General features: G+C 42.4%; 56 protein-coding genes (2 of these 56 cut by a window edge). 35 read left to right on the top strand and 21 right to left on the bottom strand.

What is annotated here, in order from left to right; translation table 11 throughout:
• A protein-coding gene (locus FHW89_RS11665) for a pyridoxal phosphate-dependent aminotransferase (protein ID WP_172335207.1) crosses the window boundary here: on the bottom strand, positions 1 to 1,056 show its 5' portion. The gene continues 138 nt to the left of window position 1, outside the view; the window shows 1,056 of its 1,194 coding nt (coding positions 1-1,056); its start codon is at positions 1,054 to 1,056; its stop codon lies off the left edge, out of view.
• 90 nt (positions 1,057 to 1,146) lie between these two features.
• Between FHW89_RS11665 and FHW89_RS11660 the strand changes: the two genes are divergently transcribed.
• From FHW89_RS11660 to FHW89_RS11645, 4 genes are read left to right on the top strand one after another with little or no spacing between them, the layout of a single operon-like run.
• Positions 1,147 to 2,121, top strand: a complete 975-nt coding sequence (locus FHW89_RS11660; RefSeq protein WP_172335206.1) for a cation diffusion facilitator family transporter — start codon at positions 1,147 to 1,149, stop codon at positions 2,119 to 2,121.
• Positions 2,121 to 2,567, top strand: coding sequence for an NUDIX domain-containing protein (locus FHW89_RS11655; RefSeq protein ID WP_172335205.1), 447 nt, complete (start codon positions 2,121 to 2,123; stop codon positions 2,565 to 2,567). The genes FHW89_RS11660 and FHW89_RS11655 overlap by 1 nt, the downstream gene beginning before the upstream one ends.
• Positions 2,564 to 3,829, top strand: coding sequence for an adenosylmethionine--8-amino-7-oxononanoate transaminase (gene bioA, locus FHW89_RS11650; protein WP_172335204.1), 1,266 nt, complete (start codon positions 2,564 to 2,566; stop codon positions 3,827 to 3,829). Before FHW89_RS11655 ends, bioA begins: the two co-directional genes overlap by 4 nt.
• Positions 3,830 to 3,831: 2 nt before the next feature.
• Positions 3,832 to 4,434 carry a hypothetical protein gene (locus tag FHW89_RS11645; protein WP_216650545.1) on the top strand — a complete coding sequence of 201 codons (603 nt, stop codon included), beginning with the start codon at positions 3,832 to 3,834 and terminating at the stop codon, positions 4,432 to 4,434.
• Positions 4,435 to 4,599: 165 nt separating this feature from the next.
• Here FHW89_RS11645 and FHW89_RS11640 read toward each other — a convergent pair whose 3' ends face one another.
• The 4 genes from FHW89_RS11640 to FHW89_RS11625 form a co-directional block, all read right to left on the bottom strand.
• A complete protein-coding gene (locus tag FHW89_RS11640; RefSeq protein ID WP_172335203.1) occupies positions 4,600 to 6,477 on the bottom strand; it encodes an LTA synthase family protein in 1,878 nt (625 codons plus the stop codon).
• A gap of 181 nt (positions 6,478 to 6,658) precedes the next feature.
• A complete protein-coding gene (locus FHW89_RS11635) occupies positions 6,659 to 7,303 on the bottom strand; it encodes a hypothetical protein (protein ID WP_172335202.1) in 645 nt (214 codons plus the stop codon).
• 74 nt (positions 7,304 to 7,377) lie between these two features.
• Positions 7,378 to 9,480, bottom strand: a complete 2,103-nt coding sequence (locus FHW89_RS11630) for a ComEC/Rec2 family competence protein (protein WP_172335201.1) — start codon at positions 9,478 to 9,480, stop codon at positions 7,378 to 7,380.
• Positions 9,481 to 9,637: 157 nt separating this feature from the next.
• Positions 9,638 to 9,973 (bottom strand): MerR family transcriptional regulator, encoded by a 336-nt coding sequence (locus tag FHW89_RS11625; protein WP_172335200.1) that lies wholly within the window; start codon positions 9,971 to 9,973, stop codon positions 9,638 to 9,640.
• 198 nt (positions 9,974 to 10,171) lie between these two features.
• Here FHW89_RS11625 and FHW89_RS11620 point away from each other — a divergent pair, with 198 nt between their 5' ends.
• Both FHW89_RS11620 and alaS read left to right on the top strand, forming a co-directional pair.
• The gene (locus FHW89_RS11620) at positions 10,172 to 10,792 is read left to right on the top strand and encodes a hypothetical protein (RefSeq protein ID WP_172335199.1); all 621 of its coding nucleotides are present in this window, start codon (positions 10,172 to 10,174) and stop codon (positions 10,790 to 10,792) included.
• Positions 10,793 to 11,206: 414 nt separating this feature from the next.
• Positions 11,207 to 13,867, top strand: a complete 2,661-nt coding sequence (gene alaS, locus FHW89_RS11615; protein WP_172335198.1) for an alanine--tRNA ligase — start codon at positions 11,207 to 11,209, stop codon at positions 13,865 to 13,867.
• A 286-nt stretch (positions 13,868 to 14,153) separates the two neighbouring features.
• On the opposite strand, the gene FHW89_RS11610 is transcribed toward alaS, so the two are convergent.
• Positions 14,154 to 15,260 carry a fatty acid desaturase gene (locus tag FHW89_RS11610; RefSeq protein WP_172335197.1) on the bottom strand — a complete coding sequence of 369 codons (1,107 nt, stop codon included), beginning with the start codon at positions 15,258 to 15,260 and terminating at the stop codon, positions 14,154 to 14,156.
• A gap of 358 nt (positions 15,261 to 15,618) precedes the next feature.
• Between FHW89_RS11610 and gatB the strand changes: the two genes are divergently transcribed.
• The 3 genes from gatB to FHW89_RS11595 all read left to right on the top strand — a co-directional run bounded on the left by gatB (position 15,619) and on the right by FHW89_RS11595 (position 19,001).
• On the top strand, positions 15,619 to 17,088 hold the full coding sequence (gene gatB / locus FHW89_RS11605) for an Asp-tRNA(Asn)/Glu-tRNA(Gln) amidotransferase subunit GatB (protein WP_172335196.1): 1,470 nt from the start codon (positions 15,619 to 15,621) through the stop codon (positions 17,086 to 17,088).
• Between the two features lies 1 nt (position 17,089).
• Positions 17,090 to 18,214, top strand: a complete 1,125-nt coding sequence (locus FHW89_RS11600) for a TlpA disulfide reductase family protein (RefSeq protein WP_172335195.1) — start codon at positions 17,090 to 17,092, stop codon at positions 18,212 to 18,214.
• 97 nt (positions 18,215 to 18,311) lie between these two features.
• Positions 18,312 to 19,001 (top strand): response regulator transcription factor, encoded by a 690-nt coding sequence (locus FHW89_RS11595; protein ID WP_172335194.1) that lies wholly within the window; start codon positions 18,312 to 18,314, stop codon positions 18,999 to 19,001.
• A 76-nt stretch (positions 19,002 to 19,077) separates the two neighbouring features.
• On the opposite strand, the gene FHW89_RS11590 is transcribed toward FHW89_RS11595, so the two are convergent.
• Both FHW89_RS11590 and FHW89_RS11585 read right to left on the bottom strand, forming a co-directional pair.
• On the bottom strand, positions 19,078 to 19,305 hold the full coding sequence (locus tag FHW89_RS11590) for a hypothetical protein (RefSeq protein WP_172335193.1): 228 nt from the start codon (positions 19,303 to 19,305) through the stop codon (positions 19,078 to 19,080).
• A 171-nt stretch (positions 19,306 to 19,476) separates the two neighbouring features.
• The gene (locus FHW89_RS11585; protein WP_172335192.1) at positions 19,477 to 19,938 is read right to left on the bottom strand and encodes a hypothetical protein; all 462 of its coding nucleotides are present in this window, start codon (positions 19,936 to 19,938) and stop codon (positions 19,477 to 19,479) included.
• Between the two features lie 141 nt (positions 19,939 to 20,079).
• Here FHW89_RS11585 and FHW89_RS11580 point away from each other — a divergent pair, with 141 nt between their 5' ends.
• The 5 genes from FHW89_RS11580 to FHW89_RS11560 all read left to right on the top strand — a co-directional run bounded on the left by FHW89_RS11580 (position 20,080) and on the right by FHW89_RS11560 (position 25,717).
• Positions 20,080 to 20,799 (top strand): RluA family pseudouridine synthase, encoded by a 720-nt coding sequence (locus FHW89_RS11580; RefSeq protein ID WP_172335191.1) that lies wholly within the window; start codon positions 20,080 to 20,082, stop codon positions 20,797 to 20,799.
• 57 nt (positions 20,800 to 20,856) lie between these two features.
• On the top strand, positions 20,857 to 22,314 hold the full coding sequence (locus FHW89_RS11575; protein WP_172335190.1) for a hypothetical protein: 1,458 nt from the start codon (positions 20,857 to 20,859) through the stop codon (positions 22,312 to 22,314).
• 373 nt (positions 22,315 to 22,687) lie between these two features.
• Positions 22,688 to 23,698 (top strand): glutamine synthetase beta-grasp domain-containing protein, encoded by a 1,011-nt coding sequence (locus FHW89_RS11570; protein ID WP_172335189.1) that lies wholly within the window; start codon positions 22,688 to 22,690, stop codon positions 23,696 to 23,698.
• A gap of 371 nt (positions 23,699 to 24,069) precedes the next feature.
• The gene (locus FHW89_RS11565; protein WP_172335188.1) at positions 24,070 to 25,077 is read left to right on the top strand and encodes an NAD(P)-dependent alcohol dehydrogenase; all 1,008 of its coding nucleotides are present in this window, start codon (positions 24,070 to 24,072) and stop codon (positions 25,075 to 25,077) included.
• 1 nt (position 25,078) lies between these two features.
• Positions 25,079 to 25,717, top strand: coding sequence for a class I SAM-dependent methyltransferase (locus tag FHW89_RS11560; protein WP_172335187.1), 639 nt, complete (start codon positions 25,079 to 25,081; stop codon positions 25,715 to 25,717).
• 15 nt (positions 25,718 to 25,732) lie between these two features.
• Here FHW89_RS11560 and FHW89_RS11555 read toward each other — a convergent pair whose 3' ends face one another.
• Positions 25,733 to 26,131 carry a gamma-glutamylcyclotransferase gene (locus tag FHW89_RS11555; RefSeq protein WP_172335186.1) on the bottom strand — a complete coding sequence of 133 codons (399 nt, stop codon included), beginning with the start codon at positions 26,129 to 26,131 and terminating at the stop codon, positions 25,733 to 25,735.
• A gap of 119 nt (positions 26,132 to 26,250) precedes the next feature.
• Between FHW89_RS11555 and FHW89_RS11550 the strand changes: the two genes are divergently transcribed.
• The 5 genes from FHW89_RS11550 (at position 26,251) to FHW89_RS11530 (ending at position 32,569) form a co-directional block, all read left to right on the top strand.
• Positions 26,251 to 27,609: a glutamine synthetase family protein gene (locus FHW89_RS11550; protein WP_172335185.1), complete on the top strand. Its 1,359-nt coding sequence runs from the start codon at positions 26,251 to 26,253 to the stop codon at positions 27,607 to 27,609.
• Between the two features lie 78 nt (positions 27,610 to 27,687).
• Positions 27,688 to 28,725, top strand: coding sequence for a hypothetical protein (locus FHW89_RS11545; RefSeq protein WP_216650544.1), 1,038 nt, complete (start codon positions 27,688 to 27,690; stop codon positions 28,723 to 28,725).
• Positions 28,726 to 28,803: 78 nt separating this feature from the next.
• Positions 28,804 to 29,673 (top strand): TIGR01459 family HAD-type hydrolase, encoded by an 870-nt coding sequence (locus FHW89_RS11540; protein WP_172335184.1) that lies wholly within the window; start codon positions 28,804 to 28,806, stop codon positions 29,671 to 29,673.
• 619 nt (positions 29,674 to 30,292) lie between these two features.
• Positions 30,293 to 31,348 (top strand): UDP-glucose--hexose-1-phosphate uridylyltransferase, encoded by a 1,056-nt coding sequence (locus FHW89_RS11535; RefSeq protein ID WP_172335183.1) that lies wholly within the window; start codon positions 30,293 to 30,295, stop codon positions 31,346 to 31,348.
• A 60-nt stretch (positions 31,349 to 31,408) separates the two neighbouring features.
• Positions 31,409 to 32,569: an aldose epimerase family protein gene (locus FHW89_RS11530; protein ID WP_172335182.1), complete on the top strand. Its 1,161-nt coding sequence runs from the start codon at positions 31,409 to 31,411 to the stop codon at positions 32,567 to 32,569.
• Positions 32,570 to 32,714: 145 nt separating this feature from the next.
• Here FHW89_RS11530 and FHW89_RS11525 read toward each other — a convergent pair whose 3' ends face one another.
• Positions 32,715 to 33,329 (bottom strand): NTP transferase domain-containing protein, encoded by a 615-nt coding sequence (locus tag FHW89_RS11525; protein WP_172335181.1) that lies wholly within the window; start codon positions 33,327 to 33,329, stop codon positions 32,715 to 32,717.
• 155 nt (positions 33,330 to 33,484) lie between these two features.
• Between FHW89_RS11525 and moaA the strand changes: the two genes are divergently transcribed.
• The 5 genes from moaA (at position 33,485) to FHW89_RS11500 (ending at position 38,565) form a co-directional block, all read left to right on the top strand.
• Positions 33,485 to 34,486 (top strand): GTP 3',8-cyclase MoaA, encoded by a 1,002-nt coding sequence (gene moaA, locus FHW89_RS11520; protein WP_216650543.1) that lies wholly within the window; start codon positions 33,485 to 33,487, stop codon positions 34,484 to 34,486.
• Positions 34,487 to 34,586: 100 nt separating this feature from the next.
• The gene (locus tag FHW89_RS11515) at positions 34,587 to 35,783 is read left to right on the top strand and encodes a molybdopterin molybdotransferase MoeA (RefSeq protein ID WP_216650542.1); all 1,197 of its coding nucleotides are present in this window, start codon (positions 34,587 to 34,589) and stop codon (positions 35,781 to 35,783) included.
• A 106-nt stretch (positions 35,784 to 35,889) separates the two neighbouring features.
• On the top strand, positions 35,890 to 36,360 hold the full coding sequence (gene moaC, locus FHW89_RS11510; protein ID WP_172335179.1) for a cyclic pyranopterin monophosphate synthase MoaC: 471 nt from the start codon (positions 35,890 to 35,892) through the stop codon (positions 36,358 to 36,360).
• Positions 36,341 to 37,510: an NTP transferase domain-containing protein gene (locus FHW89_RS28965; RefSeq protein WP_172335178.1), complete on the top strand. Its 1,170-nt coding sequence runs from the start codon at positions 36,341 to 36,343 to the stop codon at positions 37,508 to 37,510. Before moaC ends, FHW89_RS28965 begins: the two co-directional genes overlap by 20 nt.
• Positions 37,510 to 38,565, top strand: coding sequence for a HesA/MoeB/ThiF family protein (locus FHW89_RS11500; RefSeq protein WP_172335177.1), 1,056 nt, complete (start codon positions 37,510 to 37,512; stop codon positions 38,563 to 38,565). Before FHW89_RS28965 ends, FHW89_RS11500 begins: the two co-directional genes overlap by 1 nt.
• Before the next feature lie 34 nt (positions 38,566 to 38,599).
• On the opposite strand, the gene FHW89_RS11495 is transcribed toward FHW89_RS11500, so the two are convergent.
• The 3 genes from FHW89_RS11495 to FHW89_RS11485 form a co-directional block, all read right to left on the bottom strand.
• Positions 38,600 to 39,022 (bottom strand): molybdenum cofactor biosynthesis protein MoaE, encoded by a 423-nt coding sequence (locus tag FHW89_RS11495; protein ID WP_172335176.1) that lies wholly within the window; start codon positions 39,020 to 39,022, stop codon positions 38,600 to 38,602.
• On the bottom strand, positions 39,015 to 39,446 hold the full coding sequence (locus FHW89_RS11490) for a GNAT family N-acetyltransferase (RefSeq protein WP_172335175.1): 432 nt from the start codon (positions 39,444 to 39,446) through the stop codon (positions 39,015 to 39,017). Before FHW89_RS11490 ends, FHW89_RS11495 begins: the two co-directional genes overlap by 8 nt.
• Positions 39,447 to 39,563: 117 nt before the next feature.
• The gene (locus FHW89_RS11485) at positions 39,564 to 39,806 is read right to left on the bottom strand and encodes a MoaD/ThiS family protein (RefSeq protein ID WP_076373395.1); all 243 of its coding nucleotides are present in this window, start codon (positions 39,804 to 39,806) and stop codon (positions 39,564 to 39,566) included.
• Between the two features lie 209 nt (positions 39,807 to 40,015).
• Here FHW89_RS11485 and fdhD point away from each other — a divergent pair, with 209 nt between their 5' ends.
• The 4 genes from fdhD to FHW89_RS11465 all read left to right on the top strand — a co-directional run bounded on the left by fdhD (position 40,016) and on the right by FHW89_RS11465 (position 44,147).
• Positions 40,016 to 40,885 (top strand): formate dehydrogenase accessory sulfurtransferase FdhD, encoded by an 870-nt coding sequence (fdhD, locus tag FHW89_RS11480; protein WP_172335174.1) that lies wholly within the window; start codon positions 40,016 to 40,018, stop codon positions 40,883 to 40,885.
• The gene (locus FHW89_RS11475) at positions 40,869 to 41,225 is read left to right on the top strand and encodes a hypothetical protein (RefSeq protein WP_172335173.1); all 357 of its coding nucleotides are present in this window, start codon (positions 40,869 to 40,871) and stop codon (positions 41,223 to 41,225) included. The genes fdhD and FHW89_RS11475 overlap by 17 nt, the downstream gene beginning before the upstream one ends.
• A complete protein-coding gene (locus tag FHW89_RS11470; protein ID WP_172335172.1) occupies positions 41,222 to 43,546 on the top strand; it encodes an FdhF/YdeP family oxidoreductase in 2,325 nt (774 codons plus the stop codon). The genes FHW89_RS11475 and FHW89_RS11470 overlap by 4 nt, the downstream gene beginning before the upstream one ends.
• Before the next feature lie 349 nt (positions 43,547 to 43,895).
• Positions 43,896 to 44,147: a hypothetical protein gene (locus FHW89_RS11465; protein WP_172334893.1), complete on the top strand. Its 252-nt coding sequence runs from the start codon at positions 43,896 to 43,898 to the stop codon at positions 44,145 to 44,147.
• Positions 44,148 to 44,160: 13 nt separating this feature from the next.
• Here FHW89_RS11465 and FHW89_RS11460 read toward each other — a convergent pair whose 3' ends face one another.
• The 4 genes from FHW89_RS11460 to FHW89_RS11445 all read right to left on the bottom strand — a co-directional run bounded on the left by FHW89_RS11460 (position 44,161) and on the right by FHW89_RS11445 (position 46,853).
• Positions 44,161 to 44,877, bottom strand: coding sequence for a hypothetical protein (locus FHW89_RS11460; RefSeq protein ID WP_172335171.1), 717 nt, complete (start codon positions 44,875 to 44,877; stop codon positions 44,161 to 44,163).
• A gap of 97 nt (positions 44,878 to 44,974) precedes the next feature.
• Complete coding sequence (locus FHW89_RS11455; protein WP_172335170.1) at positions 44,975 to 45,859, bottom strand: hypothetical protein; 885 nt, start codon at positions 45,857 to 45,859, stop codon at positions 44,975 to 44,977.
• Between the two features lie 2 nt (positions 45,860 to 45,861).
• On the bottom strand, positions 45,862 to 46,218 hold the full coding sequence (locus tag FHW89_RS11450; protein WP_172335169.1) for a hypothetical protein: 357 nt from the start codon (positions 46,216 to 46,218) through the stop codon (positions 45,862 to 45,864).
• A gap of 77 nt (positions 46,219 to 46,295) precedes the next feature.
• Positions 46,296 to 46,853 (bottom strand): Crp/Fnr family transcriptional regulator, encoded by a 558-nt coding sequence (locus FHW89_RS11445; protein WP_172335168.1) that lies wholly within the window; start codon positions 46,851 to 46,853, stop codon positions 46,296 to 46,298.
• Positions 46,854 to 46,988: 135 nt separating this feature from the next.
• Here FHW89_RS11445 and FHW89_RS11440 point away from each other — a divergent pair, with 135 nt between their 5' ends.
• The 6 genes from FHW89_RS11440 (at position 46,989) to FHW89_RS11415 (ending at position 52,723) form a co-directional block, all read left to right on the top strand.
• Positions 46,989 to 47,303, top strand: a complete 315-nt coding sequence (locus FHW89_RS11440; protein ID WP_172335167.1) for a hypothetical protein — start codon at positions 46,989 to 46,991, stop codon at positions 47,301 to 47,303.
• 12 nt (positions 47,304 to 47,315) lie between these two features.
• Complete coding sequence (locus tag FHW89_RS11435) at positions 47,316 to 47,837, top strand: O-acetyl-ADP-ribose deacetylase (RefSeq protein WP_172335166.1); 522 nt, start codon at positions 47,316 to 47,318, stop codon at positions 47,835 to 47,837.
• 81 nt (positions 47,838 to 47,918) lie between these two features.
• On the top strand, positions 47,919 to 48,488 hold the full coding sequence (locus tag FHW89_RS11430) for a Crp/Fnr family transcriptional regulator (protein ID WP_172335165.1): 570 nt from the start codon (positions 47,919 to 47,921) through the stop codon (positions 48,486 to 48,488).
• Positions 48,489 to 48,556: 68 nt separating this feature from the next.
• Complete coding sequence (locus FHW89_RS11425; RefSeq protein WP_172335164.1) at positions 48,557 to 49,570, top strand: dienelactone hydrolase; 1,014 nt, start codon at positions 48,557 to 48,559, stop codon at positions 49,568 to 49,570.
• A gap of 204 nt (positions 49,571 to 49,774) precedes the next feature.
• Positions 49,775 to 52,192, top strand: a complete 2,418-nt coding sequence (locus tag FHW89_RS11420) for a glycoside hydrolase family 3 N-terminal domain-containing protein (RefSeq protein ID WP_172335163.1) — start codon at positions 49,775 to 49,777, stop codon at positions 52,190 to 52,192.
• Between the two features lie 96 nt (positions 52,193 to 52,288).
• Positions 52,289 to 52,723 carry a DUF695 domain-containing protein gene (locus tag FHW89_RS11415; RefSeq protein ID WP_172335162.1) on the top strand — a complete coding sequence of 145 codons (435 nt, stop codon included), beginning with the start codon at positions 52,289 to 52,291 and terminating at the stop codon, positions 52,721 to 52,723.
• A 59-nt stretch (positions 52,724 to 52,782) separates the two neighbouring features.
• Here the strand turns inward: FHW89_RS11415 and FHW89_RS11410 are convergent, their stop codons facing one another.
• The 4 genes from FHW89_RS11410 to FHW89_RS11395 are packed head-to-tail and all read right to left on the bottom strand — an operon-like array spanning position 52,783 to position 56,458.
• Positions 52,783 to 53,685, bottom strand: a complete 903-nt coding sequence (locus FHW89_RS11410; protein ID WP_172335161.1) for a hypothetical protein — start codon at positions 53,683 to 53,685, stop codon at positions 52,783 to 52,785.
• A 22-nt stretch (positions 53,686 to 53,707) separates the two neighbouring features.
• Positions 53,708 to 54,592 carry a hypothetical protein gene (locus FHW89_RS11405; RefSeq protein ID WP_172335160.1) on the bottom strand — a complete coding sequence of 295 codons (885 nt, stop codon included), beginning with the start codon at positions 54,590 to 54,592 and terminating at the stop codon, positions 53,708 to 53,710.
• A gap of 43 nt (positions 54,593 to 54,635) precedes the next feature.
• Complete coding sequence (locus FHW89_RS11400; RefSeq protein ID WP_172335159.1) at positions 54,636 to 55,547, bottom strand: hypothetical protein; 912 nt, start codon at positions 55,545 to 55,547, stop codon at positions 54,636 to 54,638.
• A 20-nt stretch (positions 55,548 to 55,567) separates the two neighbouring features.
• A complete protein-coding gene (locus FHW89_RS11395) occupies positions 55,568 to 56,458 on the bottom strand; it encodes a hypothetical protein (protein ID WP_172335158.1) in 891 nt (296 codons plus the stop codon).
• 748 nt (positions 56,459 to 57,206) lie between these two features.
• Between FHW89_RS11395 and FHW89_RS11390 the strand changes: the two genes are divergently transcribed.
• A protein-coding gene (locus FHW89_RS11390) for an ROK family protein (protein ID WP_172335157.1) crosses the window boundary here: on the top strand, positions 57,207 to 57,671 show its 5' portion. The gene runs 771 nt beyond the window's last position; the window shows 465 of its 1,236 coding nt (coding positions 1-465); it begins with the start codon at positions 57,207 to 57,209; its stop codon lies beyond the right edge, outside the window.

The raw sequence follows: 57,671 nt of genomic DNA, 5'->3' as shown, positions 1-57,671 counted from the left end.
CAGCAGGTAAATGCTCAGATCGTCGGCATCTTTAATGGTACGGCCATTATAGCTTTTGCCAAAGAAAGAAGTAACGTTAGGGAAGAAGTAAAATGCGCCATCGGGCAGGTTAACCTTAACACCTTCTATCTCACTCAATAATTTATAAACAATGTCGCGGCGTTTTTTGAAAGCGGCACGCATTTCCAGCACACTTTCCAGTCCACCTTCATAGGCGGCAACACCTGCACGTTGTGTAATAGAGCAGGTTCCAGAAGTGATCTGTCCCTGCATCTTGTCGCAGGCAGCTGCGATTTCAGAATTCGAGGCGGTGTAACCAATTCTCCAGCCGGTCATGGCAAAAGCCTTTGACCAGCCGTTGATGATCACTACACGGTCTTTTATATAATCAAACTGCGCAATCGACTCATGTTTATCCACAAAGTTGATGTGCTCATAGATCTCATCGCTCAGGATATATACATGCGGATGTTTTTCAAATACCTTGGCTAATCCTTCCAGCTCATCTTTGCTGTAAACGCTACCGGTAGGGTTACAAGGAGAGGAGAACATAAACAGCTTGGTTTTTGGCGTAATAGCCGCCTCCAACTGTTCAGGGGTTATTTTAAAGTTTTGCTCAACAGTAGTATTAATGAATACGCTTTTACCTTCGGCCAGCTTAACCACTTCTGAGTAAGATACCCAGTAAGGTGTAGGGATGATCACCTCTTCGCCGGGGTTTACCAAACACAATACTGCGTTGGCAATAGCCTGTTTAGCACCGGTTGATACTACAATCTGACTGAAATCATAATCAAGGTTGTTCTCCTTCTTCAGCTTGGCAACCACAGCCTTGCGCAGGTCGGGATAACCAGACACGGGGGTGTAGTAGGTAAAGTTTTTATCCATGGCCTGCTTTGCTGCCTCCTTGATGTGTTCAGGGGTATGAAAGTCAGGTTCGCCAAAGCTAAGGCTGATCACGTCGACACCTTTAGCGGCAAGTTCGCGGCCTAATTTGGCCATCTTAATTGTTGCAGATTCGGACAAGTTATTGATCCGGGTACTTAATGCGCTCATATAAATTATGTTATCGCGGCAAATATAGAAAATAAGTTTACTGCTACTTACGCTTGTTATTTATAAATTTGTCGCCTAATAAAGATTACCTTGAAAGAACAAAAAAGGATCATATTAATTTCGCTGATTACGGGCATTGTGCTGATGCTGGCGAAGTTTGGAGCATACTTTTTAACAGCATCCAATTTTGTACTCACCGATGCCGCCGAAAGCATTGTAAACGTAATTGCCAGTGCTTTTGCCTTCTTCAGCATTTATCTTTCATCACAACCACGGGATGAGAACCATCCCTACGGGCATGGTAAAGTAGAGTTCTTTTCTGTTTTTATTGAAGGTTCGCTTATTGGTATAGCCGGTGTTATCATTATCGTTAAATCGGTTTACAGTTTACTATATCCTAATGAGATCCATGACCTGCTTACAGGTGCCGCTATTATTGGCGCTACAGGACTGGTCAATGGTGCTTTAGGGTATTACATGATCCAAAAAGGTAAGACATTGCGCTCCATCACCCTGGATGCCGACGGCCGCCACCTAATTGCCGATATGGTAACCAGCATTGGCCTGGTAGCCGGTTTATTGCTCATCAGATTTACCGGGATATTATGGCTCGATAGTGGTTTATCTATCCTGGTGGCCCTATATATTATATATAGCAGTTATAAGCTCATCCGTAAATCGGTAGCGGGTTTAATGGATGAAGCCGATTTTCAGGTGGTAACAGATATTATTAATGTACTGAGTGAAAAACGCCGTGAATCCTGGATTGATGTACATAACCTGCGTGCGCAGAAATATGGTAACGAATTGCACATTGATTGCCACATGACGCTGCCCAATTACTTCGATCTGAACAAGGCCCATGCCGAGGTTTCACTGGTTGATAAACTGATCAATAAAGAAGTGGGTATTAAAACGGAATTATTTATCCACTCGGATCCTTGCGTACCCGATTGCTGCCACTACTGCAGCATGCCCAATTGCCCCATACGCTCAGAACCTCAAACTGAAACCATTGCCTGGACGATGGATAAAGTAGTACGCAATAAAAAGCACTTTGAATAATGAAAGAGGAATATTTTAACGTACGGGTATACGGTCTGCTGATCAACGAGAACAATGAAGTACTCATCAGTGATGAACAGGAATACGGACACCGCTTTATCAAATTCCCGGGTGGCGGGTTGGAGATAGGCGAGGGGCTGATTGATGGGCTGAAACGTGAATTTGTAGAAGAGTGCGAGGTAGAAGTAGAGGTCACCGGTCATTTTTATACTACAGATTTCTTTGTGCGGTCGGCATTTAACAATTCGCAGATCATCAGCGTATATTATAAAGTGAAAAATATTACCCCCATGAATTTCGCCATTAAAACCATCGCTTATGATTTTGATGGCAAGGGCGATGTGCTGCAAGCCTTCCGATGGGTGAAAATATCCGAATTGACAACTGACGATGTTACCTTCCCAACGGATAAACGTGTGGTAGAACTATTAAGAGCAGAACTATGAATTTAACCGAACGCGACCTTAAAGTAATATGGCACCCTTATACCCAAATGAAAACCGCTGCACCACCCATAGGCATTGTACGCGGAGAGGGAGCAGGCTTGTTTGATGAACAAGGAAAAAAATATATCGACGCGGTATCTTCCTGGTGGGTAAACATCCACGGGCATGCGCACCCATACATCGCTAAAAAAGTATCTGAGCAGTTACACAAGCTGGAGCATGTGATATTCGCAGGCTTTACCCACGAAGGCGCCGTTGAACTGGCAGAGCGCTTGTTGGCCATTTTACCCAATAACCAGCAGAAAGCATTTTACTCAGACAACGGATCAACCGCTATTGAGGTGGCCATCAAAATGTGCCTGCAATACTGGCTCAATAAGGGTGATCAGCGTACCAAAATTATGGCGTTTAAAAATGCTTACCACGGTGATACTTTTGGCGCCATGGCTGTAAGCGGCCGCAGCGCGTTCACCGCCGCGTTTGACAGTTTGCTGTTTGAAGTAGAATTTATCGATCTGCCCAATAAAGATAACATAGAAGATCTCAAAGCCCAGATCTCACAGCTCAAATCTGAACTGGCTTGCTTTATATTCGAGCCCTTGGTACAAGGATCGGCCGGAATGATCATGTACGAGGCTGAATACCTGAACCAGCTGATGGCCCATTGTAAACAGGAAAACGTGCTGATGATAGATGATGAGGTATTTACCGGTTTTGGTCGCACAGGGAAACGTTTTGCCTGCGATCATGTGCAGGTGCAGCCAGATATCATGTGTTTCTCTAAAGGGCTTACAGGCGGTACTATGGCATTGGGCCTAACCACTTGTACGCAGCAGATCTACGATGCTTTTTTATCCGACGATAAATTGAAAACCCTCTTTCATGGGCATTCCTTTACCGCTAATCCTATAGCCATAGCATCGGCCCTGGCCAGTCTGGATCTTTTCCTGGAACCGGCCACAACAGCCAACATACAGCGTATCGAAACATCGCACGCCGCTTTTGCCGCCAAAATAAAACACCATCCTAAAATAAAGGCCATCAGGCAAACCGGTACCATTATAGCGATGGAATGGGAGACCGGCGATAATACCTCCTATTTTAGCTCGCTGCGCGATAAATTGTACCAGTATTTTTTGGCCCAAGGCATTATATTGCGGCCGCTGGGCAATGTTATTTATATTTTACCCCCATATTGCATTACTGATGCCGAACTCGGTTATGTTTACAGCAAAATTGAGCAGGCACTTGAAGAAATATAACTATGCTGAATACACTACTACCACAAATAATTGCTGATAACGAATTGCACTCCCGCTGGCTGAACACGCTATCGCTGATGGAAAATACCGGCGCGCGTAAAATATCAGCCAGCGAAGATCCGCATACCGTTACCTATATCATACTCAAACACGCAGCCGAAGAGCATCGCCATGCGTTTTACCTCAAAAAACAACTGGAAAAAACAGGTGTGGAACTGCCAACCTATGCTGCCGAATATCTGCTGGCACCTGGTTCAAGCAAATACTACCTGAACCAGCTGGATGTTGACGTATGCCGTTACCTGAAAAAAGAATTAGACTTAAGCGGAGGCGAACTGCGCTTTGCGGCCTACCTGCTGGTTACCTATGCGATTGAGGTTCGTGCCGATGAACTGTATCCTATTTATCAGGACGCGCTTGACGAAGCCGGCAGCAAGGTAAACGTAAAGTCCATCATCCTGGAAGAAGAAGGTCACCTGGAAGAAATGCTGAACCAACTGCACAAATTCTCGCCCGATTGGGAACGCCACGCCAACAAGGCCGTGGAGTTTGAAACCAAACTGTTTAACCAGTGGGTGGAGCAACTGGGAAAATCGTTGGGTTAAGTCAAAAGTTAAAATTCAAAAATCAAAAACACCCACCCTGTCATCCTGAACGGAGTGAAGGATCTATTATTGAACTATTCATATCGCAGAATAGATTCTTCGCTACGCTCAGAATGACAAGGGGTTTTTAATCAGCGAAATCACCGAAATCAAATCAATCAGCGGTCAATAACTCATATACTCCGTATACACCACCTGCAAAAAGGCTTTGCCCTGCTGGAGGGCTTTATCGGTAGTAGCCTCACTGGCGTTTTTATTGTCTTTATAAACTATCCGGCGACCAGAATTATCATAAGAGATGCTTTGTTGCGGTGTCATAAAGCCAAAGCCGTTATCCCAGGTAAAAAAGGCAAAATCCTTACTGCCCGGATCGAGCAGATCTTTCGACCAGGTAAACTGCTTGTGCGCTATACCCAGTTGGCTTAGCAGCGTAGCCGCGATATCCGTTTGTCCGCCTAATTTATTGATCTTGGTGCCACGATATTGCGGTTTAATTACATCGCCAAAAAACAACAGCGGGATGTGGTATTTAACCGGGTCATAAGCTTCGGCAACGTTGCGGGGGAGGCGGTGCCCATGATCGGCTACCAAAATAAACAAGGTGTTTTTATACCAGGCTTGTTTTTTTGCCTGTTCAAAATACACGTTCAGGCAGGAGTCGGTAAAGTAAGCCGTACTTCTGAATTGATTGCTGGCATCGCCATCCTCATCAGCCGGGAAGTGAGGTTTTACCGGCAATACAAAAGGCTCATGATTAGTGGATGTTTGCAGGTACGAAAAGAAGGGCTGTTTTTGCTGCTGCGCGAATTGTAAATGTTTACTGAGCAATACATCATCATAAACGCCCCACTTGGTTTGTACCTGTGCGGGTGCAAAAGCACTCTCGTCCGTGATCTGCTCAACCTGGTGGCTTTTCATGAACGTATTAAAACTCATGTAACTGCTTTTGCCTCCGTAAAAATAGGAGGTATGATAGCCCGCGTTTTTAAACACTACGGATAGCGCAGGCAACTTTCGCTGCTTCAACGTATCGGCAATAATGGTACGGATAGCCTGCGACGGGAAACCGCTCATAATGGATATAATACCTTTATCCGTACGATCGGCAGAAGAGTAAATATTATTGAACAAGACCCCCTGCTGAATGAATTTCTCAAAGTTGGGCGCAACTCCCTTATCGCCGCCTAAGGATTCGATGATACTTGCCGTATAACTTTCCAGCTGAATAATAACCACATTGGGCCTATCAGTTGTGAGGATTTTTAACGATGAGTCGGATTTAGCCGTATAGGAATCACGCACCAGCTTTTCAGCATCCGCGGGCTCCATAAAAGTGTAGGGGTTGTAAGGCTTACGGAAATTTTCAAAAATGTTATTGAACAGGTTCCACTCGGTATTTAGTGCCGATTGGTTCAGGATCTCCTTATCAGAAAAATAAGCCGCGTTTTGGTTGATGGGCTCTGTTTGCAAGCCGCCCCGCATAAACAGGAAATTTACAAACACCAGTAAACAGATCAACGCTATTTTAAGCCCCGGTTTAGTAACGGGCTTCCTGAATTTATAATCAATAACAAACCTGGATAATAAAGCACCGGAGCTCAGTAATAGTATACCTATGAAGATACATTTGCCCACCGGCGATGAACCCGACGATGCCAGTGCTTCCGAAGGTGCATGATAAAACGAACTGAATACCCGGAAGGTAACCTTGGTGCCCCATTCTCTGAAAATATTAAAATTGAGTATGGTATTTAAGGAGATGCAGAACAGGATGAGCCCCACATAAATTTTAAGCCAGATGGGTTTGGTATGCCAGGAAGGAATGCACCAGTTAACAATAAAAACCAGCAAAGGGATGGTACAGATATAGGCCGTAGCCGAAGCATCCAACCGGAAGCCGTAAAAAAATGTCTGAAGGATTTCGCCGAAACCGGCGCCGCGAATTTTATAAAAAAAGTATAATTCAAACGTAAGCCGCGTAATTACAAAGAACAGCAGCCAGAATATAAAAAATCTGATTATACTAAAAAGGTTTCTTAACATAAAGGGGTACAAAAGTAATACTTTAACCCGCAATGTTAAGAAACCTTTAATGAATTGTTAGTGAAGGATAACGGGTATCAAGTAATTAGTATCAAGTATCAAGACCTCTAAATGGCGATACTTCTAATCAAATTAGCAAAAAGTCTTGATACTTGATACTGGCTGCTTGATACTAATCTGATTATCTTCCTCCGCTCATCGCTTTCAGGTCATCCAGTGATATTTTTTCAAAATCAGCAGGGATACCGAAGGTGCCGGCAGGTGCTTTTTCGTCAACAATGCTTTTAACGGTAACGTCGGTGCTTTGGCCCTGGCTAAATGAAGTGTATTGTACCGGGAAACCACCTATTTCTCTGTAGTATTTTGCAATACCGGTTAATGGAACCTCTACATCATTAGTGATCCAGATATCATAGGTCTTTTTAGTTTTTGAATCGGTAGCTACTACTTTTTTACAGTTAAAGCCCGAGATCTGCTTGGTTTCGGTGCTTGGCGCAAAAGTAAAGGTTGGCATGTCAGCCATAGCCTGATCTACCTCATCCGGCGTAGCGATAGCTGCTTTTTTTATGCTGGCAACAGGTACATCAACCAATATGGCCATTGATTTACCGGCAGCATCAGTTAATATTTTTATGGTAGCTGGTCCTGCAGTAAACGTAAATGCGTTGGAGTCGGCACGGAAATATCCTTTGGCATTAACTTCCTGGCCTCTCATATTGGTAGTGAAGTTTACGGTGCCTTGTGTGTATTTTTTTTGTGCACTGGCGGTCATAGCTGTTGCGGTAAGAGCCAGGCCCAGGGCAACATTAAAAAATTTAATATTCATAGTGTTAGTTTGATTTATACCAATTTACTTGTTTTCGATTAAAAGACAAATTTATTAGTGTTTAGTTTAATTTCTCAGTTAGATACAGCGATCAATGAAATGTTACGCTTTAATATGCTATAATTTATATGCTTTTCCCTGGCTTGCTGTTCAAGCTGGTCAATCAACTTGCCGCTGTTGCTCCCGTCAATTACAAGTGTTTGATAATCATAATTCTTGTTGATCTGGGTCAGATCGGCATATGGGTTGCCGGTAATATATAAATAATCGGTTTTTAATTTTTGGGGTAATTGCCAATGGAGCGTTTGCTTGTCAAACAGCATAATTTTTTGATGGTTGAACTGGATAAGACCACCTTGCTTTTTCAGATAATTTTTGCTGATACCCTGATCAAGATTATACACATCGGCCTTACTTATTTTGCAGCTATCCAGGTAAGGCTGTATGGTATATTTATAGTTTTTATCAGTATCGGTAAGGTTAGTGAGCACAACGGCCTTATTGCCGTTTTTAAACACTATGCCCGTGTTTTTGCGGAGGTTCAGAAAAGCGACGGAGCTGCTGTTATCGGCACGGTATCTTTTAACGCTGATGCTTACACAAAGCAAAAACAGGCAACCCATGCTGAATTTGAGTAGCCACGGCTTTTTATCATACAAAAAATAAAACAGGCCGATGATGAAAGCATAACAGAGCAAATATTCGGCAGTGCTGAACCATATTTTATTAATGCTGGCAAAAGGGGCGTGCTCAATAATGCCCAGGGCTTTATTCATCAGCAGGATCGATTGCTCCAATACCCAGGCCAATGCAGTCGACAGCCAGGGCTCCCAGGCCAGCAGCAGATAGGCTATACCACTATACATAATAACCATGGTAGGGATAATGATGAGCAGGTTGCTGAACAAAAAATAAACCGGGAACTGGTGAAAATAATAAGCGCTTAACGGAAAGGTGATCACCTGCGCCGCTACAGATACCGAACAAAGCGCCCAAAGCTTATCGATCCATTTGTTTTTGAATTGGAACCATTGATATACCATAGGCTGCAACACAATTAAACCGGCTACCGATAAATATGAAAGCTGAAAGCCTACATCGGTTATAAAAAACGGATTGTACAATAATAACAGCAGGGCCGATATAGCCAGGATGTTGAGCATATTGATATGCCTTACAAACGTATTGCCGATAATAACCATACCGATCATGACCGCGGCCCGGCAAACCGCCGGCGAAAAGCCTGTTAGCATAGCATAATAGCTTATCAGCAGTATCATTACCATCATTTTTAAATGCCTGCCGTATTTATAGCGGTTTAAAAAGCCCAGCATCCATTGCATTAAAAGATAAATGATGGCCACATGTGCGCCCGATACCGATAGTACATGGATGGTGCCTGTTTTGGAGTAAGCCTGCAAAACATCATTGCTCAGATCGGTTTTGTAACCCAGTATCAGGGTAGATGCTACTGCTATGGCATCTGGATCATGCATTTTTTGCTTAAATAACACCACCATTTGCTGCCGCAACTTTAAGGCATAGGCAATAAAGGGATTGCCCGTATCGTGCTTTAACAATTTGTATTGCCCCGGGAATAAAAATTCCTGATAGTAAATATTCTGGTGGGCCAGGTATTTTTTATAGTTAAACTCGGCAGGGTTAAAAGGGGGATCGACGGGGGTATAGCTGGCTGGGATCAGCAGTTCATCGCCGTATTGCAGGGATATAGCATCGCTGTCTTTCAGGGTGAGGAGCAGGGTGCCATTGGCCTCAGCGGTTTGCCGTTGATTGATACTTTGCCGAACGGTAGCCGAAAACCTTACCAGGCCATTTTTAAACTGGGGCTCGTTATTGATGCTTACCGCCAGGAATTGCGACTGTATTTTCGAAAAATGCCGGCGGTTATTCAGCTCGTTATAACTGATCACGCTGATCCAGCCAGCCGAAAATAAGATCATAGCCATCAGCAAACCACCAATCCACCGTGCTTTATAAATAGCCCAGCGCCGATAGTTTAAATTCAGCACAATGAATGCTGCAGCTACACCAACAATAGCGATAGCCAGGGCCGGCAGATAAACAGCCGACATAAACTGCATCCCCAAAGCCAATCCCAGCAAAAAAGGCACAAGCAATAGAACAACCGGGATTTCGCCTTTATGATTCGCGAGCATAGATAAAGATATGATTTAGTATCAAGTAGCTAGTATCAAGTATCAAGATTTTTGAAGGTGCGTTATGATTCAGTATCGATGACTTAATATCGTGATTTTAGAAGACAGTGTTAAAAACAATCCAGTCTTGATACTAGCTACTTGATACTGATCTTCCCTACAGTTCGTCCCTAACTTCGAGCAGAAATTTTTTGATGTTTTCGAGCGAGTCGATCACGCGTTGGTTTTCTTTGGTGTCGCTCATGTTATGCTTCAAATGCTCTTTAGCACCATTGAGGGTATAGCCTTTATCGCGGATGAGGTGAAAGATGATCTTGAAGTTTTCGATATCCTCGGGGGTAAAATAGCGGTTGCCCTTTTTGTTCTTTTTGGGCTGCAGTATATCGAATTCCTTTTCATAAAAACGTATAAGCGATTGATTCACATCAAACATGGCCGATACCTCGCCCATGGTGTAATACATCTTGCTTATTTCGCGGTCTTTATAAGGCATATGCAAAGATAAATTTTATTTTGAATTTATGATTTCGTAAAAATATAAGTGCAGGGAAAAGCCTAAGCCGGTGGTTGCGTATTATCCGTAGGTAAAGCACTTGCGGGAAATACGTAAAATAGCAATGGAGGCAAAATTCTATATACTAATTATCAGTAATTTATTATGTTTGGCAACACATTTTAAATCTTATCTATTATGTTAAACAAAACAATTTTAGCCGCAGCACTAGTTCTCACGCTTGCATCTTGCGGCGATTCCTCTAAAAAAGAAAACGAAGAAAAATCTGGCCTTGGTAAATTAGTAGAAGGCGCCAGCAACCTGGATAAATTTGCCAAATCGGGCGAAAAACTGAAAGACCAAACCGAGAAACTTAAAAAACTTACACCGGCAACTACCGAGGAACTGAAAGCAGTAGTGCCTGAAACTATAGGCGATTTCAAAAGAAAAAGCTACAGCGCAGGCGGCACCGTAGCCGATATTGTTGCTGCCGACGCGGAATACTCAAAAGAAGATAATAAGACGATCCATGTAAGTATTTTAGATGGTGCCGGCGAATCGGGCAGCGCCGTGGTTAGTTTACTGGCCATGGGCTTGAGTATGCAAACCGAATCAGAATCAAATGGTACGGTATCCAAAAACATTGATGTGGATGGCGTACGTTATTCTACAGAAGATACCAAAAGCGCTTCCGGCGTAAGCTCTTCCCTTAAGTTTATATACAAGGAGCGCTATGCCGTTACTTTGCAAGGCGAAGGCTATAGCCTTTCAGAGCTACAGGATTTTTTAAAGAAACTGGATCTGAGCTCACTGAAATAAACCGAAACATTGGGATAGATTTCTGCCCAATATTGCGTATATTTGTACATAACAAAACAGCCCGGTTTTCCTGATAAAAAGGAAAGCCGGGCTGTTTTGTTAAGGAGAAAAACAGAACAAAAAACGATTGTTTTGTATGTAGTTATTTGAATATCAATAATGTAATACTTTTTAAAGTTTTAAAAACGCCACAAAACAGTGTTCAGAATTGTTAAAAAGTGTTAAAATGAGGTTTTTTCGAATATTTTAATCAGTTTTTACCCCGTTTTTGAGCAAAAAAGTGTTAAAATTTAAGCTTTAAAAAGTTTTTTGGAAGCGTTTGAGCTTGCAAGTACTCCCTAATTAATCCCGATCTTTTTACTTTCGGACTTCCGGGCTTTCTGACTTCCGGACTAATAATTACATTTGCAAACTATGACAGCTACCGAAATACGACAGGCTTTTCTTGATTTTTTTGTTTCCAAAGGGCACATCATTGTTCCCTCTGCACCCATCGTCATAAAAAACGACCCCACCCTCATGTTCACCAACGCGGGGATGAACCAGTTTAAAGATATATTTTTAGGCGAAGCACCCGCTAAAGCACCCCGGGCGGCTGATACACAGCGCTGTTTGCGCGTAAGTGGCAAACATAACGACCTGGAAGAGGTGGGTATCGATACCTATCACCATACTATGTTTGAGATGCTGGGCAACTGGAGCTTTGGCGACTATTTTAAAAAAGAAGCTATTGCCTGGGGCTGGGAGCTGCTTACTCAAGTTTATAAACTGCCTAAGGACCGCCTGTACATCACCTATTTTGAAGGTGACGATAAGGAAGGCCTGGAAAAAGATACCGAGAGCCACGAGCTATGGAAAGCCCTGGTTGCAGAAGATCATATCCTGCGTGGTAATAAAAAAGATAATTTCTGGGAAATGGGCGAAACCGGCCCATGTGGCCCATGTTCAGAGATCCATTATGATAGTCGCCCGGATAGCGAGCGTGCGCTGGTTGATGGTGCCACCTTGGTTAATGCAGATCATGACCAGGTAATTGAAATCTGGAATATTGTATTCATGCAGTTTAACCGCTTAAAAGGTGGTGCCCTGCAGCCGTTACCGGCCAAACACGTGGATACCGGTATGGGCTTTGAGCGTTTGGTGCGTGTACTGCAAGGCAAAACATCCAACTATGATAGTGATGTTTTCCAGCCGATGATCCAGTTCATCGCCGAAAAAAGTGGTAAACCGTACAACAGTAAAGCCAAACCCGGCGATGCCGACTGGAACGAAGCCGTAGCCATGCGCGTACTGGCCGATCATATCCGTGCCATCAGCTTTGCCATTGCCGATGGACAGCTGCCATCCAACAATAAAGCAGGTTATGTGATTCGCAGGATATTACGCCGTGCGGTTAGATATTCATATCAGTACTTAGGTTTCAAAGAACCATTCCTGAATCAACTGGTTCCTTTGTTGGCTGATCAGTTTAAGGGGGTATTTGATAATTTATATAGTCAGAAAGATTTTGTGCAGAAGGTAGTTTTGGAGGAGGAAGTATCTTTCTTGAGGACACTTCAACAAGGAATCACATATTTTGAAAATAACATTGTTGGGGATTTAGTTTGGGGGGATTTAAACAAAACCGGTAAGATTCCGGGAGAAAGTGCATTTCTACTTTCTGATACTTACGGGTTCCCTATAGACTTAACCGAATTGATGGCTCGCGAGAAAGGCTTAACAGTTGATATGGAAGGCTTTGAAAAAGCCCTCCAAGAACAAAAGTCCCGCTCCCGTGCTGCAACCGCTATTGATACCGGCGATTGGGTAGTGTTAAAAGATAATGACAGCGTGGAATTTACCGGTTACGACGAAACCGAAACCGTTGCCCACGTAGTAAAATACCGTAAGGTAACCGCTAAAGGCAAAGAGCAATATCAGATTGTACTGGATAAAACACCTTTTTATGCCGAGAGCGGTGGCCAGGTAGGCGATAGAGGTGAACTGGTTTTCCCTGATGGTGAGATTATCATGGTAACCGATACCAAAAAGGAGAATGGCCTGATTGTGCATTTTGTGGATAAACTGCCCGAGGATATTGACGATGCCTTAACCGCTATTGTTGATCCTGCCCTGCGCAGCCAAACCAACAGCAATCACTCGGCTACGCACCTGCTGCATGCCGCTATGAAACAGGTTTTGGGCAGTCATGTAAATCAGAAAGGCTCATTGGTGAATGCCGATTATCTGCGGTTCGACTTTTCGCACTTCGCCAAGGTAACCGATGAGGAACTGGCGCAGATTGAAGCCATCGTAAACCAAAAGGTACGCGAAAATATCCCCTTGAAAGAAGAACGCAGCGTATTATATGCCGAAGCCATCACCAGCGGCGTAACCGCCCTGTTTGGTGAAAAATATGGCGAATATGTGCGGGTGATCACTTTCGACGATACATTTAGTAAGGAGCTTTGCGGTGGTACTCATGTAAAAGCTACCGGCCAGATTGGTTTCTTTAAAATTGTAGCCGAAAGCGCTGTAGCTGCAGGTGTTCGCCGTATTGAGGCTATTACCGGTGTGGCTGCTGAGGTATATATCACCAACCAAAACCAGCTGATAGATCAATTAAAGGAGTTGCTCAAAAATCCAAAGGACCTGGCTAAAAGTGTAGAGAGCTTGTTGGACGAGAACGCCAAACTGAAAAAGGAGATCGAGAAATCGATCCTGGAGAAATCATCAGGTTTAAAAAATGAACTGGCACAAAAGGTAGAAGCGATTAACGGTATCAATTTCATCGCCCAAAAAGTAGCCCTGCCCAATACCGAAGCGGTTAAAAATCTAGCTTACCAGTTAAAAGATATTGTAACGGATTTGTTTCTGGTACTGGCTGCTGATTTTGACGGCAAACCAAGTCTCACCGTCATGATCGCAGAAAACCTGGTTAAAGAAAAAGGGTTGAACGCCGGCAATATTGTTCGGGAATTGGCCAAAGAGATTAAAGGCGGTGGTGGCGGTCAGCCATTCTTTGCAACTGCTGGTGGTAGCGATGCAAGCGGATTGGATGTAGCTTTGGTAAAGGCTAAAAGTTTTATTGGATAAATATCTAAGAATAAAATAATAAAGATGCAGTCGCTCGGCTCCTGCCGAGTGACTGTTATCACCAGGCCTCCGGCCTACGAAACAAAGCGGCGGGACGCCGGGAAATAGTCGTCACTCGGCAGGGGCTGAGCGACCGCGGGGGTTCTTAGCTGAAAATTGTCCATAACAAAAAAAGACCGCGTAATAGACGGTCTTTTAATTGTTAATATATATTGGGGATATAAATGCTTATTTGTATTGATAGACGGCTTAATATTTAAAAGGTTTAAAGCCCAATCGAATTTTTTTACAGATCGCCGGTAACAAAAAGATTTTCAGCGCTTCCATTTTTTTTAAGCAGGGCAAAGTGTGATCTTATGGCATCCAACAATGGGTACGAACGGTAATTTAGCCGGTACTTCTGCGCATACCGCCTGATGATAGGGGTGATGTATGGATAGTAAGTATGCGCCACCGCAGGGAATAAATGATGAGCCACGTGGTGGTTAAATCCACCAAACAGGAAATTGGCAAACCGGTTTTGGGTGCTGAAATCCTTGGTTTTGCTGATCTGGTACATGGCCCAGGTGGTATTGATCACCCCATTTTCGGGTGGCATCGGGAACTCAGCATCCTCATCGGCATGGGTAGAGAGCAGTGCCGTTACTCCAAAAGCGCTGGCAATAAAGTGCATCACTAAAAAGGCCGTGATGATGTTAACGATAGGGTGCTCGAGTAACAGGGCAGGTATGCCGATCATCATGAACAGATAAAAGAATTTTGCGGCAAACAGTTTGACGTATTCTATTTTAGGTATTATGATCACCCGTTTCACATAATTATCTTTCAATCCGAAGAAGTCCTTAAAATCGCGTATCAGCAACCAGTTAAGAGTATAAAAGAAATACAAAAACCACATATAAATATGCTGGTACCGGTGAAACTGGAGCCATCTGCTACCCGGGAAAATGCGTACAATATCGCTTTGTTTTACGTCAATATCCCATTGTTGCATATTTGGATAGGGGTGGTGCAGCAACAGATGCCGTTTTTTCCAGATAAAGCTGTTGCTGCCAAAAAGCTCCAGTATACAGCTCAATCTTTCATTGCTGGCCCGGGTCCTGAAAACCGCGCCATGTACGGCATCATGAAAGGCATTAAAAAACACCAGGATCATGGTGAGGCCGGTTAAAATGTAAAACAGAAAAAGCAGTTGGGTGTTATTGCCCCACACCAATATACTGGTGTAAAAAGCAAAGTAAAGGGTTATTAAAAAGATGGATTTATAAACTATACGGCGCTGGATGTTTTTGTTAATGAGTACACGGGCTTGAACTTCTTTATGCAGTTCCTTGAAAAAATCATCGTCGCCTGCTTTTTTAAATACAAGTTTGGTCAATTTCTCAGTTTCCATATAAAAACGTTTTATATTTTGCTTAGCACGTAGCCAGGTCTGGCTATGATTTTTAACAAACCGGTAATTGGCTTGGTTTATGTTTTTTATTTTTTAAACTTTTTAATGACAATAATTGGCTCATCGTCAATGTCGTTTGCAATCCGGAGGGGCTTAAAAATTCAGATAGTTAAAAAAAGTTTGGGGACACCATCTTTAAACTATACAAAATCAATAGTTTTACTAAATAATACAGTGGCAATGGCGTAGCTAATATATATCACGTACATTGTTTAAAAGTTAAATGATGTTTTATACTGTATTAACTTTTATATATTTGACCTTACATCAGTAAAATTTATAGCTGAATTTTTATTTTATGACAGTTCTTGCAAACGGGATAAGTGAAAAGTACGAGTTGGTTGTAGGCCTCGAGGTACATGCCCAATTATCCACTTTAAGTAAAGCATTCTCGGCCGATTCTGCAGCCTTTGGTGCCGAACCTAACCATCACATCAGTGCCGTATCCTTGGGGCATCCCGGTACGTTGCCGTTCCTGAATAAAAGGGCGGTTGATTATGCCGTAAAAATGGGGCTTGCCTGTAATTGTACTATCAATTTAAATAACAGCTTTGCCCGTAAAAACTACTTTTACGCTGATTTGCCTAAAGGTTACCAGATCACTCAGGATCAGGCTCCGGTTTGTTTGGGTGGATACGTGCCTGTACGCTTAGCCGAGGGCAAACAAAAAGATATAGCCATTCACCATATTCATATGGAAGAGGATGCCGGTAAAAGTATGCATGATCAGCACCACGCCGACTCACTCATCGACCTGAACAGGGCGGGGGTTCCTTTGCTGGAAATTGTAACCCAACCCGACATCCGTAGCGCCGAAGAGGCCGGTCAGTTTTTGACCGAAACCCGCAAGATACTCCGTTACCTGGATATTTGCGATGGCAATATGGAAGAGGGCAGTATGCGTTGTGATGCCAATATTTCGGTAAGGCTCCATGGTGCAACCGAATACGGTAACCGTTGCGAAGTGAAAAACCTCAATTCTATACGTAACGTACAACGCGCCATTGAGCATGAATTTGTTCGCCAGGTAAATATCATTGAACAAGGCGGCCATATTGATCAGAATACCTTGAATTTTAATGCGGATACCGGCGAAACTTCTGTTCTACGCTCCAAAGAGATGGCTAACGATTACCGTTATTTTCCTGAACCCGATCTGCCGCCATTAAAACTCACCAAAGAATACCTGGAAAACATCCGGAGGAGTTTGCCTGCACTACCAAACCAGTTGTATCATAAATATACTGAAGAATTGGGTCTTTCGGCTTACGATGCTTCTGTAATAACAGCCGAGCGTGACCTGGCTTTATATTTCGAAGAATTGATTAAACATACCGATCATTGCAAAGCCGCTGCTAACTGGCTGATGGGGGCTGTAAAATCATACTTGAACGATCATGATGTTGCTATCAGTAACTTTGGCGTTACAGCAAAGCACCTGGCCGGGTTGATCAAACTTGTTGACAGTGGCGTGATAAATAATTCTGTAGCTTCGCACAAATTATTCCCTGCTATGGTCAAAGAGCCAGGTAAAACTCCTGATGATCTGGCTAAGGAACTTAACCTGTTGATCAGCGCGGATACCGATGACGTAAGTCGTTTTATACGCGATGCCATCGCCAAGTATCCGGATAAGGTTAAGGAATACCAGAAAGGAAAAAAGGGCGTTTTAGGCTTGTTCATGGGCGAGATCATGAAAAGCTCCAAAGGCAAGATCGATCCGCAGAAAACAAATCAGCTGTTGATAAAAGAATTAGAATCAAAATAAAATGAAGAACCGCATCATTGCATCAGGTGTATTTTTACTGGCCATTTTCTTATTTTCATGTAAGGATAAATCTTCCTTTACTATTTCGGGAGTTATCAAGAATCCCGCGGCTTTGAAAATGGTATACCTGTTAGAAGCCGATAGCTCGCAGGTAAAAGTCATCGACTCAACCACTTTAAGTGAAAATGGTAAATTTCAGTTCAAGCACCAAACGCTTTATTCCAATTTATATAAACTGCGGGTAAGCGATGCCATATATGACCTGATAGCCAAAAATGGCGATGATATTGATTTTAGTACAGATCTGAAAGATAATACTCACTCTTATATAATTACCGGCTCTGATGATTCTGATAAGATCAAGGAGTTTAACAAGATCAGTAATTTTTACGGCGAAAAAAACAATAAGGTAGTTGCCGAATATCAGGAAAAGTCGCAGGCATTGGGTAAACAATCTGATTCGTTGCTGAAGGTATACATGCCCATATTTCAAAAAAATATGGCCGACTATGGTACCGCGGTGCTCAAATTTGTGAACGACAATAAAAAGTCACTGGCTGGTTTTTACGCTGCTACTTCTCTGGATGTATATAAATATGAACCGCAGTTGGTGGCTTATGCCGATGAGATTAAAGGCAGCTTTCAGGATAATCCGGGGGTACAGCAATTCATCAAACAAATGGAAAAAGCCAAGCCTGTTTCAGTTGGTCATAAAGCACCCGACTTTACAATTGGCGGCATTGATGGTAAACCCATAAAGCTATCTGATTATAAAGGTAAATACGTGATGATTGATTTTTGGGCATCATGGTGTATGCCCTGCCGCCAGGAAAACCCTAATGTGGTAAAGCAGTACAATGCCTTTAAATCAAAAGGATTTAACATTCTGGGTGTATCTTTAGATAAAGAAACACCGGCCTGGAAAAAGGCTATCGATGATGATAAACTGACCTGGGCACACGGCTCGGATCTGAAAGGATTTGAAGGGCCAACAGAAGCGCTGTATCATATTGAGGCTATTCCATCAAATTTTATCATTGATCCACAGGGAAATATAGTTGCAAAGAACATCACAGGCGCCGATCTTGAAGCTTTTTTAAACAAAACATTTAGTAAGCCTCAATAAATCGTTAATATAAGGTAACCTTTAACAATTTGTTAATATTGACTTAACTTTTAGCTTTTGTAAAGCGTATACTTTTATACAAAAAATTTAACGTGCCATGAGCAACTCTTCAAAACAGAAAATACTTATTGTTGATGATGAACCGGACATTTTAGAGCTGATAGAATATAATCTGAAAAAAGAAGGTTATCAGGTGTTTTTGGCCCGCAACGGACAGGAAGCTGTTGCAGAAGCAAAAAAATCTTTACCTGATCTTATTGTGTTGGATATCATGATGCCGAAAATGGATGGCATCGAGGCTTGCCGTATTATGCGTACTATGCCCGAGTTTAAAAATACTTTTATGGTGTTTTTAACTGCCCGTAGCGAGGAATATTCTGAAATTGCTGGTTTTAACGTGGGTGCTGATGATTATATAGCCAAACCAATAAAGCCCCGAGCCTTGGTAAGCCGTATAAACGCCATCCTGCGCCGCAATGCCCCTGCCGAAGATACCCCGGATAACAAACTGGAAATTGGCGACCTGGTTATTGACCGTGAGGCATACCTGGTTTACAAGAATGGTGTTAAGGTGGTATTGGCTAAAAAAGAGTTTGAATTACTTTACCTGTTAGCCTCAAAACCTGGTAAAGTGTATACCCGTGAGGTGATCCTGAAAAATATCTGGGAAGATTCTGTGGTGGTTACTAACCGTACCATAGATGTACACATCCGCAAACTGCGTGAAAAATTAGGCGATGACTGCGTTGCCACAGTAAAAGGTGTAGGCTATAAGTTTGAAGCTTAATACATCGTTTTAATAAAATAAAAAAAGCGACAAGATTATCTTCTTGTCGCTTTTTTTGTAAGGCCACTTTCGCTTTTTAGCCGGTGAATTTGCCGGTAATATCTTTCAATTTGTCGCCTGCTTTGGCTTCTAAATCGTCAACCACGCCTTTTATTTTGTCGCCTGTAAAATCTGAGGCTTTTTCCTTTAGTTCATCAAATTCCTCTTCAACTTTATCCTTGGCGTTTTCCCACAATTCTCCGGCAGATTCTTTGATCTTATCAAAAAAGCCTTTTTCTTCTTCTGGTTCGTTCGGTGTGCTCATGATGTTTTTTTGAATATGAATGATTGATTTTTAGGTATTTTCAAATTAAAGTTAAAATTTATTTTACAATCTATTTAATTATTTATGTTATATATTTTGCTATAAAACATAACAAAAAAAGGCGATGGGATTATTTCCCACCGCCTTAGTTAAAAGCTTTTGCTATGAGCCTTATTTAGCGCTATCAGCTTTTTTCTTAACAGTAGTAGCTGCTTTGGCTGTTTTTGCTGCCACTGCTTTTTTAGCATCAGTAACTTTTGCCTTGGCGGTATCACTTGCTTCCTTTGCTTTTGCCGACACTTTGGCTTTAACATTCGCTACCGTCTTTTTTACGGCAGCTTTCTCATCTTTTACTTTTGCATCGGCTTTAGCTTTTACCTCAGTTGCTGCTGTTTTTACTTTAGTAGCTGCGCTATCTGCTTTTTTGACTACAGCTTTCTTAGCTACAGTTGTTTTTTTAGCAATGGCTGCCTTTTTGTCCGTGGCTTTTTCTTTCAGGGCATCTATTTGGTCTTCGGCTTTATCTTTTAATTCTTCGGCTTTGTCTTTGGTGCTGTCCCAAAATTCTTCAATTGTTTCTTTAACCTTTTCAAAAAATCCTTTTTCGTTGGGTTTTGTTGCGTTATCACTCATGTTGTCTTTTTAAATAGATGATTAAGTAACCACTATAGTTAATGTTTGTTTTACAGTGGATTAACAAATGCTGTTTTATGCTAAACACCCTGAGCCCAGTTTAGATTATAAACCGTATTTTTGTCGGCTATATTTTAAAGTATGAAGTTTCCAAAATTTGCCGACCTGATATTATTTGAGAATGATGATGTGATTGTGGTGAACAAGCCACCTTTTTTGAGTTCGCTTGACGAGCGGGAGGGGGGTGAGATTAATTTATTGCGCTTGGCAAAAGCTTACTCAGATGATGCGCAGATATGTCACCGTTTGGATAAGGAAACTTCAGGAGCGCTTATTATCGCCAAAAATCCCGAAGCTTATCGCTTTGTATCCATGCAGTTTGAAAAGCGCCAGGTAAAAAAAGTTTATCATGCGATTATTGATGGTACCCACACATTTGATAATCTGCTGGTTGATCTGCCTATTTTGAATGTAGGGAAAGGCAACGTGACTATAAGCAGGCAAGATGGCAAAAGGGCTGAAACCTGGTTTCAGTCGTTAAAATACTTTAAGCATTATACTTTGGTAGAATGTCGGCCGGTTACCGGGCGTATGCACCAGATCCGTATACACCTGGCTACACAAAGAGCATCCATTGCCGGTGATGAAATGTACAAAGGCGAGCCGGTTTTTCTGTCGAAAATAAAACGCAAATACCACCTGGGTAAAGATCAGGAAGAACAACCTATCATGAAACGCTTTGCTCTGCATGCCTATGAGGTTACCTTTAAGATAAATCCTGAAACAGAGGTTACCATACATGCTCCGTATCCTAAGGACTTTGAAACACTTTTAAAGCAGCTTGAAAAGTTTGACAGTTAATAAAGGAGCGTTAATTGTTATGAAGTGCGGTTGACTTTATATGAAAATAGCGTTTGCATGATACGAGTACTGCGGTTGGTCTTATTGTTGCTGTTGGGGAGTTATTACTGTCAAAGTTTTGCGCAGGTACACACAGAAAAAGATAGCCTTGTTGATTTTATTCATATAAAAGATGTTATAACCCGTGATCGGAAGATCATGGAGTACATCAAGTACGGGCTTGGGGCATCCCAAACCGAAATTGCGAAAAAGCGGAACATTGTAATTGATTCTCTTTCAAAGTATGATTTTGAGAATAAAAAAGCTTTTCTTTTATTTACTGATGCCATATTCAACGCCAGAGTTTCGAGGTATGACAGGGCCAAAAAATACCTAATTGGAGCTGTTGAAGCTGCTCAGAATACCCCGGATCATTTTTTACCAAGTGCTTTTTATACAAATTTAGCCTTTACACAAACAGATGAGGGTAATCCTATTGAGGCCAGCTACTATTATGAACTGGTTAAACAAGAAGTTCAAAAACTGAACGATCCATCTTTAGAAGTTGCCCTGTATATAAACATTTCTGATTTGTATTGCGCGAACGAGCTTTATATTCAGTCGATATCTTCTTTAGATAAAGCTCAGCATATCATTAATGAAAACAAGCTTGATTATCCCATATTTTATACCATCATCAATTTTAACAAGGCCGAAAACTATTTTCGGTTGGAGAATTACGATTCTTTAAAAGTTTATCACAATCGGTTATACAGTCCGGAAAATCAGCATCGTAAGTTATACTCTTTTCAGAAGCGAACAGGTTATTATCTGTTACTACTGGAGCATCGCTATACTGCAACGATATCAGTTATCAATGTTTTATTAAAAGATACAAAATACGTTAAAACCGATTTTGATTTAATGCAATTGACTACAGCTTATATTAAAAACGGACAGGCAGACCGGGCAAAAAACATTATCGATCAATTGGTAAAAGAGCAAGAAAAACAAAATCATCCGGGAGTAAAATATCGTCTGTACGAAATGTTAGGTCAAATTGCTCAAATAAGGAATAATCCCACACTGGCCGCCCATAATTTTGAACTGGCGCTGGAGCAATCCAAACAAAATTTAGACGAGGTTACCCAGGTGGGCAATGTATCGGCGCAGGTTAGAGTTAAAGATGTACAGGGTTTGTATTATAAAAACCTGCTTGCTTTTAAACGCGAACAGTTATGGTTGTGGTTTATTATAGCATTGGCAGTTTTAACGGTTATTGTTATAGGTATATTTTATAGAGCGAGCAGGCAGAAACGGCACTATGAAAAGTTATTATACTCTGCCCAAAAGCAAGAGCTTGCTTTTATAAATTCTCACGAAGTACGAAAGCACGTGGCTAATATAATGGGGTTACTTGATTTGATGAAAGATATTACAGACGCGGAGTTTTTGAAATCAAAAAAATATTTATTGTACTCTACCGAACAGCTTGATATTGCGCTCAGAAATGTATCCCGAAAGCTCAGTGATTAAGCCCCCGTTCATTATCGTTATTTCTACTTTATTTTATTAATAACTAATTTTATAATTAGTTACATTGTAATGCCTTTTACCCAGATTGATGCCGTGATTTCATGGTATAAATACGCTATTTTTTGATTTTTTGCATTTTTGATAAAAAACAAGTTGTTTTTGGTTGTGAAAATGCGAAAATGATAAAATTGACTTTTATTGCGTGTTTTTTTACGTATTTGGCCTGTTAAAATGTGGTTTGTTGAAAAAATTTATAAAAAAATCACAATTTTATAATGATTTTTATAAAAATAATTTAAATTCGCCTTCATAATTAGTCGAATAACAGATAAAACTATTATTAGAACCATAAATTTTACAAACTAACTTAAAAATGGCAACTAAACTTGAGTACATTTGGCTTGATGGGTACAAACCAACACAAAGCCTGCGCAGCAAAACCAAAATTGTTAAAAGCTTCAGCGGTAAAGTTGAAGATTTAGATAACTGGAGCTTTGATGGTTCATCAACTGAACAAGCACCAGGTGGCTCATCTGATTGTATCCTGAAACCAGTTTTTACCGTTCCAGATCCACAAAGAAAAGATGCTTACCTGGTAATGTGCGAAGTGTTGGATTCAACCGGTAAACCTCACGAGTCAAATGGTCGTGCGCTTATTCAGGATGACGATAACGATTTTTGGTTTGGTTTTGAGCAAGAATATTTTTTATGGGATCCTAAAACCGACAAACCACTTGGTTTCCCACAAGGTGGTTACCCAGGCCCGCAAGGCCCATACTATTGTTCAGTAGGTGCTAACAATGCTTTCGGTCGCGAAATTGTTGAAGAGCACTTAGACGTATGTTTAGAAGCTGGTTTAAATGTTGAAGGTATCAACGCCGAAGTAGCTGCAGGTCAGTGGGAATTCCAGATCTTTGCTAAAGGTGCTAAAGAAGCAGGTGACCAGATTTGGGTTGCCCGTTATTTATTAGAAAGAATTGGCGAAAGCTATGGTGTTGCTATCAACTGGCATTGCAAACCATTAGGTCAGTTAGACTGGAATGGTTCTGGTATGCACGCTAACTTCTCAAACACATTATTACGTACAGCAAATAGTAAAGAGAAATTCGAAGCCGTTTGCGAAGCTTTCCGTCCGGCAGTAAAAGAATGTATCGCTGTTTATGGTGCTGATAACGATCAACGTTTAACCGGTAAACATGAAACTGCTTCAATCCATGACTTTAGCTATGGCGTATCTGATCGTGGTGCTTCTATCCGTATTCCACTTTATGCAGTTGATCACAACTGGAGTGGTTACCTGGAAGATCGTCGCCCTAACTCAGCTGCCGATCCATACAAAGTAGCTGCAGTGATCATCAAAACAGTAAAATCTGCTAAAGTTTAAGCCCCTCTTAAATACTTTTAATTATTCTGATCCCCTGGCTCAAAAAGCCTGGGGATTTTTTTTGCTTTCATGTATCCACGCTTTTTGATGGCTTATTATCCTGATAGTCTGATAATCTAAGTTTGTTTATAACTAATGTTCAATTATTCAGGTGTTTAAATATTATGATTACTTTTAAATAAACATGAAAGCCTGTATTTATCATTGTTGTGGTGATGAAGAAGTATCGTTTGATCATTTTATATCGTATAGGCATAAACTTTCAGATGTAATCTTTAATAAAATGAAAAGCGGAGGGGTGCATCAACCGGATAATGATCTTAATTTGGTAGTAAAAGACATCAAAAACCTATGAAATAATCAGTATAGTTATGAGAATCAAAGCATACGGAATTAAAGAAGAGGGTGGAAAGGCAGAGCCATTTTATTATGAAAGAAACGTTGGCAGCAATGAGGTAAGCGTGAAAATTATTTATTGCTCTATTGCAAGGGGAGATGTTCAAATCATCAGTAATGATTGGGGCGATACAAAATTTCCGCTGGTTCCAGGGCACGAAATTGTGGGTATTGTAGAAGAAACCGGGTCCGATGTAACTGCGTTAAAAGTTGGCGATCGCGTTGGAATAGGGTACCAACAAGAAGCTTGTTTTGAGTGTGAGTTCTGTAAATCAGGTAACGAACAATTCTGTGCTCTGCAAAAAGTAATTGGTGTGGATTGCTATGGCGGTTTGGCCGAACATATTGTTGTTGATAACAGATTCGCCTTCAAGCTTCCGCCGGCACTTCACTCTGTAAACTCGGTTCCTTTGCTGTCATCTCGTGTTACTGTATATTCAGGAATTGAAAAAGCGCAGTTGCCTGTAAATTCTGTTGTTGGTGTTCTGGGGGTTGGCGGCCTTGGTCAGCTGGCAATCCGGTTTTTAAAAAAAATGGGGCATCAGGTTTATGCATTTTCTCACTCTCCCCAAAAAAAAGAGATGATTAATCAGTTAGGAGCGGAGTTTATATTGAGCTCAAACTCCGATAGTTTATCAACGTTGAATAAGAAATTTGATTTTATTATTTCTACGTTGAATGCGCCATACGATATGGATGCTTTTTTGAAGCTCCTTAAACCACAGGGAAAGTTTTGCATAGTGGCTTCGCCTTTGATAAAGCAGCCAATTGCCCTTGGCTTACTATATGATTATGCTCAACGAACTATTTATGGAAATTATGTGGGTAGCTGTAAGAACATGACAGATATGCTTGATTTTGCGGCAATGCATCATATAGAGAGTGATGTGGAGGTTATGCCATTCTCTAAAATGAATGAGGCGATAGAAAAGGTAAGGACAGGGGAAGTTAAAATTCGGTTGATATTAGAAAACCAGGAATAATATGAATTCACAGGAAAAAGTATTACACTGTTACAATGCAGTAGCCGACGACTATGCGGCTGATCGCTGGGACGAGCTTTCTAATAAACATTTGGATACGATGTTATTGAAGGAGTTTGCCGCTGCTAATAAAGACAAGGGGCTATGTGCCGACTTTGGCTGTGGACCCGGACAAACAACAAGGTTTCTGTACGACAATGGCTTAACAGATATAGTCGGCATTGATCTGTCGCCGGCGATGGTTAACGCCGCCCGTAAGCTTTCTCCTGAAATTAAATTTGAAACCGGCGACTTATTGAATGTCGGTTATCCGGCGGAGTATCTTGGAAGCGTACTTGCATTTTATGCGATAGTGCATTTTAGTAATGACGAAATCAGAAAATGTTTCGGAGAAATAAACAGGGTGTTAAAAACGGGGGGAGAATTTCTACTTTCGTTTCATGTAGGAGATGAAGTACTTCATTATGATAAAGCTCATGATAAGGAAGTGGATATTGATTTATACTACTTTAAAACAGATGATATCGTAACGTTGCTTTATGAAACAGGTTTTAATGTATTTGAAGCCATAGAAAGACGCCCGCATGACGACGCGAAATTTAAAAGCAAGCGGGGCTATATCTGGGCTGTAAAAAAATGAAGAGTGACGTAAGTTTCATTGAAGCTTATACCTGCCCGATCTTATCCACAACAAGTCATCAACCGGTAAATTGTAAATATAGACCCAGCATTCAATCGTTTCTGTATCGGTTTCTATAGTGCTTAATTTCCTGACAAATAAATTGGGTTGCTCCTGATCATCCCCAAAACCCTCGTAATCATCAATAAAAGCCAGTATCTTTTTGGGTTCATCCATTAAGTAAATAGAACCATGAACATATTGGTTGGTGTTGGTATCTATAATAGCACCTGGGTATTCCCCCGCGTCATAAAGCCTGCCTTCAAGTTTACCGCTTTTTAGTAAAGTGCAGTGTTGCTGCAGATATGCTCCGTAATGGTTGCCAGTGTCAAGCAAGGTACCATAAACAAATAAATGCGCACAAATAGGTTTCATACTACAAACAAAGGTAAGGGCAAATTCGTATCAAATTGTGTAAACACACTGGGCATTTTTTTATGTTTACATCATTAATGGTTATCTTGCTAAGGTAACCTGCCTTTACAATTTATATCATGAACGAGGAACAGATCAAAGCATATATAGAAGAAAACAATATACAGAAGATAAAATTTGCTTTTGCCGATATTGATGGCATTTTGCGGGGTAAAGTAATTCATACTAAAAAATTTATAGACGGCTTGCAAAGCGGTTATGGCTTTTGCGATGTGGTTTTTGGCTGGGATAGCAGTGATGTATGTTATGATAATGTACAGCTTACCGGTTGGCACACCGGCTATCCGGACAAGCTTTGCCGTATCGATCTGTCCACTTTACGCAATATTCCCTGGCAGGATAATATTCCCTTCTTTTTGGCGGATTATAGTAACCCCAAGGGAAATGATCTGCCCGCCTGCCCACGCAGTCTGCTGAAACATATTACCAAACAATGCGTAGATATGGGCTACCATGCCGAGTTTGCACAGGAGTTTGAATGGTTCAATTTCAGGGAAACGCCGCAATCCATCAACGATAAAAATTTTACCAATATCAATACCCTTACGCCGGGTATGTTTGGTTACTCTATACTGCGTACATCAGAGAACAGTGATTTTTATTATGATCTGTTTAACCTGCTTACCCAGTTCAATATACCTATTGAAGGTCTGCATACCGAAACAGGTCCGGGGGTATACGAGGCTGCCATTGCACATGATGAAGTTTTAAGTGCTGCTGATAAAGCAGTATTATTTAAAACCTCGGTAAAAGAAATTGCCTACAAACATGGCATCACGGCCTCCTTTATGGCCAAATGGAACGAAACTTTACCAGGTTGCAGTGGTCATATACATCAAAGTCTATGGACGAAAGATAAAAGCCAGAACCTATTTCATGATGCCGCCGATGAGTATAAGATGAGCGAATTGCATAAGCAATATCTGGCCGGACAATTGTATTGTCTGCCTCATATACTGCCCATGTATGCGCCAACCATCAATAGTTACAAACGCCTGGTTGAAGGTGCCTGGGCACCAACTACGGTTACCTGGGGAGTGGAGAACCGCACCACAGCACTCCGGGTGATCAATACTACGCCTGCCTATACTCGCCTGGAAACCCGCATACCTGGATCTGATACCAATCCCTACCTGGCTATGGCGGCTGCACTGGCCTCGGGTTTATACGGTATCAAAAACAAACTGAAACTGGATATCCCACAAACTATTGGTAACGGTTATCAGGATAAAAAGAATGGTGTGCTGGCAGCTAATTTACATGATGCATCGGTGATGATGCAAAACTCACCCATAGCCAAGGAGCTTTTTGGCGAAGGCTTTGTTGAACATTTTACGCAAACCCGCCTGTGGGAGCATCGCCAGTACATTAAACATGTAACCGATTGGGAATTGAAAAGATACTTTGAGATTATATAAGTCCGTTTTATACCCGTATAAAAGATGATACAATTTGTTTAATATTGCACCCGCAAATTCCAAATATAAACCATCAGAATGGACTTCTCTTTAATTGTACGCAAAGCCTGGGAAGGCTATGATTCTTCAAAAACCATTAAGCATATTGAGGATATCAGCGCCATGGTATCTACCAACCACGTTTATCGCATCACTTTTGATGATGATGATATCATTATTGCCAAGTTATCCTACTTTGGCAAGTTTGAGCATTTTAAAGAAGATCACCGTATTATTCAAACGCTGGCCAATAACCTGCTTTACCCGTTCGAGAATCTGTTAGCCCGTTCGTTACTGAAGAACAACAGGGTTTATATTTATCATTACAAACATGGTAAAACAGATGCATGGGTAGTATTTTATAATCCTACACGTATTTTGCAGCGCCTGCCGCGCCGGCTTGATGAAACGCATATCAAGAAACTGGGCCAGCAGGTAGGCAAATTTCATAAAGCCTGTTCACGGGTAAAAAATGTGCTGCCTAAATCGTCAAAAACCTTGCGTACCGATATATCTTCATTGTTAACGCAGCTTAATACAGACGAGAAACAATTTGGTTCTGCTATGCAGGCCGATTTTTTAAAGTACCACTGCGAAACTTTCCTCAAAAACCGCTCTAAATACAACATGAGCTCGTTCGAGATCATCCCGGTATTTATTGATTGGAATATCGGCAATTTCTCGGTTACGCCAAACCTGGAGTTGTACTCCCGCTGGGATTATGACTGGTTCAGGATGAGTTACCGCGTGTTGGATTTTTATTTTTTTAGCCGCGTAGTATCGGATATTGGCGATCGTACGGTATTCAGTTATGTGATCAATACCATGATGGAAGACCGTTTTATCATCTTTTTGAAGGAATATCACAAAGTGAATCCTCTCACTGCTGATGAGATACGGTTTATGAAAGAAGCTTACCGCTTTTTTATCCTGAATTATGTAATTAAGGACGGCAAGCACTTTTTTAGCGAGCAATATGCCGAAAAATTACAGGCCGAAGCATTTAATGTTTATCTTCCGTCCGTTGACAGGGACTTTGATGCCGAAAAAATCATTGAAGCATTAAAATTGAAGTAAATAGATAGTATCAAGATTTTTTCGTGTAAGCTTTTAAAATTGTGATGCTGAATAAATCACTAATTCAATAATTTAACAATGAACAGAATAGATAACTTTAAATCCATTATTGACCGGTATAAAGTTGTTTTTTTTGATGCTTTTGGTGTACTGAAAAATTATAATGGTTTGCTGCCCGGGATAGAGCGAACATTTGCTTACCTGGAAAAGCAGCAAAAGGAATACTATATAGTTACGAACGACGCTTCACGCAGTCCGGCCCAACTGGCCGAATCATACCAGATCAAAGGGTTGCACACCATCACCCCCGATCATATCATATCCTCGGGGATGCTGACCAAGGATTATCTTGATCTGAAGGTAAACGATGGGATAGTGGCCTACCTGGGTACGCTTGATTCGGCGCATTACATCGATAGTTCTGGCTTGCATACACTTCCTGTTAGCCAGATAGATGCCTCTAATATTGACAAAGTAAACGCCTTGGTGTTTTTGGACGATGAGGGTTTTAACTGGTTTGAGGATCTGAACAAAACCGTCAATATATTACGTAAACGCCCAATTCCTGTTATAGTGGCCAATACCGATAAGGCATACCCGGTAACCAAACATGATGTATCTATAGCTATAGGTGGTTTGGCCAGCATGGTGGAGAAGATTGTTGGCAAGGAGTTTATCCGTTTTGGTAAACCCGACTCACAGATGTTCATGTTTGCTTATGATCTGCTGCGCGAGCAGGGGCCTATCAGCAAAAAAGATATTGTGATGGTTGGCGATACCCTGCAAACCGATATCCTGGGAGGTAATAAATTTGGACTGGATACGGTGCTGGTACTCTCTGGTAATACCCAGGCTGCTGACGCTGATAACCGCATTAACGCCACAGGCATAGTGCCAACCTACATCTGCGACTCGGCAGTGGTAGAGTATGGTGAATTGGGCTTTTAAACTAATGTCTTACATAATTATTTATCCTGTCATCTCGACGAGGTATGAGGAGAGATCTTATACGCGAAATATAGACATCGTATAAGGTTTCTCCCTGCGGTCGAAATGACAAGATGGGGTTTTTGTATCTTCCCTGAACATGCAGAAATTTCTTAAAAAGTGGGTTTACATGGTTTACACTTTTTATGGTTAAAATAGCTTTATTTTGTTGATTTTCAATGTTTTAATTTTAAAATCGGTGAATTTGTGTTAACCCACTTTTTTGCTCATTTAGGCGTCTTCACTTTCTGCTATCCGAGGTCTCTCACTTCGAATAGCATGGGGAGTTGTACCCCCCCTCGGGGTTAAAGCTTTGTAGAAAAAGTCAATTCTAATTCAGTGCCTTAGGTACTGCCCTCGGGTTGCATGCCTACGGCATGCTAAATACCTGTGATTTTTTTGCTACAAAGCTTTTACTCCTACGTAGTATCATATCTAATACTAAAAATGTCTATTTGACAAATAAATTTTATTTTTAAATGTAAACTTAACATTTGTTTTTTTACTTTTGGTTCAACAAAGGCATTTAACCCTATGCCGGGTGCCCCAGCACTCAGAAAACCTGAATTAATTAAACGTGATGAACAACGAAAACTTTGATCTGAAAGAACATCCGCATAGCCGTTTGAATATTTTAACCGGCGATTGGATATTGGTATCGCCACACCGCACCAAACGCCCATGGCAGGGTAAAGTAGAGGCAACCCAGGCCGATCAGCGGCCGCCGTATGATCCTAACTGCTATTTATGCCCCGGTAACAAAAGGGCCGACGGCAGCGAAAATCCGGAATACAAAGCCAGCTATGTTTTTACCAATGATTACTCTTCATTACTGCTAAATACGCCAGAAGGTGGTTTGAATGATGATGAGTTACTGGTGGCCAACAGCCAGCGCGGAATATGTCGGGTGATCAGCTTTTCGCCCCGCCACGATCTTACGCTGCCCGAAATGGAAACTGCCGACATCAGGAAGGTAGTGGATGTTTGGCAAACCGAATATCAGGACCTGGCCACTTATCCGTGGATAAAACACATCCAGATATTTGAAAATAAAGGTGATATTATGGGTTGCAGCAACCCGCACCCGCACGGGCAGATTTGGGCGCAAAACAGTATCCCGGTAGAAGTGGCTAAGGAAACTCAACAGCAAAAAACTTATTTCGAGCAAAAAGGCAGGAGTTTGCTTGGCGATTATCTGCAGCTTGAACTGAAAAAGCAGGAACGTATTATTTTTGAAAATGATCATTTTGTGGTTCTGGTGCCTTTTTGGGCGGTTTGGCCTTATGAAGCCATGATCGTGAGCAAAAGACATATCACCAGTTTGCTTTACTTTACCGACGATGAGAAAAGCGCGCTTGCCGATGCTATTAAACGGCTCACGGTTAGGTATGATAATATGTTCGAAACCTCATTCCCGTATTCGGCAGGTATGCACCAATCGCCGGTAAATATGGGCGATCATCCGTACTGGCACTGGCATATGCACTTTTATCCGCCGCTGTTACGCTCGGCTACGGTTAAAAAATTCATGGTAGGGTATGAGATGCTGGCCAACCCTCAGCGCGATATTACCGCCGAATTTGCTGCCGATAGATTACGGAATTTGAGCGAAGTGCATTATAAAGCGAATGGATAAGCAAAAAATATTAATTTAGGCCAACCAAACAAACTGATATAAACCAACTACTTGTAAACTATGAGAAATTTATCAAAGAACCTCTTACTAATCATGTTACCGGCATGTGTATCTTTAGCGGCCTGTAATCAATCATCTGACAAGAAAAAAACTACCATGACGGATAGCACCCAAACACCAGCTTCTGCCTTCGAAAAAACAATCGATGGAAAACAAACGCATTTGTACACGCTTAAAAATAAAAACGGTATCACCGCTACTTTTACCAATTATGGTGGTCGCATAGTGAGTCTGCTGGTTCCGGATAAAACCGGCAAGCTTACCGATGTAGTATTGGGTTTTGAGAGTGTGGAGGGATTTGAAAAATCAACCGAGCCGTATTATGGTGCTACTATCGGTCGTTATGGTAACCGTATTGCCAAAGGCAAATTTAAAATTGATGGTAAAGAATATCAGTCATCTATCAATAATCCGCCAAATACCTTGCATGGTGGTAAAAACGGCTATCAGAGTGTAGTTTGGGAAGGTAAACAGATCGATTCATCAACCGTAGAATTTACCTATCTGTCAAAAGATATGGAAGAAGGATTTCCTGGTAACCTGAACGTAAAAGTTACTTATAGTTTAACAAATGACAACGAGTTTAAAGCAGTTTATGAAGCTACAACTGATAAAAATACGGTTGTTAACCTAACCAACCACGCCTTTTTTAACCTGAATGGCGAAGGCAGTGGTACCATACTTGATCATTTAGTGCAGATTGATGCCGATAATTATGTGCCGGTTGATTCGACTCTGATCCCTTTGGGAAAAATTGAAAGCGTAAAAGGTACACCGTTTGATTTTACCAAGCCCGAAACTATTGGCAAACGCATTAATGATAACAATGTGCAGTTAAAAGATGGCAAAGGGTACGACCATAATTTTGTGCTAAACAAACACGATATCAAAACGCCCATAGCAACTGTAGTTGGCGACAAAAGCGGTATAAAAATGGAAGTATTTACCGAAGAGCCAGGTTTGCAATTTTACAGCGGTAACTTTATGCAGGCCAAAAACGTGATGAAACGCGGTATCAAAGATGAGTTCCGTACTTCATTCGCTATGGAAACACAACATTATCCTGATTCGCCAAACCAGCCTCAGTTCCCTTCAACGGAGCTTAAACCAGGCCAAACCTATAAAACACAATCGTTATATAAATTTTCTGTAGTGAAATAAGCAGAAAAGTATATCATTTTCTCCGCGCGTCATTGCGAGCGCAGCGTGGCAATCCCAAACTCTACCGAGCGACTCTGCTGATCGGGGATTGCCACGCTGCGCTCGCAATGACGTTGTTGGTTAAAGTTAATTGGATAAGAAATTATCAATGCCCATGCAGCCGTTCATAATCCTCAATAGTATCAATATCAATGGCCCCGAGTGGAAAAGCTATTTGTGTTACATCATTCGGAAAAGATTTGATCAGTTTTTTTGCACCTTCCTTGCCTTGCAGCATTAATAACTGGGGAAAGTAGGATGCATCGAACAATACCGGCACACCAAGTGATTCGCGGTAAGCGCAGGCAATGATCCCAAAATCTGTTTCAGCCCTTTTTTCGGTGAGTTGATATAACAACAGGGGATCAACAAAGGGTTGATCGCACAGCATTAATATGGCGCCGGTTATTGAAGGTTGTATATTCAATAATTCGGTAATGCCCAGACGGATGGATGATGCCATACCCTCCTGCCAGAGGGTATTGTAGGCAATGTGTACTAACTCATCAGATATCCCCGGACGTATTACTCCTTCATTGGCCCCTAATACCACCACCACATTTTCATGGCATACCGAAGTAAGCACGGTTTGGATGGCTCTTTGCAGCAGTGTTTGCCCCCGGTAAACCAGGTTTTGCTTGGGAGTTCCCAAACGACTTGATGAGCCCGCCGCTAATATGATAAGCCCGGTTTGCGCAATATCCTGTTGGTTGTTCACCATGGGTTAACTTTAAGGTAAATATAAATCAAAGTTATTAATAATGTTGTTGTACCTCATACTAACACTTATGCGATCAAAAAATACAATTAAAAAACATAACAGCGGTTTGTAATATTTACTTTTACAGTAGGTGACCTCTGGGGTTACTTTTACATATGAATAATTCATTGCTCATAGATAATCACGGCCGGAAGATTAATTACCTGCGTCTTGCGGTAACAGATAAATGCAATTTACGTTGTTTTTACTGTATGCCCGAGGATGGTTTGCACTGGCTTTCGCGTACGGAGTTGATGAGCTATGAGGAAATGTTGCGTGGCTGCAGTCTGCTGGTGAAAATGGGTATCGAAAAGATCCGGATCACCGGCGGCGAACCCTTTGTACGCAAGGATATTATGCAATTGCTCACGGCCATATCGCGGCTGGAGGGGTTGAAAGAACTGAGCCTGACCACCAACGGTGTATTAACCGCGCCGCATGTTGCCGAACTGAAAGAGATAGGTGTACGATCGGTAAACCTCAGCCTGGATACCCTGGATGCTAATCGCTTTTTTACCATTACCCGCCGGGATGAATTTGCTCACGTAATGGCCACCCTGGAAGCTTTGCTGAAACATGGCATCGAAGTAAAAATAAATGCTGTAGTGATGGATGGTAAAAATACGCAGGATATCATCCCCCTGGTACAAATGACCAAAGATTTGCCGGTAAGCGTACGTTTTATAGAAGAAATGCCCTTTAACGGCGATGGTCATGTTTACAAGGGTTTGCAATGGGACTATATTCGCATATTGGAGGAGATCAAAAGCCGATATCCGCGAATACAAAAACTACCTGATCCATCGTATTCAACCGCTTATAATTATCAGATACCAGGTCATCAGGGTTCGGTAGGTATTATAGCGGCATACTCACGTACGTTTTGCGGCACCTGCAACCGCATCAGGATAACGCCGCAAGGCGAACTGAAAACTTGTTTGTACGATGATGGTGGATTGAATATGAAAGATATGATGCGTGCTGGTACGGGTGATGATGAATTGCAGGCTGTGTTACAAAATGCCATTAATCACCGGGCTAAAGATGGCTGGGAGGCCGAGCGCAAGAGGATTATACATCCTGGTATTCATGAATCTATGGCAACTATTGGAGGATGATTTATAGTTAGTATCAAGTAGCTAGTATCAAGTATCAAGATTTTGAAATGGCGCGGTCATGATACTTGATACTAACTACTTAATACCAAAAAACTTATATATGACCACTGTTGAAGAAGCTGAAAAGCTGATACTGGCGCAATTAAGAGATTATGGTACCGAAAGTTTGCCGTTTGAGCAGACGGTGGGGCGCATACTGGCCGAACCTATTCATGCCGATCGTGACCTGCCGCCTTTTAACCGGGTAACGATGGATGGCATAGCCGTTAATTATCAGTCTATTATAAGTGGTATTCTTACGTTTAATATCAAAGCTACCCAGGCAGCCGGGGATGAGCCGGCCGCTATTGCTTATCCTGACGAGTGTATCGAGATCATGACGGGTGCAGTATTGCCCGCTTCTGTAGATACAGTGATCCGCTACGAAGATGTGGAGATAACTGATGGCCGGGCTTTGGTAAAAATACAGGATATCAAAAAAGGACAGAACCTGCACTTACAAGGTGCCGATAAAAGGAATGGAGATGTGTTGGCGTCGATTGGGCGAAGAATTACGCCTGCTATTATCGGTTTGGCTGCATCTGTAGGTAAAACACACCTGCTGGTGAAAAAATCACCACAGGTGGTGATCATATCATCGGGCGATGAATTAGTGGATGTTGACCAAACCCCGGCACCATATCAGATCCGGAAATCGAACGGTTATACCATAAAAGGGGCATTGCAGAAACAGGGTCTGGAACCAGACATAATTCATATACCGGACGAACCTGAAATTACCCGGCAGCAGATACAGCATTGTCTGCAAAATTATGATGTATTGCTATTGAGCGGTGGCATATCTATGGGTAAGTTTGATTACATACCACAGGCACTTGAAGACTTGGATGTGAAGAAGATATTTCATAAAGTGGCCCAGCGCCCCGGCAAGCCTTTTTGGTTTGGTGCACATGGAAATGGGAGCCTTGTATTCGCTTTTCCTGGTAATCCTGTAGCTACCTTTATGTGCCTGCACAAATATTTTTTAAACTGGCTAAGCGCTACTTTAAATCTGGCAGAACAATCAGCTGTTTACGCGGTTTTAGCAAAGGATTTTCAGTTTCAGCCTGCTTTACAATATTTTTTACAGGTAAAACTACAAAGTAACCCGCAGGGACAACTGATAGCTTTGCCAATTGAAGGAAATGGTTCAGGTGATTTTGCTAACTTAGCAGATACCGACGCCTTTTTAGAATTACCCCTGGAAAGAACTGATTTTAAAGCAGGGGAGGTGTATAGGGTATTAAGATTTGTCTGAACCATGATCTATAGGATTAAGGGATTATCTTGATTCTAATCTGATAGGAAAAATCCTTAAATCTTAAAATCAGGTAAATCAAGGTTCAGGAAAAAGAGATTGTAAAATGTTAAGCCATTTAGATAAACAAGGCAACCCAAACATGGTTGATGTAAGCGAGAAGCAGGTTACCCACCGCACCGCCACGGCGCGCAGTGTGGTTGTTTTGCCTGCTGAGGTATTGCAACATTTAACCAATGGCGATGTGGTGAGCAAAAAAGGCCCGGTATTTCAAACGGCTATAATAGCCGGTATTATGGCAGCCAAAAAAACTGGCGACCTGATACCGCTTTGCCATCCCCTGGGTATGGATAACTGTAATATTACCATTCAGGTTAATGAACAGCAGGAGATTGTGATTGATTGTACCGCCAGCATTACAGCTAAAACCGGTATCGAGATGGAGGCCCTGGTTGGCGCATCTATAGCGGCACTCACTATTTATGATATGTGCAAGGCCATGAGCCATGATATTATAATTAAAGAAACCAAACTGATAGCAAAAACAGGAGGTAAACGTGACTTTAAACGAGCATAAAAAACACGCTAAACTGGCTAAACCTGCCTCTGGTAACTACGGTCGTAATGAATGCTCTATTGTAGGTGGGCCATGTACAGTGATCAAATTGCTGGCCCATGATGTGATCGGGGCGCTATCCGGGGTATATAAATGCGCTTATGCCGATACGTCGCATAATGATGACATCACCCTGGTACCCGGCAGGCTCACTAACGGCGCCATGTTGGATTATACCGATCAGATCAATTATCAGCAGTTCAATTTTCAGAATCCGGTTTGGCCCTATCAGGTCAAACAACAATTTGCTAATGCTGATCTGGTATTGGTAAACGGCAACCATCAATTGGCCAAAGCACAGGTGGTCATCATCGATATCAACAAAAGGGCGTCATTACAAAAAAGAGTGGAGCAGTTAACCAATGTACAGTTGTTTTTACTGGCCGATAACAGCGACGAGATCTTTGATTTTATCCAGGAAGCCATTCCGTATTGGCAGGATATACCTGTTTACCGGCTATCGGATAGAGAACGGATCATCGGTTTCTTTGAAACCAATCTGAAACTGTCGCGCCCGGTTTTAAACGGATTGGTATTGGCAGGCGGTAAAAGCGAGCGGATGGGTTTTGACAAGGGCAATGTGAACTGGCATGGCAAACCGCAACGGTTTCACATGGCCGATATGCTCAAGTCTTTCTGTAACGAGGTTTTTATTTCCCGCAGACCCGGACAACATAACAATGAGGCAGAAGCTGAATACCCCGTTTTAGAAGATACCTTTACTGGTCTTGGTCCATTTGGGGCTATTCTATCAGCATTTCGCGAAAGACCTGATAATGCCTGGCTCGTGATAGCCTGCGACCTGCCGTTGATGGATGAGGCCACGCTGCGTAACCTTGCCGCCTGGCGAAACAGTTCGGCAGTAGCGACAGCTTACCATAGTCCGGTAACCAATTTCCCGGAGCCATTGGTTGCCATATGGGAGCCTAAAAGTTACCCTGTGCTATTGTCCTTTCTGGCGCAGGGGTATTCGTGCCCGCGCAAGGTTTTGATCAATAGCGAGATCAATTTGCTCAACGCGCCGGATCCCGAAGCTTTAACCAATGTGAATACACCTGATGAATTGGAAAAAGTAAAAAGGGTTCTTCACCAAAAAACAGCTACAAACTAATGACACCCGATATTTTAAAATATAGTTGCCAAATGGCCCTGCCTGGTTTCAGCGAGCAGGCGCAAATTCTATTGCAGCAAGCCAGGGTATTGATAGTAGGCGCAGGGGGACTTGGCTGCCCCGCTGCGCAGTATTTAACTTCAAGCGGTATAGGTACTTTAGGCATTGCAGATTATGATGTGGTATCTATTAGTAACCTGCACAGGCAAATACTATACTCACCTGCCGATGTGGGCCAAAATAAGGTAGCCGTTGCTATAAAGCGTCTACAGCAGCAAAATCCCGATGCTAAACTGGTTCCCCATGCCGAAAAGATCAACTCTGATAACGTGTTGAACATTATACAGCATTATGATATTGTAATTGATGGTACTGATAACTTTGAAACCCGCTATTTGCTGAATGATGCCTGCGTAATGACCGGTAAACCCCTGGTTTATGGTGCAATTTACCAGTTTGAGGGACAGGTAGCTGTTTGGAACGTGGTTTATGACGAAAATACACGGTCGCCCAATTACCGCGACCTTTTTCCGAAAGTTGACCCTACCCAGATACCCAATTGTACTGAGGGTGGCGTAATACCTACGCTGGCTGGTATTATTGGTTGTATGCAGGCCAATGAGGTGATCAAATATATTACTAAAACAGGCGATCTGCTGGTGGGGAAAATATTGATATTTGACGCCCAAAGTATGCAGAGCCGCATTATTAAAATAGGCACCACTTCAAAAACACCGGTAAGGAGCCTGGCCGCAACAATAACTATTCCCGTAATATCGGCACTGGAATTGAAAGAACATATGGAGGATGATTCAATCGACCTGGTAGATGTACGTACCGAGCAGGAACGCGATGCTTTTGATATTGGTGGTATCCATATTCCACTTGATGAACTGGAAGGTTACCTGGCCTATTTTACCGATCCCAAAGCCAAAGTCCTTTACTGTGCAACGGGCAACCGCAGCGAAGAAGCCGTAAAAATGATCCTGAAACGGATTCCCGATGCTAATATTTTTTCGTTGGAGGGTGGTTTGAGAGCGTATTTGGGGAAATGATTTGGGAAATCGAACATCCGAATTCCGAAATCTCTCAGGGATGCGCTGCCACCCAAACCTCACCATCCTCAAAAGCTTCTTTTTTCCAGATGGGCACAGTTTGTTTCAGCGTATCGATGATGTAGCGGCAGGCTTCAAAAGCGGCATCACGATGGGCTGCAGAAACGGCAATGATCACAGGGACTTCGCCAACCTGTAAAGTGCCCGTGCGATGATGGATCAGTATTTTTTGTACCGGCCATTTTTCAAAGGCTTGCCTGGATATCTTCTCCATTTCGCTGATAGCCATGGGTTCATAAGCCTCAAAATCAAGTTTCAGCACCGGCTTGCCTTTGGTGGCATTACGCACCGTGCCAATAAACACATCAATCCCGCCAGATTCGGGCGACATGATCCAATCGATACAAGACTGAATGTTCAGCGTTTTGGCTGAAAGCAGGATCTGGGTATTATTCATGATGCAGCATTTTTACAAAATATTTTGGAGATTCTTCATAACCCTGGCGCTCATAAAAGCGGTGAGCGGCAGTCCTTCGTGAGTGGCAGTGAACTTCTATCCGGTCGCACTTTCTTTCGGTGGCTAATTGCGTAAAATGCTCTTCGAGCGCATTACCGATGCCCTTGCTCCGGGCGTTTTCATCAACGGCAAAACAGCTTATACGGGCATAATCCCCCCTGGTGGTGAGCTGCGGAATAAAATCAAAAGCGATGAAACCGGCAACAGCACCATCCAGTTCATAAACCAATACAGTTGATAAGGGCTGACTGAGCATCACCTCCAGGTTTCCAAGTAAATAACTTTCAGCTCCCGGGTAGCCCAGTTGTTCCAACAGTTTACATATCGCCGGATGATCGGCCAGAATAGCTTTTCTAATAGCCATGCTTGTTTGATTAGATTAAGGATTTTTTGTGGAGTAAGGATAAAAGGAGCAAAGATTAAGGATTTTTTGTCCTCAAGTCCAACAATCCCCAATCCAATGGTCCCAAAGTCCCCTAAATCAACCCCCGCTTACCGGCGGTATAATGGCAATTTCATCACGCTCATGTATGGTATCGCCGGGTAGGGCATATTCATTGTTGACGGCTACCATGTATGATGCCAGTTGTTTCAAACGCGGATATTGCTGCTCCAGCAAGTATTTTAAATTATAAATAGTAGCATCGTTTGTCAATTCAAGGCTAACCTGCGAATTTCCAAATATCTCCTTTGCCACTCCAAATGCCAGCACATTAATCTTCATATCTCAAAATTAGGGCAAAATAGTTTAGAAAGGAAATGTGGAGTGAGGATTTGGAGACTTTTGGACTTTGGGATTTTTGGAGCAAAGACTTTGGTCCTCTTATCTTTGATCAAAAAAAATCCTTGCTCCCCAGTGCCACAAATCCCAAAGTCCCCAATCCTTGCTCCCAAAAAGAAACAAAGCCGCCACGTAAATTGTATATTTGATGTATGGCTGCCAATTCTACACATCATATGCGCGTTATCAAGGTAAACGCTGCCGAAATAGCTTCGGCTACAGATGCGCTTGCTATTGAGGAACCGCTGGAGATCAGGCTGGAATATGGTCCCGAAGGACAACGGCAGGTGCAGAATATCTCTGTTACCATGCGTACACCCGGCCATGATGCCGAGCTGGCTACCGGCTTTTTATTTACCGAAGGCATCATCAAAAATCCGGAAGATATCGCTTCAACCCAGCATTGTTTTATTGCCTGTGCCGAGAATAAGGAAAACGTGATACAGGTAAGCCTGGCGCCTGGCGTTGTGCCTCATCTGCAAAATACCGAGCGCAATTTTTATACAACTTCCAGCTGCGGAGTTTGTGGCAAAGGCTCTATCGATGCTATTCGCACAGTAAGCGGTTTTGCCGGTGAGCAAGAAGATACAGATACCATACAGGCCCCCATTTTATACCAATTACCTGTGATACTCCGCAAGCACCAGCGGGTATTTGAAGATACCGGTGGACTGCATGCCTCGGCTTTGTTCAGCACACAGGGCGAGTTATTGCTTCTGCGCGAAGATGTAGGCCGGCATAACGCGCTGGATAAGCTGATAGGTGCTGCTTTAAGCTATAAATGGCTGCCGCTGAAACAGACGGTGCTGTTGCTGAGTGGCCGGGCAAGTTTTGAACTGCTGCAAAAAGCGGCTATGGCCGGTATTAATATCATTGCGGCAGTGGGCGCGCCCTCAAGTTTGGCCGTAGAGTTGGCCAATGAATTTAACATCACCCTCATCGGTTTTTTGCGCGATGAGCGTTTTAATGTATATACCGCGGCACACCGCGTACAGATACCCCGTTATGAAGATACGTATTAAAAGCAATTCATTAAGATACAGGCTCACCCGTACCGACACTTCGCTTTTGGCAAAGGACGGTCATCTGCGTGAAGCAGTTGATTTTGGCACGCAGCAGCTGTTTTATGCTTTGCGGGTAATGGATGATGAACAATTATCTGCCACATTTAAAGATAATGTAATTACTGTATACGTACCTAAACAACTGATACAGGAATTTGCCGATACAGATAAGGTTGGTTTTGAAGGCACACACGGTAACCTGCACCTGTTGGTGGAGAAAGACTTTACCTGTTTGGATAACGTGGCCGAAGATCAGAGCGATAATTACCCCAACCCCTTATCAGCGAAAAAGTTATGAGCAAGGCATTGAAAGAGCAGGAACAGCCCGCGGCAGAAAATCCGGAGGAACTGCTGGATCTGAAATTAACAGAACAGAAACAGTGGGCGGCGGGTATTCCCGCAGTAAAAGTCGCTATGGTTGATATTATACAGGAAGCCGGTTTTGTAAGGGGTATGGAAGGCTTGTTTAAAATGAACAAGAAAGGTGGTTTCGATTGTTCTGGCTGTGCCTGGCCCGATCCGGACGACGATCGTTCGCCGGTTGCGGAGTATTGCGAGAACGGCGCCAAAGCCCTGGCCGAAGAAGCTACGACAAAAAAACTAACCGCCGATTTCTTTGCTCAAAATTCCGTGTTCGATCTGGCCAAATTGAATGATTATGAAATAGGGAAGAAGGGGCGTATTGCCCAGCCTGTTTATCTGCCCAAGGGGGCTACACATTACCAACCTATTAGCTGGGAGGATGCCTTTAAAAAAATAGGCGACAAGCTCAATAGTCTGGCTTCGCCCAATGAGGCGGCATTTTATACATCGGGTCGCACCAGTAATGAGGCATCTTTTACTTACCAACTGTTTATACGCGAGTATGGCACCAATAACCTGCCCGACTGCTCCAATATGTGCCACGAATCAAGCGGCGTGGCCCTTACCGAAACCATTGGTATAGGCAAAGGAACCGTTACGCTGAATGATTTTTATGATACTGATGTGATCATGATCATGGGGCAAAATCCGGGTACCAACCACCCAAGGATGCTCAGCGCATTACAAAAGGGTAAAGGGCGTGGGGCAAAGATCATAGCTGTAAACCCGCTGCACGAAGCCGGACTCATGGGTTTTAAAAACCCGCAAACGGTTAAGGGTATCCTGGGGATCGATTCGCACCTGGCCGACCTTTACCTGCAGGTAAAAATAAACGGCGATATGGCATTGCTTAAAGCTATCGAAAAGCTGTTATACAAGGCCGAACTGGAAAACCCGGGCAGGGTATTTGATCATGAGTTTATCCAGAATAGTACCGAAGGGTATGGGGCTTTTTTAACCAATTTAAACCGGTACAACCTGGATGAACTGGCCCAGGAAGCCGGTGTGCCTTTAGCCCAGATTGAGCAGGCTGCCGAAATGCTCAAAGATAAAAAACGCATTATTGTGTGCTGGGCCATGGGCATTACCCAGCATAAAAATGGGGTAGATACCATTAAGGAGATCGTTAATCTTTGCGCCCTAAAAGGTGCCATTGGCAAACCCGGTGCCGGCTTATGCCCGGTGCGTGGGCACAGCAATGTACAGGGCAACCGTACCATGCTCATATTTGATAAACCATCGCCTAAACAATTGGATAAACTGAAAGAGGTGTTTGGCTTTGAACCGCCCCGCGAGCATGGTTATGATGTGGTAGAGTCGATACAGGCGATGCATGAGGGCAAGCTGAAAGTGTTTTTTGCGATGGGAGGGAACTTCCTTTCGGCTACGCCGGATACCATTTACACTGCCGATGCTATGCGCAAGCTCGAAATGTCGGTACATGTGTCTACCAAACTCAATCGCAGTCACCTGGTGCATGGGGATGAGGCTTTGATATTACCAACGCTCTCCCGTAGCGATAAGGATGTGGTTAATGGCGCAGCTCAGTTTATCAGCTGCGAAAATTCGATGGGGGTAGTGCAAATGTCAAAAGGGATGCTAAAGCCTATCTCCGACGATCTGATGAACGAGAACCAGATTGTTTGTAACCTGGCCAAAGCCACTTTAGGTAATCGCTCGGTGATCAATTGGGATAAGTATGCCATGAGCTATGATGCGGTGCGCGATGATATTGCCCGGGTGATCCCTGGTTTTGAAGATTATAATCAGCGGGTGCGAATCCCCGGCGGTTTTTACCTGCCCAATGCTCCACGCACGGGTAAATTTGAAAATAAATTCAACGGTACTAAAATAGGCTTTGCCATAACCGAACTACCCAAACATGATATAGCCGCCGATGAATACCGCATGGCTACTATCCGCAGCCACGACCAGTTTAACACCACTTTATACGGCCTTGATGATCGTTATCGCGGCATTCATAACGAGCGCCGGGTAATATTCATGAACGAACAAGACATGTTTAAGGCAGGCTTCAAATCGGGCCAAAAGGTTGACCTGTTTAATTATTATGGAGGTGTTGAGCGTGTAGCCCGCCTGTTTGTGGTAGTGCCGTACAATATCCCCGAAGGAAACACATCAACCTATTATCCCGAAGCCAATGTGCTGATACCGATAGACAGCGTTGCAGAAAAGAGCAATACGCCTACATCGAAACTGGTGTTTATTAAGATTAAAAAGCACGAGGAAAAATAAGATAGTCACAATTTGTCATTTCGAACGAGGTACGAGGAGAAATCTTACACGATCGGATATTGCGCGCAGATATTGGCGCAAGTCTTGTGTGTTAGATTGTGTGTAAAGCTGACTTGTGACCATACAGAGCACAAGTCCACAACCCGCCGGCAATCGTACAAGACGCGCTAAAAATGAAATTTTTTGAAATATTCTCTACGATTAGGCAAAGCGTAAAAGATTTCTCCCTTCGGTCGAGAGATAGTTTCTCCTCGTACCTCGTTCGAAATGACATTTTTTTAAATTTTAATCGTCGTATTAATTATATTGCCTTAAACATACCCAATCTAAAACTTAAAGCAATATAGTTATGAAAACAGATCTGTACACCAAAATTGTATTAACCATTATCGCTGTAGCCTTAACCGTAAACCTGCTGAAAGGCAGCGCCACACCAGCACAAGCCGATGGCAAACACTACGTTAGCGTACCACTTAACCCCGATGGCAGTCTGAATGTGACCATCAAAAATACCCAGGAAGTAATGAAAGTAAGTATCAGCGATATTGCTCCTTACGCTTTCAGGAACGTGACACCTTTGGAGGTTAAAGTCAGAAACTAACAGCTATCAGTATCTATGGTAATTCCTTGCGCGATACATAAATCACTGCAGGGGTATTACCCTCGTTGAAGGTAAACGCATCTTTATCCTGATTGTAAATACCACCCGAAGCGGCTACATACAAGCGGTCCTTACTGTCCATATACAAATTCCGAATCCGGACTTTAAACGGAAGTTCGAGGGCGTTACCGTCGCGGAGTATGGTTGTAGGGTCATGGATATAGGACGTACTATTGGCCGAAGCTGGCTTGGTATTATATTTTAACTGGTAGGTTGTTTTGTTTTGTGCCGATTGCACAATACCAATGGGCATAATGATCTTTTGTGCCCGTTGATAATTTAAGTACCGGTTCCAGCTTTTGCCCATATCAAGGGTATAAAATTGTGCTACGGAAGCCTTCAGGGTGCCTTCCAATTCCAAACCTCCGGCAAGTAATAGCGACATTACGGTATCTTTATTGGTGTACAGGCCTTGTATCGGCCCGTTGAAGTTTTTTGATTCCTGCCAGGTTTTACCCTGATCGGCAGTGAAATAAGCTTTGGTCCAGGTGGTAACCAATAAAGTGTCATCAATATTACCGGCAACGGCATAGGCCGCTTTACCATTGGGTATTTCCAGCCTGATCCAGTTGGGATCTGGTTGATTGGTTACGACAGGCGATTTATTATCTTTTTTGCAGGAAACAACAATAAAGGCAATAGCAGTGATGATAAGGGTTAATTTTTTCATAAAGCAGGATTTGTTAAAATAATAATACCATACTATGGCAATAATATGATATTATTGTTATGACCTGTAATTTATAATTTGGTTTAATAATAAAAAATTAATCAGCCAGTTTTAAACGCCAGGTTGCACGTACGCGTCCCACACCGCGCATATTTTCCAACTGCTCCCGGGTGGCGTTTGCCAAAAGATATTTTAACGAGCCCGAGTCACGATGCCCTGCTTCGGCTTCTTTATCGATGATAAAACCTTCAGAGTTAAAAAATGCTTCGGCCTCTTCAAAGCTGTTGAATTTATTTTCCTCAATGCGATGCTCCCTGAAAAACTCCTGTAGTTTATCTTTCATTTGAAAACCCGGGAAGCGATTAGGAGATTTTACATAGATATCGGCCGTGATCCAGTAGCCGCCCCGTTGCCGGAGCACCTCACGGATGTTGTGGCATAGTTTTCGTTTTTCGTCCATATCCAGGTAAACCAGCAAGCCCTCATTTACTACAATCACTTCTCCTGCGGGGAAATGATCAGTAGTAGCTGTAAAAGCAGCTTCATCAAGCGCGTTGAGCGCTAAAGTTTCCAGTTTGCCTTTAGGTATCTGCTGATGCAACAGGTCATCCAGTAAACTTTGCTTAGTTGTAATTACCTCGGGCAGATCGGTATCGATATAATACACCTCTTTGTTCATTACCGAGCTTAATCCCCGGAATGAGAACCCGGAAGAGATCTCCAGAATATTTCGCGCAGGTAAGCCTGCCAGTAACTGATCAATACTCGTATACCGCGATTCAAAGTGAAGCACACGTCCCCAGAAAGCAAGCTCTTGAATACTAAAATCTGGTTGGTAATGATCGGGCCTGCTGATCAGCTTAGCCGCTTCCAACGCAAATGGAATATCAGTAAAGCCTTTAAGCAATAGTAATGCACGCGCCGATGGGCTAATACTGCTATAATCCCTATCTTTTGAAAGTAATTCTTCGTTGCTGTTCATGGTTAAATAGCTTGTTGAATAATAATACAAACGGTTGTTTCATCCAATACCGCGAATTCTCTCAAACCCCAGGGCTGGTTCTTGATTACCTTTAAATTAGGGTGCAATATTTCCGGATGTTTGGAACTGATCTCGGCATAATAACCTTCAATATCGTTGGTATCTATTCGCATTTCGGGGCGGTCATATACATGGAAATCTTCTTCGCTGGCCACTAACTGAATAGTAACACCCTCGCGCGCCATAATGTAAAATCCTTCTTCGGCGTATTTGGTTTCAAAACCAAGCGCGGCGAAGAGGTTTACACCTATTTGAACATCTTTATAAATGATCTTTGGGATTATTTTTAGCAAACTCATAACCTGTTGTATTTGATTACAACAAATCTCTGCAGTTTTAGCCGCGTATCATTTAACAAAAGATAAATAATGCCGGCTCACTTAATTTTATTACGGATGCGGCTCAGGGATACCTGCGTAATACCCAGGTAGGAGGCGATGTGCTGCAGAGGCACCCGCCGGATCACTTCGGGTTTTTGCCGCAGCAGGTTTTCGTAGCGCTGGGTAGGGCTATCTTTTAAGTATGAAAAGAAATGCTGCATAAATTCGGCTTGCTTATCGCCAGCTTGTTCAATGATAAACTGATATAGTACGGGATCTTTCCGCACTTTTTCCATATCGCCTGCATCCAGCCAGCATATGGTGGATGGCTCCAGTGTTTCGATACTGAACGGACTTGGTATATGTTTACGCATGCTTTGCGGGGATGAAACCACATCACCCTCAAAAAAAAACTGAAAGCTGATCTCTTTGCCATCATGATAAAACCAGGTGCGGATACTACCCTTTTCAATTAAAAAAGCCTTGCGACTGATATCACCCTCTTTTAAAAGCAGATGCCTGGCCGGAACTTCTGCATGCTTCCATAAGTGGCGATATTTTTTCCAGGCCAATCTGATGGCGGGTTGTGCTAGTAATGGTTCTTCCTGTTTCATGTGCGATTTAAGGACGCCTGATGTTTTCTTAGTTAACGTTGGTTTCAGCATCCTGGTTTTAATCTGTATCCTTTCTAAATATCGGTATATCAAAACAAAAGCAGAGTGCTATACCTTTTCAAAATAAAAAATATTATGTCATTTGATCAATATCACGAACCAGCCAACGAGCTATCCGCCCAAACCAGGACTTTTGCGCGGATGATCGTATCCTTAACCGAAGAGGCCGAGGCCATCAACTGGTATGAACAACGCATATCTGTTGAAACCGACAAGGCGGCCAAAGCTATTATGCAAAACGCCCAGCAGGAAGAGTTTAAACACTTTGGTATGGATCTGGAATTCCTGCTGCGTAAAAAGCCGGTATGGCGTAAAACCCTGCAAGCTATATTATTTCAAAAAGGCGATATTGTAAAGCTGGGTACCAAAGGTGAGGAAGCGGCAGAGTAGTATATTTGCTTCATGAATAATAGCCGTATTACACTGGTCAAAGGCGATATTACCAGGATTAAAGCTGATGCTATTGTGAATGCAGCCAATACCTCCTTGTTGGGTGGCGGTGGCGTTGATGGCGCTATACACCGTGCCGGAGGTAAAGCTATATTAGAAGAGTGTGTTCAAATCCGCAACAGGCAGGGTGGTTGTAAAACAGGTGAAGCGGTGATCACAACAGCTGGGAATTTGCCTGCCACCTATGTGATCCACGCCGTTGGACCTGTCTACAATAATGGGAATAGCGGCGAGGAAGCACTGTTGGCATCTGCTTATTTAAACAGCCTGAAACAGGCCGTACAAAACAACCTAACAACTATTGCTTTCCCTAATATCAGCACCGGAATTTATCATTTCCCTAAGCAAAAGGCGGCGGAAATAGCTGTCCATACTGTAAAGCATTTTTTAGCCAGAAATGGTAGTATACAGCAGGTGATATTTGTTTGCTTTGACGACGAGAATTATGAGATATATAAGCATTTGCTTCACTAATAGGCGGTCAATAAGCAACACGTCAAAAAGCACCCCCTTCCGGGGGGTTGGGGGGCTAATAAATAATGCTTATGTTAGCGTATGCACCCCGCGTTACAACAACAACTGGAAGGAAAAATTACCCTCACTACCGAACAGGAACAGCTGGTTAATAGCTGTTATAAACCGAGGCTTACCAAACGCGGGGAAATCCTGCTTGAAAAAGGAAATGTAGCCCGGTACTTGTTTTTTGTAGTGAAAGGTTGCCTGCGTGTTTTTTTAACCAAGGATGATGGAAGCGAATGGACACGTTTTTTGATATTTGAAAATCATTTTGGTACTGCCTTTCCCAGTTTTGTGCAGCAAAAACCATCGGTGGCGGCTATACAAAGTATGGAGGCTTCTGAGCTATTGATGATCAGTCGGCAGGATTCACAAATTCTGATGCAGGAAATACCCGGTTGGGAAACCATGATGCGCATGGGTTTGGAGCTGGATTATATAGCCTCCATTGAGCGTATCGAAAGCCTGATAACCTTGGATGCCAAAGAGCGTTACAATATCCTGATGCAAACACAACCCGGATTGATACAGCGTTTACCCAACAAAATTATTGCCGATTACCTGGGCATATCGCAGGAAACACTGAGCCGCCTTAAATCAAAAAAATGATTTATTGACTATTGTCAATCTTTTTACAAGGTATATGGGCTTGTTTTGTATTTCAATCAGATAATCCTATGCACCGCTCAACTTACATTACGCTCCTCATTGCCCTGTTCAACCACACTATTTGCGCACAAACGCTTATTGGCGAACGAACTGTTCGTTTTAAGGACGAAAAACGTAACCGCCCATTGGTTACCGAAATTTGGTACCCCACAACCGATACCTTAAAACAAAGTGATAAGGCATTTTCGCCCTTTACCCGGGCCTATACCGTGCGCGATGGTAAATTGCCCACCGCTAAGCTGCCCTTGATCATGATCTCGCATGGCACGGGAGGCAGTCGGCTTTCATTGGAATGGCTGGCCGATGCTTTGGTGCAAAAAGGATTCATTGTAGCCGCGGTTGATCATTGGGGTAATACCTATGACCATAAGATTGCCCTGGAATTTTTAAAACCCTGGGAGCGCCCGCGGGATATCAGCTTTGTGATCGGTAGTTTATTAACCCAACCGGATATAAAGGATATGATCGACCCCGGTAAAATTGGTATGGCCGGTTTTTCATTCGGTGGTTATACAGCTATAGCTCTGGCCGGAGGGAAGTTTGATTTCTTGTCGCTGCTCAATTATTATAAAACCATCGGAAGAAATGAAATTAATGTACCTGAATTTCCTGGTATCAGCAAATATCTTGACGATAAAGATCTGCTGGCCGTAGCCAAAAATCCCCCGCCGTTGTATGATAAGCGGATCAGGGCCTTCTTTGCCATTTCACCTGCATTGGGGCCAGGCTTTGTTACGGATAAGGATATCACCGCCCCGGTTTATATTGTTGGTTCGCAAAGCGATAGCATGGCCCCGGTAAAAACCAATGCGCTGCGTTACCATCAGCTCATCAAAGGTTCACTGTATTACATCAACCCGGGTAAAATCGGTCATTATGTAATGCTGCAGGAAGCCATCGATGATGTAAAAAAAGAAGCCCCAACTTATTTTACCGATGATGCTTCCGTGAGCAGGCACCAGGTGCATTTAAAGATGGATAGTTTGGCGGTAGGGTTTTTTGTAAAGAATTTGAAGGAATGATAATTTTAAACAGGGTGTCATACTGAGCTCCGTCGAAGTATGGTGGGCGGGGCCTTTACGCGCGTCCTTCGACAAGCTCAGGATGACAGGCCTGCAGGGATAATCAATCCTTCCGAAAACGTTTTCGTAACTTCTGTAAGGTGTGTATAAGCCAGCAGAACTCTTAAAACATATATTTGGCGTAGTAACCCCAATTATATCTGCATGAGAAAAAAGTACTCCCTGTGCCGCGCAGGCATGGCTTCCGCGCTGATCGCCGGATTAGCCCTATCCGCATCGGCACAACAAAAAAACATTTACCATAAAGGCTGGGTTGATTTTAACAAGAACGGCAAAATGGACGTTTTTGAAGACCCCTCGCAAACCGTTGATAAACGCGTTGCGGACTTGCTAAGCCAGATGACCGTTGAAGAGAAAACCTGCCAAATGGCCACCCTTTATGGCTACAAACGGGTTTTAAAAGAAGAAATGCCAGCCGAGTCATGGAAAAACGAGGTTTGGAAAGATGGTATTGCCAATATCGACGAGGAGCTAAACAATTTGGTTTCCACAACCGACAGGGCGTACACCGAATATTCTTTCCCCTACAGCAAACATGCTTCGGCCATTAATACCATCCAAAAATGGTTTGTAGAAGAAACCCGACTGGGTATCCCGGTTGATTTTACCAACGAAGGCATCCACGGCCTCAATCATGACCGGGCCACACCTTTGCCTGCGCCCATATCTATCGGCAGTACTTTTGATAAACAACTGGTACGCCAGGCCGGGCAAACCGTTGGCCGCGAGGCTAAAGCACTGGGATATACTAACGTTTATGCACCCATTCTTGACCCTGCGCGCGATCAGCGTTGGGGCCGGGTAGTGGAGTGTTATGGCGAAAACCCTTTTCACATTGCCGAACTGGGTAAACAAATGGTGCTGGGTATCCAGGAGGAGGGCGTAGCCTCAACCCTGAAACATTTCGCGGTATACAGTGTGCCTAAAGGTGGTCGCGACGGCAGCGCCCGTACCGATCCGCATGTGGCCCCGCGCGAGATGTACCAGATCTACCTGTACCCATTTCGCCGGGTAATACAGGAGGCGCACCCTATGGGTGTTATGAGCAGTTATAACGATTGGGATGGCGTGCCCATTACCGGCAGTTATTACTTCTTAACCGAGCTGCTTCGCCAGAAATTTGGCTTCAACGGCTATGTGGTATCCGATAGCGAGGCGGTGGAATACCTTTACTCCAAACATCACGTTGCAGGTGATTATAAAGAAGCAGTAAGACAGGCCGTAGAAGCCGGACTAAACGTGCGCACCAACTTCACCATGCCTCAAACTTATATTATGCCCCTGCGCGAGCTGATCAAAGAAAACAAGCTTTCTATGAAAGTAGTTGACTCCCGGGTTGGTGATGTGCTGCGGGTAAAATTCCGCCTGGGTTTGTTTGATGACCCGTATGTAAAAGATCCAAAATCATCCGACAAGAAAGTGCATACGGCGGCTGATAATGCTATGTCGTTGCAAATGAATCGTGAATCGATGGTATTGTTGAAGAACCAGGGCGATCTGTTGCCTTTGGATAAAAGCAAATTGAAAAACATACTGGTGACTGGTCCGCTGGCTGCCGAAAAAAACTATGCAACCAGCCGTTACGGCCCGTCGCACAACCCGGTTACCAATGTGTTGGACGGGATTAAAAATTATGTGGGTAAGGATGTAAATGTTACCTATGCCAAAGGCTGTAACGTAGTGGATGCCACCTGGCCCGAAAGTGAGATCATTGAAACACCGCTTACGGCGCAGGAGCAAGCCGGTATTGATTCGGCGGTAACACAAGCCAAACAGGCCGACGTAGTAATAGCTGTGGTAGGCGAAGACTTTGAAAGGGTAGGCGAGAGCCTGTCCCGTACAGGACTAAATTTACCCGGCAGGCAGTTAAAACTGATCCAGGCACTACAGGCTACCGGCAAACCGGTAGTGATGGTGATGATCAACGGGCAACCGCTCACCATCAACTGGGAAAATAAATTTGTACCGGCCATACTCGAAGCCTGGTTCCCCGGCCCCGAAAGCGGTAAGGTTGTTGCCGAAACCCTGTTTGGCGATAATAACCCAGGTGGCAGACTACCTATAACCTTCCCAAAAACTACCGGGCAAATTGAATTTAACTTTCCGTTTAAGCCAGCCTCACAGGCCAGCCAGGGCGGCGAAAACAGCTGGGGCAAAACCAGTGTGAACGGCGCATTGTACCCTTACGGCTATGGCTTAAGCTATACCAAGTTTGAATACAGCAACCTGCAGATATCGCCCGAGAAAGAAAACGCACAAGGCGATGTACAAGTGAGCGTGGATGTAACCAATACCGGCAGCCGCAAAGGCGATGAGGTAGTGCAACTATACCTTAAAGACGAAGTAAGCAGTGTAACCACTTACGAGTATGATCTGCGCGGCTTTGAACGCGTAAACCTGGCCCCCGGCGAAAAGAAAATTGTACAATTTACCCTGCACCCTGACGACCTGGCCATACTGGATAAAAACATGAACTGGACGGTTGAACCCGGCAAATTCATGGTCATGATAGGCAGCTCATCGGTGGATATTAAATTGAAAAAAGAGTTTGAAGTACAATAAGGCTTAAAGCCAAAGGCGAAAAGCTTAAAGCTAAATAGCTGGAAAAGACTTCCGAAGTTTAGGAAACTTCGGAAGTCTTTTTTGTATTATTGGGATATGAAATTAGATGATTCATGGGTTGGTATTGATTTTGTAACCGACGACGAAATACCCGGATTGGTCAGGTACAGGCCTAACCTTCAGGATTTTATAGAATCGGGTTTATACCCACGTCGGATGGACATTATCTGGACTTACGAAAGTTTTGATGATTCTTTGCTCCCGACGCAGAAAGATATGGATCTGATGGCCAGTGTTGAGGATGCGCTTGTGGATGCTTTTGAGGGAGATAACCAAACCATACTGGCTTTTGTTTTTACCTGTGATAACGAAAGATGGTGGGCATTTTATACCACTGATATTAACATGGCCGGCCAAAGGTTGAACGAAGCTTTGGCAATTTTTGATCCATTACCTATCGACATCAGCGTTGACGATGACCCCAATTGGGACGAATATTTTGGGGTTATAGAAGATTTTGGCGGAGAGTAATCATCTGTTTAAAAAAAACGTGGAGGGGCCATCTGCCCATCCTCCACGTATTAAATTATTTAGAATCCCTGGCTAAGATTGCCACTGTAATTTGAATCAAATGATACGGCAAACCCTCCGGGGCTACCATCATTCGAAAATACATTACCCGTTAATATGGTCCTGACGTTTGGCTGAAGCGTTACGTTATTAATCGTTTTGAAAGCTACGTCTGTGCCATTAGGAGATATGGCATCAATAAGGATAGTCACTGTTGATGTATTATTGAATAAACGTGTTACGGGACTTAATGGAAAATTGGTTGTACCTACATTAGCATTGGTTACGGGCGTAGACGATGTTCCGCCGGTATTTGATCCTGTAGACTTTCCATCCAAATAAGTACATGCTTGATATGCACCTAAAACAGTTATATTAATCCGGGATACCCCTGATGGAATGGCATCCTTAATAACTACCTGTATCTCGGAATTTAATCGTTTTAAAACTGAATTCTGTTGTACGGATGTATTGCCAACGGTAAAGTGAACATTGCTATAAAATGTTTCCGGAAAGTAAGCATAAGTACGGTAATTAAAAATGAGTCCAGTATCTCCGAAGTCAGCAGGAATAGTATCGGTTAAACCAACAAATGCGGCCGTATAAGTGCCTGCTACAAGGCTATCTGCAATTGTTCCGAAGTTGGGTGCCCCTTTATTAATAATTAGCGTTTTTTTGAGTGAGTTATTAGAATCAAAAAGTTTATATATCAATTTAACAACTGTACTTGCCGAAGGATCGACAGTGTTTACCTTGATCTTACTATTTTGCTCAATGGGGTCGATTGTCGACGTGAAGCCCGATAAGCTAAAAGAAACGGGATAAAGTTTACCTGTAGGGTTAGTTTTTGTATGGTTATCTTTTTTGCATGATAACAATGTAACACCAAGCAAGGTAAAATATATAAATAAAGCCTTTTTCATATCTGGAAAGAATTAAGTAAAATTAAAAACTAACGTTTACCGGTGCCCCCCAATCCTGATCAATCGCTAATACAAATTGAGCGTTGCCCTGGGTAAATAAATTTCCGGAGAGTGTAGTGATGTAATTAGTTTTACAAACTACATTTTTAATGGTTTTTGTACCCAGTGGCCCGGATGGATTAGCTCCATAATAATCAATCGTTACATCAAAAGGCTTAATATTATTTAGCGTATTCATAACAATAGTATAATTTGTAGTGCCAACATCTGCTGTAGTAATAGTTTTTGTAGTTGTATTGATGGCTTGGAAGTGATGTAACCCGTCGGATCCTATGGCGGATGTGTCTTGAAATTTTACCACTATTTTTGATGTGCCTGTTGGTATGGCATCCTTCAACACTATAGCTAATCGCGCTGTTGCCCTGGAAAGTGTAACTGATTGATTTATGCCTGTATTGGTTACAGTAAAAGGGATCAACTTAAAAAAAGTGTCATCCCAATAAGCCGGGCCTCCCTCAATATCTGGTCGGGTAATATAAGTGAAGAATGTTCTGTAAGCCAGTAAATTATTTGATCCCCCACAAAATACAGCCTTATAATTTCCTGCAGGCACATTTTCGTTAAACTGACCAAAGTTAGCATCACCTTTCTTAACATTTCTGGCAGAAACTAATAACCCGTCACTATTGTATAAGCTATAATACAATAATTGCACAGGCACTGTATCTGTGGCCTGCGTGCCGAGGGAATTTGTTTTTGTTTTACTATCTAAAGGCACTGCGCTTTGCGAAAAGCCAGATACTTTAAAAGTGATAGGGTAAAGTTTGGTATCGGGCGCTTTTTTATCCTTTTTACAGGCAAAAAGCAATAGAACGCAGATGCCGCAAAGTAAAATTTTCTGTTTCATCAATTTTGGGTTTTGAATATTTTATGAATTGATAGCCGTTCATTTAAAAACTTTGATTAATATCAGTGGTATTGTAATCTGGATTGAATGTTACGGCAAGTCCTCCGGTGCCAGCGCTATTAGTAAATACGTTACCGGTTAATATAGTTCTGGTATTTGGCTGAAGTGTTACATTGCCAATTGTTTTTTGCACCATGATGGTACCATCAGCTGCTTTAGCCGTAATTGAAACTGTAACGGGTGTAGTATTATTAAATACGCTCCTTGGGCCTAACTGGAAATTAGTTGTGCCTATATTGCTACTGGTAATAGCAACTGTGGCAATCCCTGCTGATATGGAACCTGACGATTTTCCATCAAGATAAGAGCATACAAAATTTCCGGTGATATCTATAGTAATGCTGGCTGTTTTGGGAGGGATAGCATCCTTAATGATAACTAATACTTCTGAATTTAATCTTTGCAAAACAATACTCTGCTGTACAGGGGCATTACCAACAGTGAAGCTGGCATTGCTGTAAAATGTTTCCGGAAATGCAATACCAGTAGCATAATAATAAGAAAAACGGGTTGGGTCACCCGCGTAAGTACCTATGTAATTGGCGGAGTCCTTTAGCCCAAGAAATACTGCTTTATAACTACCGGCAGGGATACTGTCTGTAAATGTTCCAAAATTGGGAGCGCCCTTTTTGATGAATACTGTTTTTTTAAGTACGTTGTTAGAATCGAATAATTTATAAACCAGTTTAACGATACTGGTTGCCGAAGGATCAACAGCATTTATTTTGATTTTGCTGTTTTGGTTGTCAGGAACGTTTACCTGACTAAAGCTTGAAATATTAAAGGAAACCGGATACAGTTTACCTGTAGGCTCAGTTGTTTGAGTATGATGGTCTTTTTTACACGATAATAGTGCTATGCTTATTAAAGTGAAGCAAATTAAAGCTCTTTTCATTTGGATTAGATTTAAGACAATTAAAAATTAACATTTACAGGTGGATTCCAATCCTGATTAACCGTTATCGTAAACTGGCCATTATCCTGGGTAAATAAGTATCCGGAAAGTATGGTTCTGGTATTGGGTTTACATACCACGTTTTTGATGATTTTTGTACCCAGGGGCCCAACTGGGTTGGGGCCGTAATAATCAACTGTTACATCAAATGGCCTGGTATCATTTAGGGTATTCATGCTAAAAGTATAATTTGCTTTACCCGCATCTGTCGCATTAATAACCTGGGTGGTTTGATTGGTAACTAAAGAAGCGGGTGGATAATAGGGCTTTATTGAAGATGAATCAGAAAAATGTACCACTATTTTTGAGGTTCCGGTTGGTATGGCATCTTTTATTACTAAAGATAATTTTGCAGTTCTCCGGGGTATAACAACCGATTGGTTTACAGGCCCGGAAGTTACCGTAAAAGGTACAACTTTATAAAAGGTATCGTCCCATGTATGGGTATTATAATAGAAGGCTACATCGGGAATGTCAAAAATTAAGTTATTTGATCCTCCACAAAACAAGGCTTGATAAGTCCCCGCTGGCAGATTATCTTTAAACTGGCCAAAGTTTTGATCGCCTTTCAAAACGCGTCTGTAAGTCACCAAAGGCCCATGACCATATAGCGGCCCACGATCCACATATACCGCATAATACAAAGATTGTACAGGTATGGTATCCGTAGCCTGTATGGTGAGGGAATTTGTTTTTGCCTTATCTGCAGTAGGTACATTGGTTTGCGAAAAGCCCGATACATTAAAGCTTATGGGGTATAGCTTAGTATCAGGGTCGGGTGTCTTTTTGTCCTTTTTACAGGCAAAAAACAGGCATAAACAAATGCTGTAGAGTATAATTTTCTGTTTCATTTGGTTTAGATTTTAATGCATAAATGTACTAATTATTAACTGTTTGGAAAAAAAAGTGAAGTTTTTCAAAGGAGTATGAAAGTAACCCATAAAACAGATTTTGGTTTTAACTGTTTGTGATTTTTTTTTCTTGCCGACCATGGTCTGTCAGACAGCTATAGAACAGGTATTTAATACAGTAATTATTGATCATAACCAGAGTGATCATCACGTAAATTCATTTTTAGTTATCAGGAATTTTTGATATATTTACGTACCAGACAGCCCGGAACTTTGTCAAAGTTCCGGGCTGTTTGGTTAAGGAGAAAAACAATATAAAAACCGATCTTTTTGTATTTCGTTATTTGAAAATCAATGTATTGATACTTTTTAAACCTTTTAAAACAGGCTAAAAATTTGTTAAAAAGTGTTAAAATGGCCTTAAAGTTTTGTTAAAACGGGCAATTATCGAGTCTTTTTACCTCATTTTTGACTAAAAAAGTGTTAAAATCATAGGTTTAAAAAGTTTTTTGCCAAGTATAAACTCATGGGGTGAAAATCGCCCACTGGAATTTTGGTACAATATCTCAATACCTGTATGCAATAACTTTTTTTACTTTCTGTAGGCAATTGTTTCATTAATTTTGTCAATTATACAGGTATTCGCTAAGTGTAATAATAACAGTTGTAGTTATATACTTTATTTATATTTTTATACAATTCAAAACACTAAGGCATTGCCTTTTATAAACCCAATTTAAATTATTTAATGGAACTGGAGAACAAAGGTGTAAAGGGCGGTAGGCTAAAAAACATGATCATTAAAACGCTTTACTTTAATAAGGCGATGTCATGCGCGGAGCTGAGCGAATTATTTGACAAAAGTATACCATCGATTGCCAAAGCTGTAAATGAGTTAATGGATGAAGGTTTTGTTGTTGAAGATGGTTATGCCCCTTCAAGCGGTGGCCGCAGGCCATTGATGTATTCGGTAAAAGCCAATACCATGTATATTCTGGCTATAGCACTTGATCAGCTTACAGCACGTATCCAGCTTTTTGATCTGTTGAATAACGCGGTAGCCGATATGGTTACTTTTGAACTTAAACTTTTGAACAATCCTGATGCCCTGGGCAAGTTAACCGCAGAGATCAATAACTATATTAAAGGATCGCGTGTAGCCAAAGAAAAGATAGCCGGAATAGGTATCGGGATGCCGGGCTTTATCAACGTT

The sequence above is a fragment of the Mucilaginibacter sp. SG564 genome (assembly GCF_013149275.1).
Lineage (GTDB): Bacteria > Bacteroidota > Bacteroidia > Sphingobacteriales > Sphingobacteriaceae > Mucilaginibacter.
The sequence above is the reverse complement of the archived record's forward strand: the minus strand, read 5'-3'. Positions and strand labels throughout refer to the sequence as shown.

Bases quoted from the DNA above. Each gene is read 5' to 3' on its own strand.
- FHW89_RS11655 (WP_172335205.1), top strand. From the start codon at position 2,121: ATGAAAGAGGAATATTTTAACGTACGGGTATACGGTCTGCTGATCAAC.
- bioA (WP_172335204.1), top strand. From the start codon at position 2,564: ATGAATTTAACCGAACGCGACCTTAAAGTAATATGGCACCCTTATACC.
- FHW89_RS11645 (WP_216650545.1), top strand. From the start codon at position 3,832: ATGCTGAATACACTACTACCACAAATAATTGCTGATAACGAATTGCAC.
- FHW89_RS11640 (WP_172335203.1), bottom strand. From the start codon at position 6,477: ATGTTAAGAAACCTTTTTAGTATAATCAGATTTTTTATATTCTGGCTG.
- FHW89_RS11635 (WP_172335202.1), bottom strand. From the start codon at position 7,303: ATGAATATTAAATTTTTTAATGTTGCCCTGGGCCTGGCTCTTACCGCA.
- FHW89_RS11630 (WP_172335201.1), bottom strand. From the start codon at position 9,480: ATGCTCGCGAATCATAAAGGCGAAATCCCGGTTGTTCTATTGCTTGTG.
- FHW89_RS11625 (WP_172335200.1), bottom strand. From the start codon at position 9,973: ATGCCTTATAAAGACCGCGAAATAAGCAAGATGTATTACACCATGGGC.
- FHW89_RS11620 (WP_172335199.1), top strand. From the start codon at position 10,172: ATGTTAAACAAAACAATTTTAGCCGCAGCACTAGTTCTCACGCTTGCA.
- alaS (WP_172335198.1), top strand. From the start codon at position 11,207: ATGACAGCTACCGAAATACGACAGGCTTTTCTTGATTTTTTTGTTTCC.
- FHW89_RS11610 (WP_172335197.1), bottom strand. From the start codon at position 15,260: ATGGAAACTGAGAAATTGACCAAACTTGTATTTAAAAAAGCAGGCGAC.
- gatB (WP_172335196.1), top strand. From the start codon at position 15,619: ATGACAGTTCTTGCAAACGGGATAAGTGAAAAGTACGAGTTGGTTGTA.
- FHW89_RS11600 (WP_172335195.1), top strand. From the start codon at position 17,090: ATGAAGAACCGCATCATTGCATCAGGTGTATTTTTACTGGCCATTTTC.
- FHW89_RS11595 (WP_172335194.1), top strand. From the start codon at position 18,312: ATGAGCAACTCTTCAAAACAGAAAATACTTATTGTTGATGATGAACCG.
- FHW89_RS11590 (WP_172335193.1), bottom strand. From the start codon at position 19,305: ATGAGCACACCGAACGAACCAGAAGAAGAAAAAGGCTTTTTTGATAAG.
- FHW89_RS11585 (WP_172335192.1), bottom strand. From the start codon at position 19,938: ATGAGTGATAACGCAACAAAACCCAACGAAAAAGGATTTTTTGAAAAG.
- FHW89_RS11580 (WP_172335191.1), top strand. From the start codon at position 20,080: ATGAAGTTTCCAAAATTTGCCGACCTGATATTATTTGAGAATGATGAT.
- FHW89_RS11575 (WP_172335190.1), top strand. From the start codon at position 20,857: ATGATACGAGTACTGCGGTTGGTCTTATTGTTGCTGTTGGGGAGTTAT.
- FHW89_RS11570 (WP_172335189.1), top strand. From the start codon at position 22,688: ATGGCAACTAAACTTGAGTACATTTGGCTTGATGGGTACAAACCAACA.
- FHW89_RS11565 (WP_172335188.1), top strand. From the start codon at position 24,070: ATGAGAATCAAAGCATACGGAATTAAAGAAGAGGGTGGAAAGGCAGAG.
- FHW89_RS11560 (WP_172335187.1), top strand. From the start codon at position 25,079: ATGAATTCACAGGAAAAAGTATTACACTGTTACAATGCAGTAGCCGAC.
- FHW89_RS11555 (WP_172335186.1), bottom strand. From the start codon at position 26,131: ATGAAACCTATTTGTGCGCATTTATTTGTTTATGGTACCTTGCTTGAC.
- FHW89_RS11550 (WP_172335185.1), top strand. From the start codon at position 26,251: ATGAACGAGGAACAGATCAAAGCATATATAGAAGAAAACAATATACAG.
- FHW89_RS11545 (WP_216650544.1), top strand. From the start codon at position 27,688: ATGGACTTCTCTTTAATTGTACGCAAAGCCTGGGAAGGCTATGATTCT.
- FHW89_RS11540 (WP_172335184.1), top strand. From the start codon at position 28,804: ATGAACAGAATAGATAACTTTAAATCCATTATTGACCGGTATAAAGTT.
- FHW89_RS11535 (WP_172335183.1), top strand. From the start codon at position 30,293: ATGAACAACGAAAACTTTGATCTGAAAGAACATCCGCATAGCCGTTTG.
- FHW89_RS11530 (WP_172335182.1), top strand. From the start codon at position 31,409: ATGAGAAATTTATCAAAGAACCTCTTACTAATCATGTTACCGGCATGT.
- FHW89_RS11525 (WP_172335181.1), bottom strand. From the start codon at position 33,329: ATGGTGAACAACCAACAGGATATTGCGCAAACCGGGCTTATCATATTA.
- moaA (WP_216650543.1), top strand. From the start codon at position 33,485: ATGAATAATTCATTGCTCATAGATAATCACGGCCGGAAGATTAATTAC.
- FHW89_RS11515 (WP_216650542.1), top strand. From the start codon at position 34,587: ATGACCACTGTTGAAGAAGCTGAAAAGCTGATACTGGCGCAATTAAGA.
- moaC (WP_172335179.1), top strand. From the start codon at position 35,890: ATGTTAAGCCATTTAGATAAACAAGGCAACCCAAACATGGTTGATGTA.
- FHW89_RS11500 (WP_172335177.1), top strand. From the start codon at position 37,510: ATGACACCCGATATTTTAAAATATAGTTGCCAAATGGCCCTGCCTGGT.
- FHW89_RS11495 (WP_172335176.1), bottom strand. From the start codon at position 39,022: ATGAATAATACCCAGATCCTGCTTTCAGCCAAAACGCTGAACATTCAG.
- FHW89_RS11490 (WP_172335175.1), bottom strand. From the start codon at position 39,446: ATGGCTATTAGAAAAGCTATTCTGGCCGATCATCCGGCGATATGTAAA.
- FHW89_RS11485 (WP_076373395.1), bottom strand. From the start codon at position 39,806: ATGAAGATTAATGTGCTGGCATTTGGAGTGGCAAAGGAGATATTTGGA.
- fdhD (WP_172335174.1), top strand. From the start codon at position 40,016: ATGGCTGCCAATTCTACACATCATATGCGCGTTATCAAGGTAAACGCT.
- FHW89_RS11475 (WP_172335173.1), top strand. From the start codon at position 40,869: ATGAAGATACGTATTAAAAGCAATTCATTAAGATACAGGCTCACCCGT.
- FHW89_RS11470 (WP_172335172.1), top strand. From the start codon at position 41,222: ATGAGCAAGGCATTGAAAGAGCAGGAACAGCCCGCGGCAGAAAATCCG.
- FHW89_RS11465 (WP_172334893.1), top strand. From the start codon at position 43,896: ATGAAAACAGATCTGTACACCAAAATTGTATTAACCATTATCGCTGTA.
- FHW89_RS11460 (WP_172335171.1), bottom strand. From the start codon at position 44,877: ATGAAAAAATTAACCCTTATCATCACTGCTATTGCCTTTATTGTTGTT.
- FHW89_RS11455 (WP_172335170.1), bottom strand. From the start codon at position 45,859: ATGAACAGCAACGAAGAATTACTTTCAAAAGATAGGGATTATAGCAGT.
- FHW89_RS11450 (WP_172335169.1), bottom strand. From the start codon at position 46,218: ATGAGTTTGCTAAAAATAATCCCAAAGATCATTTATAAAGATGTTCAA.
- FHW89_RS11445 (WP_172335168.1), bottom strand. From the start codon at position 46,853: ATGAAACAGGAAGAACCATTACTAGCACAACCCGCCATCAGATTGGCC.
- FHW89_RS11440 (WP_172335167.1), top strand. From the start codon at position 46,989: ATGTCATTTGATCAATATCACGAACCAGCCAACGAGCTATCCGCCCAA.
- FHW89_RS11435 (WP_172335166.1), top strand. From the start codon at position 47,316: ATGAATAATAGCCGTATTACACTGGTCAAAGGCGATATTACCAGGATT.
- FHW89_RS11430 (WP_172335165.1), top strand. From the start codon at position 47,919: ATGCACCCCGCGTTACAACAACAACTGGAAGGAAAAATTACCCTCACT.
- FHW89_RS11425 (WP_172335164.1), top strand. From the start codon at position 48,557: ATGCACCGCTCAACTTACATTACGCTCCTCATTGCCCTGTTCAACCAC.
- FHW89_RS11420 (WP_172335163.1), top strand. From the start codon at position 49,775: ATGAGAAAAAAGTACTCCCTGTGCCGCGCAGGCATGGCTTCCGCGCTG.
- FHW89_RS11415 (WP_172335162.1), top strand. From the start codon at position 52,289: ATGAAATTAGATGATTCATGGGTTGGTATTGATTTTGTAACCGACGAC.
- FHW89_RS11410 (WP_172335161.1), bottom strand. From the start codon at position 53,685: ATGAAAAAGGCTTTATTTATATATTTTACCTTGCTTGGTGTTACATTG.
- FHW89_RS11405 (WP_172335160.1), bottom strand. From the start codon at position 54,592: ATGAAACAGAAAATTTTACTTTGCGGCATCTGCGTTCTATTGCTTTTT.
- FHW89_RS11400 (WP_172335159.1), bottom strand. From the start codon at position 55,547: ATGAAAAGAGCTTTAATTTGCTTCACTTTAATAAGCATAGCACTATTA.
- FHW89_RS11395 (WP_172335158.1), bottom strand. From the start codon at position 56,458: ATGAAACAGAAAATTATACTCTACAGCATTTGTTTATGCCTGTTTTTT.